General features: G+C 73.8%; 45 protein-coding genes and 1 pseudogene (1 of these 46 running past the window's edge). 29 read left to right on the top strand and 17 right to left on the bottom strand.

Translation table 11 applies throughout. The annotated features are described in order from the left end of the window. On the top strand, nucleotides 1-218 hold the end of the coding sequence (locus FHS34_RS38355) for an SDR family NAD(P)-dependent oxidoreductase (protein ID WP_184974377.1). The gene continues 574 nt to the left of window position 1, outside the view; the window shows 218 of its 792 coding nt (coding positions 575-792); its start codon lies beyond the left edge, outside the window; it ends in the stop codon at nucleotides 216-218. Between the two features lie 32 nt (nucleotides 219-250). Here the strand turns inward: FHS34_RS38355 and FHS34_RS38350 are convergent, their stop codons facing one another. Beyond that, on the bottom strand, nucleotides 251-1639 hold the full coding sequence (locus tag FHS34_RS38350) for a pyridoxal phosphate-dependent decarboxylase family protein (RefSeq protein ID WP_184974376.1): 1389 nt from the start codon (nucleotides 1637-1639) through the stop codon (nucleotides 251-253). A gap of 76 nt (nucleotides 1640-1715) precedes the next feature. Between FHS34_RS38350 and FHS34_RS38345 the strand changes: the two genes are divergently transcribed. Next, nucleotides 1716-3104, top strand: a complete 1389-nt coding sequence (locus tag FHS34_RS38345) for an aminotransferase-like domain-containing protein (protein ID WP_184974374.1) — start codon at nucleotides 1716-1718, stop codon at nucleotides 3102-3104. Between the two features lie 148 nt (nucleotides 3105-3252). Further along, on the top strand, nucleotides 3253-3948 hold the full coding sequence (locus FHS34_RS38340; protein ID WP_184974371.1) for a L,D-transpeptidase family protein: 696 nt from the start codon (nucleotides 3253-3255) through the stop codon (nucleotides 3946-3948). Nucleotides 3949-3964: 16 nt separating this feature from the next. On the opposite strand, the pseudogene FHS34_RS43085 reads toward FHS34_RS38340, so the two are convergent. Next, nucleotides 3965-4145: pseudogene (locus FHS34_RS43085) on the bottom strand (gfo/Idh/MocA family oxidoreductase); the annotation flags it as partial. A 249-nt stretch (nucleotides 4146-4394) separates the two neighbouring features. Here FHS34_RS43085 and FHS34_RS38335 point away from each other — a divergent pair. Further along, entirely contained in the window at nucleotides 4395-4580 is a 186-nt protein-coding gene (locus FHS34_RS38335; RefSeq protein WP_103813113.1) for a hypothetical protein, read from the top strand. 98 nt (nucleotides 4581-4678) lie between these two features. On the opposite strand, the gene FHS34_RS38330 is transcribed toward FHS34_RS38335, so the two are convergent. The 3 genes from FHS34_RS38330 to FHS34_RS43625 form a co-directional block, all read right to left on the bottom strand. Continuing rightward, entirely contained in the window at nucleotides 4679-6058 is a 1380-nt protein-coding gene (locus FHS34_RS38330) for a S1 family peptidase (RefSeq protein WP_184974369.1), read from the bottom strand. A gap of 124 nt (nucleotides 6059-6182) precedes the next feature. After that, a complete protein-coding gene (locus FHS34_RS38325) occupies nucleotides 6183-7013 on the bottom strand; it encodes an SAM-dependent methyltransferase (protein WP_184974367.1) in 831 nt (276 codons plus the stop codon). A 64-nt stretch (nucleotides 7014-7077) separates the two neighbouring features. Next, nucleotides 7078-7200 carry a hypothetical protein gene (locus FHS34_RS43625; RefSeq protein WP_263978494.1) on the bottom strand — a complete coding sequence of 41 codons (123 nt, stop codon included), beginning with the start codon at nucleotides 7198-7200 and terminating at the stop codon, nucleotides 7078-7080. A gap of 20 nt (nucleotides 7201-7220) precedes the next feature. Between FHS34_RS43625 and FHS34_RS38320 the strand changes: the two genes are divergently transcribed. Next, nucleotides 7221-8399 (top strand): MalY/PatB family protein, encoded by a 1179-nt coding sequence (locus tag FHS34_RS38320; RefSeq protein ID WP_184974365.1) that lies wholly within the window; start codon nucleotides 7221-7223, stop codon nucleotides 8397-8399. 78 nt (nucleotides 8400-8477) lie between these two features. Next, entirely contained in the window at nucleotides 8478-8864 is a 387-nt protein-coding gene (locus FHS34_RS38315) for a PPOX class F420-dependent oxidoreductase (protein ID WP_184974363.1), read from the top strand. Between the two features lie 21 nt (nucleotides 8865-8885). On the opposite strand, the gene FHS34_RS38310 is transcribed toward FHS34_RS38315, so the two are convergent. Continuing rightward, the gene (locus FHS34_RS38310; RefSeq protein WP_184974361.1) at nucleotides 8886-11651 is read right to left on the bottom strand and encodes a hypothetical protein; all 2766 of its coding nucleotides are present in this window, start codon (nucleotides 11649-11651) and stop codon (nucleotides 8886-8888) included. Nucleotides 11652-11943: 292 nt separating this feature from the next. Next, entirely contained in the window at nucleotides 11944-12267 is a 324-nt protein-coding gene (locus FHS34_RS38305) for a hypothetical protein (protein ID WP_184974359.1), read from the bottom strand. Between the two features lie 644 nt (nucleotides 12268-12911). Between FHS34_RS38305 and FHS34_RS38300 the strand changes: the two genes are divergently transcribed. Next, nucleotides 12912-13889, top strand: coding sequence for an AraC-like ligand-binding domain-containing protein (locus FHS34_RS38300; protein WP_184974357.1), 978 nt, complete (start codon nucleotides 12912-12914; stop codon nucleotides 13887-13889). A 181-nt stretch (nucleotides 13890-14070) separates the two neighbouring features. Here FHS34_RS38300 and FHS34_RS38295 read toward each other — a convergent pair whose 3' ends face one another. Both FHS34_RS38295 and FHS34_RS38290 read right to left on the bottom strand, forming a co-directional pair. Then, complete coding sequence (locus FHS34_RS38295) at nucleotides 14071-14484, bottom strand: Zn-ribbon domain-containing OB-fold protein (RefSeq protein WP_184974410.1); 414 nt, start codon at nucleotides 14482-14484, stop codon at nucleotides 14071-14073. 167 nt (nucleotides 14485-14651) lie between these two features. Beyond that, complete coding sequence (locus tag FHS34_RS38290; protein ID WP_184974355.1) at nucleotides 14652-15392, bottom strand: TetR family transcriptional regulator; 741 nt, start codon at nucleotides 15390-15392, stop codon at nucleotides 14652-14654. A 327-nt stretch (nucleotides 15393-15719) separates the two neighbouring features. Between FHS34_RS38290 and FHS34_RS38285 the strand changes: the two genes are divergently transcribed. From FHS34_RS38285 to FHS34_RS38275, 3 genes are all read left to right on the top strand, one after another. After that, nucleotides 15720-16559, top strand: a complete 840-nt coding sequence (locus tag FHS34_RS38285; RefSeq protein WP_184974353.1) for an ATP-grasp domain-containing protein — start codon at nucleotides 15720-15722, stop codon at nucleotides 16557-16559. Between the two features lie 244 nt (nucleotides 16560-16803). After that, entirely contained in the window at nucleotides 16804-17688 is an 885-nt protein-coding gene (locus FHS34_RS38280) for a peptidoglycan-binding domain-containing protein (protein ID WP_184974351.1), read from the top strand. A gap of 430 nt (nucleotides 17689-18118) precedes the next feature. Further along, on the top strand, nucleotides 18119-18559 hold the full coding sequence (locus FHS34_RS38275; protein WP_184974408.1) for a flavin reductase family protein: 441 nt from the start codon (nucleotides 18119-18121) through the stop codon (nucleotides 18557-18559). A gap of 9 nt (nucleotides 18560-18568) precedes the next feature. Here FHS34_RS38275 and FHS34_RS38270 read toward each other — a convergent pair whose 3' ends face one another. The 5 genes from FHS34_RS38270 to FHS34_RS38250 all read right to left on the bottom strand — a co-directional run bounded on the left by FHS34_RS38270 (nucleotide 18569) and on the right by FHS34_RS38250 (nucleotide 26058). Then, nucleotides 18569-20947: a SpoIIE family protein phosphatase gene (locus tag FHS34_RS38270; RefSeq protein ID WP_184974406.1), complete on the bottom strand. Its 2379-nt coding sequence runs from the start codon at nucleotides 20945-20947 to the stop codon at nucleotides 18569-18571. A gap of 259 nt (nucleotides 20948-21206) precedes the next feature. Next, nucleotides 21207-21587, bottom strand: coding sequence for a hypothetical protein (locus FHS34_RS38265; protein ID WP_184974349.1), 381 nt, complete (start codon nucleotides 21585-21587; stop codon nucleotides 21207-21209). Between the two features lie 447 nt (nucleotides 21588-22034). Beyond that, nucleotides 22035-22952: a MurR/RpiR family transcriptional regulator gene (locus FHS34_RS38260; protein WP_184974347.1), complete on the bottom strand. Its 918-nt coding sequence runs from the start codon at nucleotides 22950-22952 to the stop codon at nucleotides 22035-22037. Nucleotides 22953-23030: 78 nt separating this feature from the next. After that, the gene (locus FHS34_RS38255) at nucleotides 23031-24851 is read right to left on the bottom strand and encodes a phospholipid carrier-dependent glycosyltransferase (RefSeq protein ID WP_184974345.1); all 1821 of its coding nucleotides are present in this window, start codon (nucleotides 24849-24851) and stop codon (nucleotides 23031-23033) included. A gap of 544 nt (nucleotides 24852-25395) precedes the next feature. Further along, on the bottom strand, nucleotides 25396-26058 hold the full coding sequence (locus FHS34_RS38250) for a nucleoside/nucleotide kinase family protein (RefSeq protein ID WP_184974343.1): 663 nt from the start codon (nucleotides 26056-26058) through the stop codon (nucleotides 25396-25398). An 84-nt stretch (nucleotides 26059-26142) separates the two neighbouring features. On the opposite strand from FHS34_RS38250, the gene FHS34_RS38245 reads away from it, so the two are divergent. From FHS34_RS38245 to FHS34_RS38220, 6 genes are all read left to right on the top strand, one after another. After that, nucleotides 26143-26883: an HAD family hydrolase gene (locus FHS34_RS38245; protein ID WP_184974341.1), complete on the top strand. Its 741-nt coding sequence runs from the start codon at nucleotides 26143-26145 to the stop codon at nucleotides 26881-26883. After that, a complete protein-coding gene (locus FHS34_RS38240) occupies nucleotides 26880-29234 on the top strand; it encodes a glycoside hydrolase family 65 protein (RefSeq protein ID WP_184974339.1) in 2355 nt (784 codons plus the stop codon). Before FHS34_RS38245 ends, FHS34_RS38240 begins: the two co-directional genes overlap by 4 nt. Before the next feature lie 170 nt (nucleotides 29235-29404). Further along, nucleotides 29405-30508, top strand: coding sequence for a serine hydrolase domain-containing protein (locus tag FHS34_RS38235; RefSeq protein WP_184974337.1), 1104 nt, complete (start codon nucleotides 29405-29407; stop codon nucleotides 30506-30508). Between the two features lie 129 nt (nucleotides 30509-30637). Further along, a complete protein-coding gene (locus tag FHS34_RS38230; protein WP_184974335.1) occupies nucleotides 30638-31273 on the top strand; it encodes a hypothetical protein in 636 nt (211 codons plus the stop codon). A gap of 184 nt (nucleotides 31274-31457) precedes the next feature. Further along, on the top strand, nucleotides 31458-32150 hold the full coding sequence (locus FHS34_RS38225; RefSeq protein ID WP_184974333.1) for a haloacid dehalogenase type II: 693 nt from the start codon (nucleotides 31458-31460) through the stop codon (nucleotides 32148-32150). 155 nt (nucleotides 32151-32305) lie between these two features. Beyond that, nucleotides 32306-33331 carry a DUF6215 domain-containing protein gene (locus tag FHS34_RS38220; RefSeq protein ID WP_184974330.1) on the top strand — a complete coding sequence of 342 codons (1026 nt, stop codon included), beginning with the start codon at nucleotides 32306-32308 and terminating at the stop codon, nucleotides 33329-33331. A gap of 55 nt (nucleotides 33332-33386) precedes the next feature. On the opposite strand, the gene FHS34_RS38215 is transcribed toward FHS34_RS38220, so the two are convergent. The 3 genes from FHS34_RS38215 to FHS34_RS38205 form a co-directional block, all read right to left on the bottom strand. Continuing rightward, on the bottom strand, nucleotides 33387-33716 hold the full coding sequence (locus FHS34_RS38215; protein ID WP_225817856.1) for a hypothetical protein: 330 nt from the start codon (nucleotides 33714-33716) through the stop codon (nucleotides 33387-33389). Nucleotides 33717-33961: 245 nt separating this feature from the next. After that, nucleotides 33962-34864, bottom strand: a complete 903-nt coding sequence (locus tag FHS34_RS38210) for a PhzF family protein (RefSeq protein WP_184974329.1) — start codon at nucleotides 34862-34864, stop codon at nucleotides 33962-33964. A 222-nt stretch (nucleotides 34865-35086) separates the two neighbouring features. Beyond that, entirely contained in the window at nucleotides 35087-36067 is a 981-nt protein-coding gene (locus FHS34_RS38205) for a beta-propeller fold lactonase family protein (RefSeq protein ID WP_225817859.1), read from the bottom strand. Between the two features lie 610 nt (nucleotides 36068-36677). Here FHS34_RS38205 and FHS34_RS38200 point away from each other — a divergent pair. The 13 genes from FHS34_RS38200 (at nucleotide 36678) to FHS34_RS38140 (ending at nucleotide 57401) form a co-directional block, all read left to right on the top strand. Beyond that, nucleotides 36678-38021, top strand: a complete 1344-nt coding sequence (locus FHS34_RS38200; RefSeq protein WP_225817861.1) for an MFS transporter — start codon at nucleotides 36678-36680, stop codon at nucleotides 38019-38021. A 253-nt stretch (nucleotides 38022-38274) separates the two neighbouring features. Beyond that, nucleotides 38275-39570 (top strand): condensation domain-containing protein, encoded by a 1296-nt coding sequence (locus FHS34_RS38195; RefSeq protein WP_184974327.1) that lies wholly within the window; start codon nucleotides 38275-38277, stop codon nucleotides 39568-39570. A 232-nt stretch (nucleotides 39571-39802) separates the two neighbouring features. Continuing rightward, nucleotides 39803-42961: a non-ribosomal peptide synthetase gene (locus tag FHS34_RS38190; RefSeq protein WP_184974324.1), complete on the top strand. Its 3159-nt coding sequence runs from the start codon at nucleotides 39803-39805 to the stop codon at nucleotides 42959-42961. Continuing rightward, entirely contained in the window at nucleotides 42961-44889 is a 1929-nt protein-coding gene (locus FHS34_RS38185; protein WP_184974322.1) for a non-ribosomal peptide synthetase, read from the top strand. Before FHS34_RS38190 ends, FHS34_RS38185 begins: the two co-directional genes overlap by 1 nt. 1 nt (nucleotide 44890) lies before the next feature. Then, nucleotides 44891-46750 carry a non-ribosomal peptide synthetase gene (locus FHS34_RS38180; protein ID WP_184974320.1) on the top strand — a complete coding sequence of 620 codons (1860 nt, stop codon included), beginning with the start codon at nucleotides 44891-44893 and terminating at the stop codon, nucleotides 46748-46750. Further along, nucleotides 46740-49766, top strand: a complete 3027-nt coding sequence (locus FHS34_RS38175) for a condensation domain-containing protein (RefSeq protein ID WP_184974317.1) — start codon at nucleotides 46740-46742, stop codon at nucleotides 49764-49766. Before FHS34_RS38180 ends, FHS34_RS38175 begins: the two co-directional genes overlap by 11 nt. 255 nt (nucleotides 49767-50021) lie before the next feature. Next, nucleotides 50022-50693, top strand: a complete 672-nt coding sequence (locus FHS34_RS38170) for a HEAT repeat domain-containing protein (RefSeq protein WP_184974315.1) — start codon at nucleotides 50022-50024, stop codon at nucleotides 50691-50693. Nucleotides 50694-50696: 3 nt separating this feature from the next. Further along, on the top strand, nucleotides 50697-51701 hold the full coding sequence (locus FHS34_RS38165) for a MerR family transcriptional regulator (RefSeq protein WP_184974313.1): 1005 nt from the start codon (nucleotides 50697-50699) through the stop codon (nucleotides 51699-51701). Between the two features lie 616 nt (nucleotides 51702-52317). Further along, nucleotides 52318-53964 carry a M4 family metallopeptidase gene (locus FHS34_RS38160; RefSeq protein WP_184974311.1) on the top strand — a complete coding sequence of 549 codons (1647 nt, stop codon included), beginning with the start codon at nucleotides 52318-52320 and terminating at the stop codon, nucleotides 53962-53964. Nucleotides 53965-54111: 147 nt separating this feature from the next. Beyond that, a complete protein-coding gene (locus FHS34_RS38155) occupies nucleotides 54112-54690 on the top strand; it encodes a Type-2Aa cytolytic delta-endotoxin (protein ID WP_184974309.1) in 579 nt (192 codons plus the stop codon). 186 nt (nucleotides 54691-54876) lie between these two features. Next, nucleotides 54877-55233, top strand: coding sequence for a VOC family protein (locus FHS34_RS38150; protein ID WP_184974400.1), 357 nt, complete (start codon nucleotides 54877-54879; stop codon nucleotides 55231-55233). Between the two features lie 153 nt (nucleotides 55234-55386). After that, complete coding sequence (locus FHS34_RS38145) at nucleotides 55387-56508, top strand: S8 family peptidase (RefSeq protein ID WP_225817864.1); 1122 nt, start codon at nucleotides 55387-55389, stop codon at nucleotides 56506-56508. Between the two features lie 173 nt (nucleotides 56509-56681). Beyond that, on the top strand, nucleotides 56682-57401 hold the full coding sequence (locus FHS34_RS38140) for a L,D-transpeptidase family protein (protein ID WP_225817866.1): 720 nt from the start codon (nucleotides 56682-56684) through the stop codon (nucleotides 57399-57401). The last annotated feature ends 270 nt before the right edge of the window (nucleotides 57402-57671 follow it).

Below are 57671 nucleotides of genomic sequence, written 5' to 3'. Positions count from 1 at the left end.
TCCGCACCTCGGCGTGGGCGGGGCGGGACGACGATCTCGACGCCGTCCGCGCCCTGTACCCGCTCGGCCGGGTCGGCGAACCGGAGGACGTCGCCGCCGCGGTCGCCTTCCTCGCCTCCCACGACGCCGCCTGGATCACCGGGACCACCCTCGTGGTCGACGGCGGTCTCACCGCCGTCAACACCGGCTTCCATGCGGCCGTCCGGCGTCCGTCTTGACCGCCGGGCCCAGCCCGCCGCAGGCACCGGCCTCAGCCCGAGGCCGCCGCCAGCGCCCGGAGCACCCGGTCGGTGTCGGCCTCGGTGGTGCGCCAGTTGCTGAACGCGGCGCGCAGCCCGGGCACCCCGCCGTACACCGTCGGCGTCACATACGCCTCCCCGGTCGCGGCCACCGCCCGGGCCAGCTCCGCCACCCGCTCCGGCGACGGGTCCCCGGCGAGGGTGAAGCAGACGACGTTGAGCCGGACGGGTGCCAGCAGCCGCAGGCCCGGCAGCGCCTCGACGCCCGCGCCGAGCCGGCGGGCCAGGACGACGTTGCGCTCCACGATCTCCCGGTGCCCGGCCCGCCCGTACGCCATCAGCGAGAACCAGGCGGGCAACGCCCGCAGCCGGCGCGAGTTCTCCGGGGTCAGATGCAGGAAGTCGGGCTCGTCCTCGGGCAGGCCCAGATACGGCGAGGCGTTGTGGAACACCGCCACCTGCAGATCACGGCGCCGGGTGAACTGGACGGCCGCGTCATAGGGGACGTTGAGCCACTTGTGCAGGTCCACGCAGACCGAGTCGGCCGCGTCCAGCCCCTCGACCAGCGCGGCGTGCTCCGGGCTGAGCGCGGCGAAGGCACCGAACGCCCCGTCCACGTGCAGCCAGAAGTCGTGGCGCTCCTTCAGCGCCGCGATCGCCCGCAGGTCGTCGAAGTCGACGGTGTTCACGGTGCCCGCGTTCGCGACGACGATCACCGGCCGCCCGGCCCGCTCGGCCAGCATCGCCTCCAGCGCGGTCACGTCGACGGCCTCCCGGCCGCCCGGCAGCAGCGGCACCCGCACCAGCCGGTCCCGGCCGAGGCCCAGCACCGACATCGCCTTGGCGATGCTGGAGTGGGGACTGCCGGAGAGCACGTCGAGCGGGCCCAGCGCCGCGGCACCCTCCCGGGAGACGTCCACGCCCAGCCGTTCCCCCGCCCACTCCCGGCCGACGGCCAGCCCGACCGCGTTGGACACGGTGGCGCCCGTCACGAACGCCCCGCTGTGCGCCTCGCCCAGCCCGAACAGCTCACGCAGCCATGCCACCGTCTCCCGCTCCAGCTCCTGCGCCCAGGAACCCCCGGCCCCGGACAGGTTCTGGTCGAACACGGACGTCAGCCAGTCCCCGGCGACGGACGCGGGCGTCGCGCCACCGGTGACGAAGCCGAGGTAGCGCGGGCCGGCGGAGCCGGAGAAGCCGGGCGCCCACCGCTCGGCGAACCGCGCGAGGGCGCCGTCGCCGCCCGCGCCCTCGGCCGGCAGCGGGGCCCGCCCGGGGCTTCGGCCGGGCGCGGCGACCGGCCGGCCCGCCAGCCCCGCCACCTCCCGGGCGGCGACGTCACGGACGGCCTGCAGCAGTTCGGGGAGCCGGGAGAGATCGTCGGCGAGAACAGGGTGCATGCGCCGCAGCGTAGACCGCGGCGCACCCCCTGCGCCCGGTCCAATCCGCTCCGACTGGACCAGTAAAAATGGACCGGTGGACTCTGGATTCGTCGCCGCGCTCGGCGACTGGCGCACCCGGCCCGGACCCCTCGCCCGCACCCTGGCAGCGGCGGTCCGGGACGCCGTGGCCGACGGCCGGCTCGCCGTCGGCACCCGGCTGCCCTCGGAACGGGAACTGGCCCGCATCCTGCACCTCAGCCGCGGCACGGTGGTGGCCGCGCTCAGCCTGCTGCGCGCCGACGGCTGGCTGCGCACCCGGCACGGCAGCGGCAGCGAGGTGCGCCTGCCCGCCCGCCTCACCGAGCGCACCACCCCCTGGTCCCTCGACCGGGGCGGCGCACCCGAGGCCGGCCTGGATCTCACCCTCGCGGTGACCGCCGCGCCCCACGACGCCTACCGCGCCGCCCTGGTCCGCGCCGCCGAGCTGAGCGCACCCCTGCTCGTGGACTCGGGCATCGCCACGGCCGGCCTGCCCCGGCTCCGCGAACTCCTGGCGGAGCGCTACACCCGTGCCGGTCTGCCCACCCGCCCCGAACAGATCCTGGTCACCGCCGGCGCCCAGGCCGCCCTCACCCTGCTCCTGGACCACCTGCACACCGACCGCAGGGCGCCCGTGATGGTGGAGAGCCCCGCCTACCCCGGCGCCCTCGCCGTGCTCCGCGCCCGCCGGGCCCGCCTGCTGCCGGTCCCCGTGTCGGCCGCGGACGGCTGGGACATCGCGCACCTCGCCGCCGCCGTGCGCCGGCACCGCCCCCGACTCGCCTACCTGGTCCCGGACTTCCACAACCCGACCGGCGCCCACATGACGGCCGGCGCCCGGCGGACGGTCGCCGAGCTCGCCGGCCGCCACGGACTGACCGTCATCGCCGACGAGACCATGCGCGACCTGGACCTGCGCACCCCGCCCGGCACCGAACCCCACCTCGCGGGGGCGCGGGTCGTCCAGATCGGCTCGGCGAGCAAGACCCTGTGGAGCGGGCTCCGGGTCGGCTGGATCCGCGCGACCGCGGACCTCGTACGACAGCTGCGGACCGGTCCGCTGCAGGCCCAGCTCGCGCCGCCGCCCCTGGAACAGCTCGTCGCCGCCGAACTCCTCGGCGAGCCGTTCGCCGCTGTGCTCGACGACCGGCGCGCCCGGCTGCGCGCCCAGCGCGACCACCTCGCCGCGCTGCTCGCCGGCACCGGCTGGACGTACACGGTCCCGGCGGGCGGGCTCACGCTGTGGCTGTATCTGGGCGCCGCCGGACCGGGCGCCGTCGACCTGGCGGCCCGGGCCGCCGCACGCGGCCTCGCGGTCACCCCCGGCCCCCGGTTCAGCGCCGACCGCACCACCCTCAGCCGCCACCTCCGCCTGCCGTTCACGGCGACACCGGAGACCCTGACCCGGGCGGTCGGGCTGCTGAGGGCGTGTTGTACGGTCTGAACTTCACCGTTTCGTCACAGCCTGACCGGAAACACAACCATGCCTTGCCCGACCGGGTCTAGTAGTCCGAGACCACGGGAATCGCGCTGGGGGAACACCCGGGGGAGGACCGGGCGAACCACCAGGGAACCGGAAGGGAAGAGCCGCCATGGGGGGCATAGGCAGACGAGGCGTCATCGCGTTGGGTGTCACGGGACTGGTGGCGCCGCTCGCGCTCGCCGTCACCGCGGCACCGGCTCAGGCCGCGAGCTGTACCTCGACGACGGGGCCGTACCAGAAGCAGGTGGAGAAGTTCCTGGGCCGTCCGGTCGACGGCAAGCAGTCCACCGCCGACTGCAAGGCCATCCAGGCCTTCCAGAACAAGCACGGCATCACGCCGAACATCGGCTACGCCGGTTCCGTCACCTGGGGCGTGATGGACCTGATGAACAAGCAGAAGGCCGTCGGCAACAAGCCGAACAGGGACGGCAAGTGCCCGACGAACAAGGGCCGGATCGCCTGCGTGAACCTCTCGCTCCAGCTGAGCTGGATCCAGGACGGCAGCCGGCTGGTCTACGGCCCGGTGCCCGTGCGCACGGGACGCGACGGCTACGAGACCCGCACCGGCCTGAAGAAGATCTACTGGCGGGACATCGACCACGTCTCGAACATCTACAACGTGCCGATGCCCTACAGCCAGTTCTTCGACGGCGGCCAGGCCTTCCACTCGGTGGGCCTGAGCATGTGGAACCCGCCGGGCTCGCACGGCTGCGTCAACATGACCACGACGACCGCCAAGAAGTACTGGTCGCTGCTGAAGAACGGCGACGACGTCTTCGTCTACGGCCGCAAGCCGGGCACCTGAGCCCGCGCCGGTCCCGTCACGCCTCGGGGGAGTCCCCGAGGTCCGGGACCGCCGGCCGCACCCCGCCCTGCCGTGCCCGACTCGTGCGCGACGATGCCCGGCAGGGTGCAGCGGGCGGCCACCCACGCGTGGACCGGCCGCGGCGTGTGCGTGGTGACGGCGGTGACGAAGTCGTCCACCAGGAAGTGGTGGGGGCCTGGTGGGGGCCGCCGGGGCGGGCCGGGCGGCCGGGAGCCGCCAGGGGCGTCCGTGTGCGCGAGCGCACCGGACTGCCGGTCGTGGTCCGCGCCCACCGGCACCCGCCGGCCGCCCCGGTGGATCTGGAGACGAAGGTCTCCGGCCAGTGAACTCTCGCTTCCGGTTGACACATTGACGTGATGAGTAACACGGTCCGAAATGTCCGTATCGCGGGTACTTACTCACAGCGCCTTCACCTCGGTCGGCATATGCTTCACAGCATGTCCACCACTGTTGAAGCCGTCTCCGAGCGATCGGCCGCGGAGGTCAACGAGGAGATCCGGGCCCTGTGGCGCCGGTCGGGCGGGACACTGACCACCGAGCAGCGCGCCGAGTACCAGCGCCTCGTGATGGAGTGGGCCGCCGCGGCCCCGCAGTCGCACCGGGCGGCCTGACCGACCCCGCACCACCGCGCCGTACCACCGAGGGCACCCGTGACCGCACGGGTGCCCTTCTCGTCGTACCCCGGCCGCGCCGGACCCGCCGTCGCCGGTCAGCCCCACGTCGCCGAGTAGTACCGCTGGTACGCCTTGCGGTCCTGTTCCGCCCGGATGTAGCGGGTCGCCACCAGGGCTATCAGACTGCCCGCGATCACCAGCAGGCCGGGCCCGACGTTCCGGGTGTCCGTCAGCCGCGCCAGCAGCGTGCTGCCCTCCGAGGAGACGCCCGTGACCGGCGCCGAGGAGCCCGGTGAGGCCGCGCTGGGGGCCATGGCGCCCTGGTTCGCGGCGCCGGACGGCGCGGGGGAGGACGCGCCGCCCTGGGCGCCGCCCGCGTTCTGTGCCGACACGATCAGGCGGACACCGAGCGTCGACAGCGCCTTGGTCACCGGCTGGAAGAACGTCGTACCGCCCGTCGTGCAGTCACCGTTGCCGCCCGAGGTGACCCCGAGCGCGATGCCCTCGGAGAACATCGGGCCGCCGCTGTCGCCCGGTTCGGCGCACACATCGGTCTCGATGAGCCCGGTGACCGTCCCCTCCGGATAGTTGACGGTCGCGTTCAGCGCGGTGACCCGGCCGTCGCGCAGCCCGCTGGTGCTGCCGCTGCGGAACACCCGCTGCCCGACCGCCGCTTCGCCCTCCCCGGTGATCCGCACACCCTTGCCGCCCCCGATCGCGACCACGTCGGCACCCTCCCCGGCCTTGCCGCCCGCGTACTGCACGAGCGAGAAGTCGCTGCCGGGAAAGGAACTGTTCACGGTGGAGCCGAGCTGCCGGTTCCCCTGGTTGTCGGCGAACCAGGTGGCACCGGCGGGCCCGCAGTGTCCGGCCGTCAGGATGAAGTCGGACTGCCCGTTGGTCACGTTGAACCCGGCCGAGCAGCGGCCGCCGGTCGACAGGATCGGCTGGGCGCCGTTCAGCCGCGTGGTGAACGAGCCCCGCGTGCGCTCCATGTGCACGAAACCGCCGATCCTCTCGGCGACCCCGGTCAGCCGGGACCAGTCGCCGGCGGACACCGAGCTGTCCGCCCGTACCAGGACCCGGTTGGTCCGGTAGTCCACCGCCCAGGCCGTGCCCGCCACCCGTGGCGCCGAACGCAGTGTGGCCGTCGCCGACCTCAGCTCGTCCATGCTGTGCGGCACGACCTTCGCCTCGGCCCCGGCCCGCCGGACCTCCCGAGCCGCGGCGTCGTCGGTCACCGCCACGACCGGTCGCCCGTCGGCGCCGATCCAGTTGCCCGCCGTACGGGCCGTGCCGAGCCGCGCCACCAGCCCGGCACCGGTGTCCCCGGCGGAGCTGAGCGTTCTGCCGGCCGCCGGCGGAGTCTCGCTCGCCATGGCCGCCTGGGCGACCATGGCGCCCCCCAGGAGGAGTCCGCCGACCGCCGCCAGCCGTGTCACTCGCCGGACGACCCGTCGTCGTGCGTGCCGCATGCCTGGCTCCCGAAGCCGAACCCGAACGCGCGATGCCCCAACCGGCACCGCGGAGCCCCCGGATCGTCGGGGGCCCGCTCCTCCATACGGCCTCGGTGACGGCGGCGTTCACCGACGGCGGTGTTCAGTTCTTGCGAGCCACCCCGCCGAACATCGCGACCTCCTCCGGCTCGGCCCCGTGAGCGTGCTGCGGCCGCCAGCGCGAGCAGGACACCACGCCCGGCTCCAGCAGCTCCAGACCGTCGAAGAACCGGGTCACGTCCTGCGGCGTGCGCTGCGTGAGCTTCGGAGTGCCGTGCTCGTTCCAGAACTTCACCGCCTCGTCCACGTCCGGCATCGACGGGCTGGTGATGGTGTGCGACAGCACCAGGTGGCTGCCCGACGGCAGCCGGTCCGTCAGCTGCCGCACCAGGCCGTACGGGTCCTCGTCGTCGCCGATGAAGATGACCACGCCGAGCAGTATCAGCGCCACCGGCTCACTGAAGTCCAGCGTCTTCGCCGCGTGTTCGAGGATCGCGTCGACGTTGCGCAGGTCCTCGTCCAGGTAGTCGGTACGGCCCTCGGGCGTGCTGGTCAGCAGCGCCCGCGCGTGCGCCAGGACGAGCGGGTCGTTGTCGACGTACACGATCCGGGACTCCGGCGCGATCCGCTGCGCCACCTCGTGCGTGTTGTCGGCGGTGGGCAGCCCGGTGCCGATGTCCAGGAACTGCCGGATGCCCACCTCGTGCACCAGGTGGCGCACCGCGCGGCCGAGGAAGAGCCGGTCGGCACGCGCGTACTCCCCGATGCCCGGGTGCAGTTGCCGGATCTGGTCGCCGGCCGCGCGGTCGACCTCGTAGTTGTCCTTGCCGCCCAGCCAGTAGTTCCAGATCCGGGCGGTGTGCGGCTGGCCGGTGTTGATACGGGCGCGCAGCGACACGGCCACGTCATTGGTGGCTGCCGGGTTGTCGGTCACGTGGGGTCAGCTCCTGGATGCCTGATGAGATGCCTGACGAGAGATGCACCGTGCAGGACGCAATCTAGACGCCCCGGTCGATCTCCGCGGCCCGGCCCGGGATTTCGCCGGCCGGAGCGTGCCGGACCCGGCCGCGCACGTCACCCGCGCCGACCAGTGCCGCACGGTCGCGGGCGGTACGCCGCACGGCCCCCTATCTTGAGCCCCATGACCAGCATCCCGCACGACACACCCGGCGAACCGGATCCGCTGCGCGCGCTCGGCCTGGAGCGGCTGCGACGTCGTACGAGCATGAAATGGCGCACCTACCCCGAGGACGTCCTGCCCCTGTGGGTGGCCGAGATGGACGTCCCGCTCGCCGAACCCGTCGTCCGCGCCGTCACGGACGCGCTCGCCCTCGGCGACACCGGGTACCCCGCCGGCACCGCCTACGCCGAGGCGCTCGCCGCCTTCGCCGCCGCACGCTGGAACTGGCACGGCATCACGCCGGAGCGGACCGCGGTCGTCCCGGACGTGATGCTCGGCGTGGTCGAGATGCTCCGACTGGTCACCGGGCCCGGCGACCCGGTGATCGTCAACCCGCCGGTCTACCCGCCGTTCTTCCAGTTCGTGACCCACATGGACCGCCGGGTGGTGGAGGCTCCTCTGGGCCCCGGACTGCGCCTGGACCCCGGCGTCCTGGAGGACACCTTCCGGGAGACCACCGCACGCGGCGGCCGGGCCGCCTACCTGCTGTGCAGCCCGCACAACCCCACCGGCACCGTGCACACCCTCGACGAGCTCACCACCGTCGCCGCCCTCGCCGAACGGTACGGCGTCCGGGTCGTCGCCGATGAGATCCACGCCCCGCTCGTCACCCCCGGCGTCCCCTTCGTGCCCTACCTGAGCGTGGCCGGCGCCGAGCGCGCCTTCGCCCTGATGTCGGCCTCCAAGGGCTGGAACCTGGCCGGCCTCAAGGCCGCGCTGGCGCTCGCCGGGCCGGAAGCCGCCGCCGACCTCGCCCGGCTGCCCGAGGAGGTGAGCCACGGTCCCAGCCACCTCGGCGTCATCGCGCACACCGCCGCCCTGCGGGACGCCACCGGCTGGCTCGACGCCCTGCTGGCCGGACTGCGGGCCAACCGGACCCTGCTCGCCGGGCTGCTGGCCGACCGGCTGCCCGGCATCCGCCCGCACTCCGCCGAGGCCACCTTCCTCGCCTGGCTCGACTGCCGCGCCCTCGGCCTCGGCGACGATCCCGCCCGCGCCTTTCTCGACCGCGGCCGGGTGGCCCTCAGTTCCGGCCTGCCCTTCGGCACCGGCGGCGCGGGGCACGCACGCCTGAACCTGGCGACGTCGCCCGAGGTCCTCACCGAGGCGGTACGGCGGATGGCGGCGGCCCTGGCCTGAGCCCACGGGTGCCGCCGGGGCACCGCCCGCCGGGCCGGGCCCCTCCTCGCGCGGCGGGCCGGCTCCTAGACTGCGGGTATGGACGACACGCGGCTCGGCCGGCTCGGCTCCGGCAAATACCTGCTGGTGACCAGCTTCCGCAAGAACGGCACCCCCGTCGCCACCCCGGTGTGGGTGGTCCGGGACGACGGCGCCCTGGGCGTGTGGACGGTTGCCGACAGCTGGAAGGTCAAGCGGATCCGGCGCCGCCCCGACGTCCTCGTCGGTCCCTGCGACGTGCGCGGCAACCCCACCGGCGACCAGCTGCCGGCCACCGCCGAGCTCACCGACCCGGCCACCACCGCCCGCTACCGGAGCCTGATCGCCCGCAAGTACGGCCTCATCGGCCGTCTCACCCTGCTGGGCAGCCGGCTCCGGCGCGGTGCGGACGGCACGGTCGGCATCCGGGTGACCCTCGGGGAGTGAGGGCCACCCGGGACGCGCGTCCTACGACGCGTTCAGCACCGAGCCCGACAGTTCCAGACCACCGGCCTGCGGCTCCCCGGTCCGGGGGTCGGTCTGCCGGAACCGCACCTTCTCCGTGGCCTCCCGCACCCGGTCCTTGACCGTGGGCAGGACGACGTCCACGCTGGTGCGCCCCGCGGGGACATCCGCCCACAGGTAGAGCCCGTCCACCTTGGACAGCGGACGCTCGGGGTCGGGCTTCGCCCCGCTGATGTCCCGCAGCCAGCGTGCCGGGACGTCCTTCGTGGACAGTTCCGGCGCGGTGGCCGGCGCCACCTGGAACAGGGCGCTCATGTCCACGTCCACGGGCTCGGACAGCGACACCCGCCACTTCAGCGACCGCCCCTCCGTCACCTTGCCGGCGACGGGTGTGACGGTCATCTTCGGCGCCGGGTCGTCGTCGTGGACGGTGAGCCCGCCCCCGTAGGAGCCCACGACCACGCCGTGAACCGCCTTGACCAGCACGTCGTACGACAGGTCGGTGCCGTACCGGGTGTTGCCCTTCACCTCGACCGGTACGTCGATGCCGTCACTGCCGGCGGGCACCGTCACCAGCCGGCCCTTGACCGTGCCGGAGACCGGGTCGATGACGTACAGGCGGACCTGGCCGCTGCCGCCCCGGCCCGTCACCCGCACCGGAACCCGGTAGGTGTGCACGCCGGAGTCCCCCTCGTCGACGGTCGCCCGGCCGACGTCCACCCGCGGCAGCGCGTCGGTGCGCACCGCGGGCGTCCCGGGCCGCCAGCCCCACACATCCATGAGCCAGGCCCGTCCCGTCGCCGAACGCGAGGTCAGCTCCAGGGACTTGACCGATCCCAGGTCGAGTCCGGCGCGGGTCGCCGCCGTCAGCGGCACCCGGACCTCCTGCGCCCAGTACGAGGCGGTGCGCTCACTGCCGGGCAGCCCGTCCCGCTTGATCCGGCCGAGCCTGGCCTTCTTGCCGGAGGCGTCGGTCAGGGACACGTCCAGCTGAGTGCCCCGGGAGTTCGGCGGCACGAACAGCCGCAGCGCCAGCGCCGTGGAACCGGACAGCGTGACCGGCGCCTTGGCGGTCACCCGGGCCGGCGTGCCCGCGCGCGTCCAGCGCAGCGCGATCGCGTGCCGGCCGGCCTCCCGGTCCGTCTCCCACATCGCGAAGTGCGGCGAGGAGCCCTTGGCGGTCGCGCCCAGGCAGGTCCTGGCCGGGCGCGGGTCCACCGCGGCGCACAGCTTGCCGCCCGTCACCGAGACTCCGCCGTCCGGCAGGAATCCGCCGGCCCGGCGGGCACCCACCGCGTGGCTCAGCACCCGCGCCGGATCCGCGGACGGTGCCCGCCTGCCGGAGCCGTCCAGCAGCGGCCGCACCCGGTCGTCCCCGGCGAGGAACAGCCGCGCGGCGGCGGCGATGTACGTGGAACCGGCCCGGTGCTGCTGGTCGGCGGTCAGCCGGGTCGCGGCCCGCTTGCCGCACACCGGGTCGTGGTGCTGCGGATCGTCGGAGAAGTCGTCCTCGGCGGGCGCCGCGGCCTGGCCCGGCGTCCACTCCGAGTTGAAGAAGTTGTGGTTGGCGCCGATCACGTACACCGCGCTGTGCAGCGCGGTGCCGTTGCCGACCGCGCGGGTCCCGTCGACGTACACCTGGCCCTGGAGGTCGGAGACATCACCGTCACAGCCCGGCAGGATGCTGACCGAGGGCACGTCGGGCACCGGGTTCTGGCCGAAGAGGGTGGGGCCGATGAGGACCGTGCCCCGGATGTGCCAGCGCACCGGCCCGTGGTAGCCGTCCTGTTCGGCGGGCGGTGGGGCGAGGCTGTCCAGCGCCGCCCGGTTGACGCCCTCGCCGCCCCGAGAGTGACCGACCAGCAGCACTCGCGACAGATCGGCGCGGGGCGCCTCGCGGACCACCTTCGGCGCCGTCTCGGGGTGTTCGGCCCAGCCCGCCCAGCGGGCCAGGTGCAGCCGCACCAGCGACGACCGCGCCTGCGCGCCGCCGTCCTCCGCCGCGAAGTCCTGCCCGTTGATGCCGTTGGCCGAGACGGACACCGTCACATAGCCCTGCGAGGCCAGCAGCTTCTGGTCCCGCAGATAGCCGCGGTGACTCGGTACCGGCTTGGTGCCGCCCTTGCAGGGCCAGTCACCGGTGATGTCCTCGCGCCCCTTGTAGCAGGTGTAGTGACGGCCGTGCAGGAACAGCGCGAGGGGGCGCTTGCCGGACGCGCCGACCGGCGCGACGACCACCGCGCGCATCTCCACCGGAGCCGTGAAGCCCGGGAGCCGGACCGACGTCAGCGCGTACTCGCCGGTCTTGGTCCGGTAGGCGCCGGGCCTGCCCGGGTCGACGCCGTTCGCCGGCAGCGGGGCCGGCAACCGGGCGGCCGACGCGGCACCGTGCGTCGCCCGCGCGTCCAACCGCTGCCCGCCGGACCACACCTGGAGCCCGCGCAGTTCCGTCGGCCGCCGCCCGTCGAGCGGCAGCCGGAACGTGTGCCCGTCCGCGCCCGGCCGCGGCACGCCCAACAGCTCGCCCCCGGACCGGAATTCGACGCGCGCGTCCCCCATCGGCACCGGCCGGTCCGACCGCCACACCAGCTGCGGCGCCGAACCTCCGCCGGACAGCCGCCACCCCGGCGGCAGCGGTGTGCCGTCCTGGGCCGTCAACTCTCCTGTTCTGCCCGCTGGTTGGGAGTGGGCGACTGCCACCCCCGGGGATGCTCCCGCCACCGCGAGCAACGCGGCGGCGGCCACCCATATGCGCCGGGCACGGACCACTGTTCCTCCTCGAACCCCGACCTCGGACGTCCCGGCGTTCCGGGCGTCCCTCGCTCCCGGAGGATGGTGAGGGGAGGCTGCGGGTTGCCTGTGAAGAGGAAGTGATGGATCACATGGGGGCCACCGCGGGAACGGCTCACCGCCTGCCGGCCGCGAGAGGCCCGACGGGCGGCGGTCAGCGGCCGCGCCGGCGCCGAACTACGCGAGGAGCGGGTGGTGCCCCTCCAGGAGCCGCTGACCGTCACGATGGCCCGCCTGCGCGCCGGTCACGCGACGCAGGCAGGGACCGGGCTCAGGTGGTCCCGCACTGCCAGGAGCCGAAGCCCCCCATCTCGCCGCCTGTCGACGTACCCGCGGAGACGCAGATCTTCCTGCCCTCGGGGAAGTTGAAGCCGTTCTCGAACTTCGTGGTTCCCTTGCCGCTGTTGTTGGTGATCAGGTGGTCGTAGTCCCACTCGTCCGGCTTCATCGGAGCCACGTCGACCTTCAGCTCCGCGGACCAGCCCTCGGCGCAGGTGTCCTTGATGTACAACTTGTCGCCGTCGGCCACGAACCAGCCCTCTGCGTTGAAGCTGCATCCGTGGTGGCCCATGCCGCGCGCGTGCGGCGTGTTCACGCCGGCGGAGGCCGGTGAGCTCGCAAGTGCCACGCACGCGACCGCGGCCGCACACGCCCCCAAAACCTTGGTCCTGGATATGTTCATGCTGATTTCCCCCTAGAGCAATTCCCGGTATGGCGCGCGGATGTACCGCACGCCGCGAGTCTTGCTGATGGTCAGCGCGAAAGCGTTAGCTCTCAGTCCACACTTGACTTAGCTGAGCGTCGATCGTGGAGGCCTGTGCAGTCTCCGTGCAGATCGCCAGATCCTCGCCGGGTGTCGGAATTGGTGTGTCGAGAGCTGACCGGGGCGTGGTCGGGCGGCTCGACGGTCGGACCGCCGGGCGGCTCCTTTTGCAGGTCCCCGTTTTCGACGCTCCGGCGGCATGCTGATGGGCCCGGCAGGAGGTGGAGTCGACGTCACGTCCCATGCGTTCCGGGCGTTCCACTCGGCCTCAGCCGGGAGCGCGGCGACGAGCCGTGGCCACGTGTCGTCGCGCTGCCGGCGTCGGAACAGTCGTGGAACCGGACCCATGGGCCGGTCGCGGCGCCGACCCGCGCGATCATTGCTGCACAGCCCCTGGTCGCGCGCAAGGGTTGCTCCTGCCTCGTCTATCGTCCTTGCTGACCGCGAACGAAGTGACGAGCCTGGGGGAATGAGGCGTGCTGAATGAGACGGTCATCCGGTGTGACGATGTGCCGGCGGCGGATCGGCTGGCGTACTGGGCGGAGTGTGTGGGGCGGACGCACGCACCGGTGCGGATGAACAGCGAGTCGCCCGCCGACTTCCAGGCCGAACAGCGTGTGCTGGACTTAGGGGCTGTTTCGCTGTTGCCCCAGTTCTTCCAACAGGTTGTCATCCAGCGCACCCCGAAACTGATTCGGCAGTCCGACCCGGAGCTGTATCACGTCTCGCTGGTGATGAAGGGGACCGGCACGGCCACGTGGGAAGACCACCAGGCCGCATACCGACCCACAGACCTGCACTTCAACGATTCGTCCGTGCCGTGGGAGATCCGCACCGGCAAGGATCCCGTCACCGCGGTGGGGCTTGAGGTTCCCAAGTCGATGCTGGCGCTCCCGCGTGAGATGTCAGGGCGCACGCTGCCACGACGAATTCCCGCCGGCTCAGGAATCGGCACGCTGCTGTCGCAGTTCCTCATCCAAGTGACCAAGGACGCCGCCGGCTACCAGCCCAGCGACGGAGCGCGGCTGGGCAGAGTCGCCGCCGAATTGGTCGCCGCACTCTTCGCACACGCCATCGAGAATGAGAACCTGCTGCCGCCTGACACACGGCGGCGCACCCTCGTGCTCCGCATCAAGCACCACATCCAGCAACATTTGCAAGACCCACAGCTCAGCCCGGCCACTATCGCGGCCGCACACCACATCTCGGTCAGCTACCTGCATCGTCTCTTCGAGGGTGAGGATGCCACCGTCGCTGTCTGGATTCGCAGGCGTCGGCTGGAAGCCGCCCGCCGTGAGCTGACCGACCCAGCGCTGCGCACCGTTCCCATCCACCGCATCGCCGCGCGATCGGGTTTCCCTCGCGCGGCCGATTTCAGCAGAGCCTTCCGCGGGACCTATGGCCTCACCCCGCGGGATTACCGGAACCTGCCTACTGAACCTCCGCATGAGTGATGCCGGGAGGTTGTGCTGAGCACGGGCTCACGCGCCGGGTAGGGCAATCTGTGTGAGGTGTGCGCAGTGTGGGGCCTGACCGACCCGGAGAGAGCGGTCCGAGAACGGGTGCGGTTGGACGCGGTGGACCGTTTGGAGGCCGGTGAGGCGACCCACGTGGTCGCTGCGGTGTTGCGGGGGGTCAGGTCCAGGCCCGGTAGGGCTCGTCCACCAGCTGGAAGACCGGCTCGCCGCGCACCGGGTCCTGGGTGGTGGACAGCCGGACGCGGTCGCCGCTGTGGATGCCGATCGGCGGGCCCATGACCCGGCCCCGCACGACGAACCCCTCGGCCATCTCTATCAGCGACACATTGCGCGCCGCCGGTGTGTTGCGGTGCACCACCGTGGAGTGGCGGACCGTGCCGGCGCCCTCGCTGCGCTCGGTGCGCAGCTCACTGCCCTGGCACACCGGACACAGCAGCCGGTGGTACGTCGCGGTGCCGCACCAGGTGCAGCGCTGGAAGTGGATGGCGTCCTTGTCCGCGGCGGAGGGTTCGAGAACACCCGTCGCGGATCCGGCCGCCGGGTGCGAGGTGCTTGCTGAGTGGTGGTACACGCTGGTCAACTCCCTGCGCTCGGCCGGAATCCCGCGTGCCCGGGGCGGACCGGGCACGCGTGTGCAGGGTTGTCGTGCCACCCTGCACGCCGACAGAGTATGGCACTGAGTGTCACTCGTAAAGGCACTCCGTACCCCTATTTGCCGCCGGTGGCCCGCTCAGGGGGTCAGCCGCGGCCGAGTGCCGTCTCCAGTTCCTGCACCACCCGCCACAGCGGGGCGTCCCGGCGGGCGACCAGCACCAGCACGTCGTCGGCCTCCCGCGGGTCCGCGCCGGCCGCGCCGGTCCGGGCGCGCGCCGCCGGGGCGTCCGCCGGGCGGGCGTACGTCCTCTGCACGTACCCGAGGGCGTGGTCCACGGCCGCGCCCGCGTCCCCCTCGCCCTCGGACCGCAGCCAGGAGCGCAGCGCGTTGTTGTGGGCGGCGACGACCGCGGCCGCGATCACGTCGGCGCGCAGCGTCCCGTCGGGCCGCCCCGCGAACCGGCCGCGCAGATACTCGGCGAGCGCGCGCTCGTAGCGCCACACCACCGACAGTTCGTAGGCGCGCAGCCCCGGCACCTGCCGGGTGAGGCGGTAGCGCTGCACCGAGAAGGTCGTGTTCTCGGCGTACATGCGCAGTACCAGCCGGGCCGCGTCGCACACCCGGCGCACCGGCTCGTGCTCGGCGCCGCTCGCCGCGAGGAAGGCGGTCATGTCGGCCAGGCAGCCCTCGTGGTCGGGGAAGACCACGTCCTCCTTGGAGGGGAAGTAGCGGAAGAAGGAGCGGCGGCCGACCCCGGCCAGGGCCACGATGTCGTCCACGGTGGTCTGCTCGTACCCGCGTTCCAGGAAGAGCCGGAAGGCCGCCGCCACCAGGGCGTCCCGTATCGGCGGCTTCGCGGCCGGCGCCGCGCTGCTGGAGCTCATGGACGGGAACGTAGCACCCGGATCGAATTCGTGACACTCAGTGCAGCAGGAGGGGTCTCGTGGGGGAACTGAGTGCTGCCGGGACTCGCCGCCGGTACCCGCCCCGACGGCCGGCCGGACCCGCGGGCGTCCTCGCGCCGCCGGCCGGACCCGCCGGTGTCCCCGCGCCGCCGTCGCCCGCCCGCGCGCCGGTGGCGGGGCGGACGCCCACCGGGGGTGGCCGAAAGGGGGCCGTGCCCCGCGGCGTAACCTTTCTCCGCCGCCGACGACGACAACGCCGGTCCGCACCCTCTCCGGTACCACCCGCGCCGCCCCCGAGGAGCCCCCATGCCCGCCGCCCGCCCCCGGCTGCTCTACGTCACCGACCTGGCGTACCAGGCCCGCGGGCGCCGCTACTGCGACGAGGACGTCCACCTCACCTCACGGCTGCGCGAGCGCTTCGACCTGGCCCTGTGCCATCCGCTGGACGCCGCGGCCCTGATGGACGGCTTCGACGCGGTCGTCGTCCGCAACAGCGGGCCCGTCCTCGGCTACCAGCACGCGTACGACGCCTTCCGCGCGCGGGCGCTGGCCACCGGTGCCCGCGTGTACAACCCGCTCACCGGCAAGGCGGACATGGCCGGAAAGCAGTACCTCCTCGACCTGACCGCCGCCGGCTTTCCCGTGATCCCGACCGTCGACCGTGCCGAGGACCTGCCGCTGCTGCCGCCCGCCGAGCGGTACGTGGTCAAGCCGAAGCTCGGCGCCGACTCCCTGGGCCTGCGGATCGTCCCCGCCGGGCGGCTCGGGGCACTCGCCGGCGACGTCCTGGTCCAGCCCTGCGTCGACTTCGCCTACGAGGTGTCCTTCTACTTCGTCGACGACGACTTCCAGTACGCCCTGTACGCCCCCGACCCCGCGCGCCGCTGGGAGCTGCGGCCCTACCCGGCCACCGCCGCCGACCTGGAGTTCGCCCGCCGCTTCATCGACTGGAACGACCTCGGGTACGGCATCCAGCGCGTCGACGCCTGCCGCGCCCCCGACGGCGGCCTGCTGCTGGTCGAACTGGAGGACCTCAACCCCTATCTGTCCCTGGACGCGCTGCCCGAGGAGGCCGTGGACGCCTTCGTCGCCGCGTTCACGGCGTCCCTGAGCAGGTTCGCGCAGGAGACGCTCAGCACGGCCTGACCGCGGTCCGCCGGCCGGCCCCGCCGGGGCGGTGCTGTGACCGATGTACGGGGCCGGGCGAGCGCGGGACACGACGGCCGTCGGGAGCCGTCCTGCCGGCGGCCACCGGCACGTGCCCGCTCCAACGCCAGGCGCTCCGCGTCGAGTTGAGGAAAGGGGGCGGCTGAACGGGGGCGGGGCGGGTCTCGTATCTCAGCGCGCGGGGGCGTGGAGGCCCCCGCCCGCGGGACGGAAGGAGAATCCGGTGCCGACACCGCCCGACTCCGAGGAGCCGCCGGACGGACGGGTCCTGGAACCCGTTCGGGTGGTGCGGCATCGCAGCTTCGACGCCCTGGCCGAGCTGATGCGCGAGTTCCGGCCGGACCCGGTGACCTACGAGCCCCGCGGTACGCCGGCCGGCCCGCGCCCGGCGCCGCCGCGCCCCACCGACGCGGACACCCAAGAACTCCCACCCGTCCCCCCGCCCGGGCCCGCGACCCCCGGCCCCGCGACCCCCGGCTCCGTGACTCCGGGCCTCGTGACTCCGGGCCGTGCGGACTCTCGCCTCGCAGCTCCTCACCCGGCGGACGCCCGCGCCGCGGACCCCGGTCGCGCAGGTACCCCCGCCGCGCACGATCGCCGCGCCCGGCAGCGCTCAGCCGACCTCTCCGCCGCGGGCGTCCGCGGCCTCGGCCCCGGACGCCGGGCCGTCGTGGCCGTGGCCGTGCCGGCGGCGGCTCTGGTCGGCTTCGGCTGTGCCCTGCTGCTTCCCGGCCGCCAGCAGGCCGCCGCGACCGCCCCGCCCACCGCGTCGGAGGCGCCCACCCGCTCGGCGCCGCCCGCCTCCGGGCCGGCCGCGCCACCCCCCGCCGCATCGGCCGACCCCACCGGCGCCGCCGACCCCGACGGCCTCGGCACACTCCGCCAGGGCGACACCGGCCCCGAGGTCACCGAACTGCAACAACGCCTGTTGCGCATCCCGGACGTCTACCGCGACGGCTCCGCCGACGGGACCTACGACGCCACGCTCACCGAGGCCGTGGCCCGCTTCCAGCTCTGGTACGGCATCAGCGGCGACGAGACGGGTGTCTACGGCGACGACACGCGCCGCGCGCTGGAGTCCCGCACCGGCTCCCGCGATGATTCATGAACGGCACACCGGGCACACCGGAGGCAGGGCCGACCCCCACCCGGCCGATGACCGGCCGGGTACGGAGCGGGGCCGGGCGGCGTGGACGGGAGCGGACTGCATGGCGGACGAGAACGGCACGCGCAACGCCGACGGCACACCGGCCACGGCCGAGCGGCCCAACGCCCATCCCGCCCGCGCGGCGGATCCGAGCGGCGGCGGGGCGGCGGATGCGAGCGGCGGCGGGGAGCCTGTTCCGGGCGGCGGGAACGCGGTCCCGGGCGCTGATGGGCAGGCGACGCCCGGCGCCGGCGGGAAGTCGGGGGCAGGCGGTGGCGACGTGGTTCCGAGTGAGGGTGGGGAGGCGACGTCCGGCGGGGGCGGGGCGGCGGGGGCGGGTGGTGGTCAGGGGGCGGAGCCGGACGGCTTCTTCGGGCGGCTGGACCCGGACATGTGCGTGGTCACCGCCGTGGCGGGGGGCGAGCGCGCCGGCTGTCTGGTCGGCTTCGCCTCGCAGGTCTCGATCCGGCCGCCCCGGTTCGCCGTGTGGCTGTCCAAGGCCAACCACACCTACCGGGTCGCCCGGGCCGCGCGGTGCCTCACCGTCCATCTGCTCACCCGCGACCAGCGGGACCTGGCCCGGCTCTTCGGCGGCGAGACGGGCGACGAGATCGACAAGTTCGCGGGGCTGGACTGGCGGGAGGGACACGCCGGCGCCATCGTCCTGGACGGCGCGGCGGCCTGGTTCGTCGGCACCGTCGTGCACCGCGTCGACGGCGGCGATCACGTCGGGCATGTCCTCGAACCGGTGCAGTGGGGCGAGGGGCCGGACGGACCGCTGCTCCGGCTCTCCGACGCCGTCACCATCGAAGCCGGCCACCCCGTGGACTGAGCACGACGGCTACGGCGCCCCGTCCTCCGCGTCCCGCGCCTCCTCGGCCGGCATCCGGATGTCGAGCACGCACACGTCGTCGCGCCGCTCGTCCGCCAGCAGCGTCGCGAGCAGGGCGTCCAGGGAGCCGGACTCGCCGCAGCCGTGCGTGCGCACGGCCTCGGCCAGCCGGGCGAAGCCCGCGTCGAGGCCCTCGCCGGGGCGCTCGACCAGGCCGTCGGTGTAGAGCAGCAGCCGGTCACCGGGTTCCAGCCGCAGCTCCAGCGACTCGTAGACGGGGGCGCTCGTCGCGCCGAGCAGCATGCCCAGGGGACGGGTGAGGAAGCGCACCTCGCCCCGGCGCACCAGCAGCGGCGGCGGGTGCCCTGCCTGTGCCCAGGCCAGGACACGCCGGTCGGGGTTGTAGCGGGCCAGGAACATGGTGGCGGTGGTCTGGCTGTCGCGGGAGTGCAGCAACAGCTGGTTGAGCCGGGCCAGCGCGCCGGTCAGCGAGGAACCGGTGCTCACCATGCCCTTGGCGGTGAACCGGAGCTGGGCCATGGTGGCCACGGCGTCGATGCCGTGGCCCGCGACGTCGCCCACCACGAACAGCGCGTCGCAGTCGGGCAGTTCGACCGCGCTGAACCAGTCGCCACCGACGTGGATGCCGGTCTGGGAGGGCAGGTACGCCACCTCGACGCGCAGCCCGGCCAGCTGCCGGGGTTTGTCGGGCAGCGGCAGCAGGGCGTGCTGCAGCCGGGCCGCCAGGGCCCGCTCGGCCTGGAGGATGCCCCGCTGCAGCAGCATCGCGCGTTCGCTCTCCACCAGCGCGAGTTCCGCGCTCCGCTGCGCGGTGAGGTCCTGGACGAAGCCGTGCACCTCGACCGGGGTGCCGTCGGGTGCCATGACCGCCTCCGCGACCATGCGCAGGTGCCGGACGCCCTCGGACGTCTCCGTCCGGAACGGCACGTCGAAGGGGCGGCCGTGGGCGACGAGCCCGGCGATGGCGTGGGCGAGCGGCCCCTTGTCGTCCGGCAGGACCAGTTCGGGGAGCTGTTCGAGCCGGGCCGGCCGATGTCCGGGACGCAGACCGAGCACGGCGTACGTCTGCGTGGCCCAGGAGATCTCCTGGGTGATCAGGTTCCAGTTCGCCCAGCCGAGGTTGCCGAGCCGCTGCACGTCGGCCAGGCGCTGCTCCTGGCGTTCCGTCGGGTCGTGCCGCAGCCAGCTCACCACCAGGCCGTCGCCCAGCCGGGCCGCCCGCACCGTGTAGGTGGCGGTCACGGGCACCTCGCCGACCACGTCCTGGTAGGCGAACGGTTCGCCCTCGAACGGCTCTCCGGTGTCGAGGGCCTGCAGATAGCCCTGCCACAGCGGTTCGCCGGCGACCGACGGGTAGCTCTCCAGGATGTGCCTGCCGACCATGTCCCGGCCGGTCCTGCCGAACACGTCGACCGCCTCCGGGGTGGCGGCCTCGATGCGGTAGTCCTCCACCTCGCCGGCGGCGGAGCGCAGCGGGGTGAGCAGGATCACCGCGCCCGGCAGCGCGTCGAACACGGCCTGCACGGTCCCGGAGACGCCCCCGGCGGTGCCGTCCTGCCGGCCGTCGAAAGCCCGCAGCCGGCCCGCGCACAGCCGGGCCACGGCCCGCAGCAGCTCCCGCTCGCGCGGTGCGAACGGTCCGTCGCGCCGGCGCAGCACCCCGAGGGCGACACGCGCGGTGTCCCCGGTCGGCACGGGCAGCCAGGCCCGGCTGAGCCAGCGCTCCGTCGGCGCCCCGATGAGCAGGTAGCGCGCGCCGTCCAGGGCGGCGTTCTCCAGCCAGCGCGGCTCCCCCGACCGCAGGACGTCGAGCGCGGGCATACCGGTCACCGGAGGCACGTGGCGCCACTGGGCGGCGAGCGTGGGGTCGATGCCCGCGTACCCGATGAGTGAGAGTCCGCCCTCGGGCTGCCGCTCGTAGAGCATCACCGCGTCGGCGTCCACCTCGGGCCCCAGGTGGTCCAGCAGGCAGCCGGCCAGCTCGTGCGGTGAGCCGACCCGGACCAGGTCGCGGCCGATGTGTCCCAGCACGTCCGCCAGGTCCAGGGTGCCGGCGGGCGCGCCGGCCCAGGAGCCGACGGAGGGTGCCGTCGCGGGCGGTGCGGGTGCGGGGCGTTCCTTGGGCGGGAGGGCCCCCAGGGTGAGCCAGCACTGTTCGAGGAGGGTGCGGTGGCCGTCCTTGGCGCGCTGGAGCAGCTCCTCGTGGGCACTGTCGGGCGGACACCCGGTGACGGCCATCAGCACGCCCTTGGCGCGCTCCAGCACCGCCGAGGTCGCGGCCAGGTCCCTCAGCCGTTCCATCTCGGCACGCTGCCGGGCCACGACCTTGGCCAGCGCCGCCAGCTCCGCGCTGGTATGGCTGTCCATCGGAGGCAGAGGCTCGCTCGTCACGCGTTGAGCATTGCACACCTGGGCCCGTTCGATCACTCGTCTGCCGGGTCCGGATTCGTACGACCTGCATACGCGCTCCGCGAGCGTGAAGAGGGGGCGCGGGCAAGGGGGCGGCGGGCGCCGGGGCGGGACCCGGGTGACGGCGCGGGCGGTGGCGGAGCGGTCCGGGACGACGGGGGACACGGGGCGCCGGGGACGGGCCCTGAGGGGGGCGGGCGGCCCGTGCCGTGAGGGGTCAGCGGCCCGTGCCGCGGCCGGCCAGGGCCTCGCTGACGGCGCGGACGCTGCGCGCGATGTGCTGCAGCTGCAGCACCTCGGCCGCGTACAGCTTGATCGTGTGTTCGATCACCGATTCGGGCAGGCCGAGGACCGGCAGTTCGGCCCGCGCGGTCTGCAGGGCGGTCCGCGCGACCCGGATCTCCTGCTGCACCTGGATCTGCGCGTGCCGGGCGAGCAGGACCGGATGCCGGATGAGCGCCGGATAGCTGGCGTAGCGCGCGGGGATCAGCTCGCGCAGCCACTTGGCCGCCGAGCGCTCCCAGTCGTAGCTGCCCGGCGTCTTGACCTGACAGGGCCAGTCGGGGCTGATACGCGTGCTGGTCAGGGTCATGATCATCGCTTCCGGTGTGCGGCGTCGTGAGGGTGGTCGACGGGTGGGGGCGGCCCCGGCCTAGGGGATGGCCGGGGCCGCCACGGGCGCGTCGCGCAGACAACGCGCCCCGGGACACTCCGGACGCCGACGTGGGTAGGGGACGGCGGCAGGGAGTGTCCGTTCTGGAGCCCCGGGGGCGGGGAACCGGCGCTGCGTGCGGTGGAGCGTGCGCATGGGCGGTCCGTCGGCTTTCTCGGGGCGGTGTGCGTGCGGTGAGTCCGGCGAGCAGTATTTATATATGCCGTCCGGTTTGCAAGACGTATGAAAACATTCATGCGTGATTTGAGGTGAATGGTCCCCGTCCAGGTGGTTCGGGACCGCAAGATCTTCACGAATGCCGGGGCGCGGGCGGAAGGATCGACCGCCGGCACCGCCCCCGGCGGAGGTCCTGCTCGGCTCAGGCCGGGGTGGTCAGTCCTTGAGGAAGAACTGGTGCTGCTCGGAGAGCTGCTCGTACTTCTCCAGGCGGGCCTGGGTGCGCTCCGGATCGGCGTCGGTCATGGCCTGCAGCAGGGCCGCGGCCAGCACCCCGGGCGCGGCATAGGAGTCGAACACCAGCCGCGACCCGGTGCCGGTGGCGAAGGTGACGTCGGCCTCGTCGGCCAGCGGACCCAGCGCCAGATCGGTCACCAGGGCGACCTTCAGCCCCGCGCCGCGTGCCACCCGGACGGCGTTCAGCGTCTCCTGGGAGTGCCGGGGCATGGCGAAGGCCAGCACCCAGCTGCCGCCGGCCTCGCGGGCCTGCAGGAGCGCATCGTAGGCCACGCTGCCGCCGAGGGTCACCAGCCGCACGTCCGGGTGGATACGGCGGGCGGCGTAGCCGAAGTACTCGGCCAGCGACACCGAGATGCGCAGGCCCAGGACGGTCAGCGGGGTGGAACGGGACAGCTCGCGGCCGACGCGGATGACCCGGTCGGGGTCGGCGAAGTCGCGCCGCAGGTTCTCCAGGTTCTGGATCTCACCGTCGATGGCCGCCTGCAGCTCGTTGGCCCGGTCCTCCTCGCCGGGCCCGCCGGCGAGGCTGCTCAGCGCGATGGACTGGAGTTTCTCGCGCAGCGCCGGGTAACCGCTGAAGCCCACGGCGGCGGCGAAGCGGGTGACGGAGGGCTGGCTGACCCCGACCCGGTCGGCCAGCTCGGTGATCGACAGGAACGCCGCCTCGGTGATGTGCTCGATCAGGTACTGGGCGATGCGCCGCTGCCCCGGCGACAGACGGGGGCCGTCGAAGAGTTCCCTGAGCCGCGAGGTCGGGGCGGCCTCGGTCGCGGGCACCGTCTTGCCCGACGTGATCGCTGATGCCTGCGCGCGTGCCTGCTGCGGCGAGGGCACGGGTCGGCCTCCTTTGTCTGCCACGAGCACTCAACATAGCTCACCGACTGCCGTGACCAGGGGGTTGAGGCGAGCGGCTCACCGCCGGTACAGGCTGATGGAATGGCCCACTTCGCCGACCGGCCGGCTGCTCGTGATCAGCTCGGCCAGCCTCCCGCGCGCCTTCGCGACGGCCGAGTCCGACACCACCAGCAGCCCGTGCACCCGGTCCGGCGGCACCGTGCGCGGATCGGCGGCGTGGATGCCGTAGTACGACGGCACCCCGCTGCCCTTGTACACCAGCCACACCCGCTCACCGGGATACCGCTCACGCAGCCGGTCGGCGAGCCGGCCCAGGTCCTGCCCCCAGTCCACGTTCGAGTCGTGCAGCAGCCGGTGGGTGTGCGCGGGGCCGCCGAACGCCTCGTTGGCGTACGGCAGGTAGTACGGGAACGTGCGCAGCGAACTCACCGCGGCGAACACCACCAGCGCGCCGGTCAGGAGCCCGTTCCACCGCCACCGGAGCGCGAGCGGGCACGCGGCCGCCACCGCGAGGAACACCGGCACGAACAGCGCGTACCGGGTGCCGAAGTCCCGCGAGCCGGTCATCGCCGCCGCCAGCAGCACCGCGGGCGGCACCAGCAGATACGGCGCCACGGGCCGGGTGCGTCGCCGCGCCACGAGGACCACGGCACCGGCCGCCCCCGCCGCCAGCAGCGCGAGAGGCGTCTTCACGAGCAGCGCGGCCGGCAGGTAGTACCAGTGCGAGCCGGTGTACAGGTGCCCGAACAGATAACCCTGCCAGGGCTGGTCCTCCAGGCCGAACTGCACCAGCATCCCGGCCCGGTACGCCGGCGGCAGCGGCAGCAGTTCCACCAGCCGCCCGCGCAGCCCCGGCACGGCCGGCACCGGCTCGGCGGGCGAGAACCGCAGCCGGGGGTCGACGGCCAGATACGCGGCCCACACGACGGCCAGGGCCACGACCGCCACGACGGCCGCGCCGCCCACCGCCGCGGGTACCCGCCCTGCCGCCGCCGGCACCCACCGTGCCGCCGCCCGCCCACGCCCGAGCGCCGCCGGTACCCGCCCGAGCGCCGCCGGTACCCGCCCCGGCCGCTCGGCCGGCGGGGCGGCGGGAGCGGGCCACCGGCGGATCCGGCCGGAGCGTCCCGCGGCCGTGACCGACACCGCCGCCAGCCCCATGACCACCGGCACCGCGGGCAGGGTGCTCATCTTGGTCGCCACGGCCGCGCCCAGCGCCGCACCGGCGAGCGCCAGACACGGCACAGGCCGGAGCCGGGCCCGCCACACCAGCCAGACCGACGTCAGCACGAACCCGGTCGCCGGCAGGTCCAGCGTGGCCAGCGACCCGTGCGCGATCACATCGGGCGAGAAGGCGTACAGGGCGAGCGCGGCCGACCCGCCCGCCGGACCCGTCAGGTCCCGGGCGAACGCGAACACCACGAGCCCGCACAGCAGGGTCAGCGCGATCACCGGCAGCCGTGCCCACAGCATCAGCCGCCGGGGGTCGTTGCCCGACTCGTACAGCAGATGCCGGCCCACCTCCCCCTGCGTGCCGGTGTACGACGGGTCGTAGTGCGGGTCGGCGGCCGCCACTCCGGCCGCGATCAGCAGCTTTCCGAGCGGGGGATGCTCGGGGTTGTAGCGCACCCGGTGCTCGTGCAGATAGTCGGTGGCCGTCGCGACGTACACCGGCTCGTCGATGGTGGGGGTCTGCTGGACGGCCGTGGTGACCATCGCCACGGCCATCTGTCCCAGCAGCAGGACGGCCAGCAGCGGCGGCAGCCGGTGCCGGTGCCGGCGCAGCCGGGCGTACCGGTCCGGGCGGACCTGTCGCGGTGGTCCCTCGGCGGGAGCCTCGGGTGGTGTGAGGACCGGGTGCTGTTCGCGCGCCATCATCCGCCCCGCGGTGCCACCCGCCGCGCGGCGGAGGGGGAGCTGGGGGGCCGGATCATGACCCTACTGTCGCACCGCTCACGCCATCGCCGGCGTTCACCACCGCACGAGTCGTACCGACAGACCTTCTGCCGTGCACACGGGTACGGTCCGCAACCGGCCGTGGTTCAGAGTCCACGGACCCGAACGCGCCCGGGCCCGGCCGTTCGGTCCGGCCACCCCATGCCGCCCCCGTCCCGATGACCGGCACACCGCGGGTGACGCGCCCCGCATGCGACGGGACCCGGCGGGCGAACGCGGCACACCGAGCGCCACGCCCGCCGCACGGCATTCCCGCCGAACCACCCGTCCCCGAGCCGAGTTCGCGCTCTCCGGTGCCCCACTGCTTCCGCCCGCCCGCCCGGCCCCGCGGCTTCCGCAACGACGCCGGGCCGTGCCGGTTTCGTACCGACGGCAGGGCGTGCGGCTTCCGCCGACGTCCGCTCCCGTGGCGTTCGCGCCGACGGCCGCCCCTCCGGCCTCCGCGCCGGCCGCCGGCGCCCGGTCGTCAGGCCTCCGGCAGGGGCGCGGTGGGGAGCGCCGCGGCCGGTACCACCAGATCCGCCCGCCCCCGGGTCGTCGCGACCAGGTCGGCGTTGCGCTGGTCCGTGCCCAGCACCCAGGCCACGGCCGCCGCGTGGTCCTTGCCGAACTCCTCGTGCCGGGCGACCAGCCGGCGGATCCGCTCCTCCTCGTCGGTCTCGCAGAACCACACCTCGTCCAGACACGGCCGTACCCGCGCCCACGGCCCCTCCGCGAGCAGCAGATAGTTCCCCTCGGTCACCACCAGCCGGGCCTCCGGCGGCACGGGGATCACACCCGCGAGCGGCTGCTCCAGCACCCGCTCGAACCCCGGCGCGTACACCACCTCGCCGGTCTCGGCGCGCAGCCGCCGCAGCAGCGCCGCGTACCCGGCCGCGTCGAACGTGTCAGGCGCGCCCTTGCGGTCCCGGCGCCCCAGCCGGTCCAGTTCGGCGTCGGCGAGATGGAAGCCGTCCATGGGCACATGCGCGGCCCAGGGCGGGCCGTCGCCGTTCAGGGCGCCGACCAGGCGCTCGGCCAGCGTCGTCTTGCCCGCGCCGGGGCTGCCCGCGATGCCGAGCAGGGCGCGCCGGCCGCCTCGGGGCAGGGCCCGGGCGCGCAGGAGGAGGTCGTCGAAAGTCAGCGGCACACAGCAGAGTGTGTCACCGGCCGCCCGCCGGACGTGTGGCGTGCGCCACCCGCTGAGGCCCGCTGCGCGGGGAACAGTTGGGGTATGACTCAGCTCGGTCTGCCCGACACCGTCCAGGCATGTCTGTTCGATCTCGACGGAGTCGTCACCAAGACGGCCGTCGTGCACGCGGCGGCCTGGAAGGAGACGTTCGACGCGTTCCTGCACGACTACCAGGGCGCGCGAGGACGGCCGTTCGACGCCGTCGCCGACTACGACGAGTACGTCGACGGGCGCCCCCGCGCCGACGGCGTCCGGTCCTTCCTCGACTCGCGCGGCATCCACCTCCCCGAGGGCGGCCCCGACGACCCGCCGGACGCCCGCACCGTGCACGGCCTCGGCAACCGCAAGAACGAACTGCTGCTCGCGAAGATCCGCACCGGCGGAGTGGAGGCGTACGAGGGCACGCTGAGGTACCTGGAGGCGGTCCGCGCCGGGGGACTGCGCACCGCGATCGTCTCCTCCAGCGCCAACTGCCGGGACGTGCTGCGCTCCGTCGGCGCCGAGCACCTCTTCGACGTACGCGTCGACGGCGTGGTGGCCGTGGAGCGGAACCTGCCGGGCAAGCCGCACCCCGACACCTTCCTCGCCGCCGCCCGTGACCTGGGCGTCGAGGCGTCGCGCGCGGCCGTCTTCGAGGACGCCCTGGCCGGCATGGACGCGGGCCGCGCGGGCGGCTTCGGGTACGTCGTCGGCGTGGACCGGGTGGGCCAGACCGACGCGCTGTACGCGCACGGCGCCGACATCGTCGTCGGGGACCTCGCCGAACTGGGAGGCAAGCAGTGATCACCGACCGGTCCTACGCCGTCGAACCCTGGACCGTCCGCGAGACCGCCCTCGACCTCGACGTGCTCGCCCAGAGCGAGTCGGTGTTCGCCCTGTCCAACGGGCACGTCGGCTGGCGCGGCAACCTGGACGAGGGCGAACCGCACGGGCTGCCCGGCAGCTACCTCAACGGCGTCCACGAGGTGCACCCGCTGCCGTACGCGGAGGCCGGCTACGGCTATCCGGAGTCCGGGCAGACCGTCATCAACGTCACCAACGGCAAGGTCCTGCGGCTGCTGGTGGACGACGAGCCGTTCGACCTGCGCTACGGCCGGCTCGTCGCCCACGAACGCGTCCTCGACCTGCGCCGCGGGGTGCTGGAGCGGACCTGCGAGTGGACCTCACCGGCCGGTTCGACGGTTCGGGTGCGCTCGACCCGGCTGGTGTCGATGACCCAGCGGGCGGTGGCCGCGGTGGCCTACGAGGTCGAGGCCGTCGGCAGCCGCAGCCGGGTGGTGATCCAGTCGGAGCTGGTCGCCAACGAGAGCCTGCCGGAACCGGGCGGCGACCCGCGCGCGGCGAAGGCGCTGAAGTCGCCGCTGGAGCAGGAGGACGGCTTCGCCGCCGGCGAGCGGCTGCGGCTGGTGCACCGCACCCGGCGCAGCGGCCTGCGGGTCGCCGTGGCCGCCGATCACGTGGTCACCGGCCCCGAGCGCACCACCAGCCGCAGCGAGAGCGGCATCGACGTCGCCCGGCTGACCGTCACCTCCGTGCTGGAGCCCGGACAGACCCTGCGCGTGGAGAAGCTGGTCGCCCACGGCTGGTCCGCCACCCGGTCGCTGCCCGCGATGGCCGACCAGGTCGACGCCGCGCTCGCGGCCGCCGCACACGACGGCTGGCAGGGGCTGCTGGCCGACCAGCGCTCCTGCCTGGACGACTTCTGGGCCCGCGCCGACGTCGAGGTGGAGGGTGACGAGGAGATCCAGCAGGCCGTCCGGTTCGCGCTGTTCCACGTGCTGCAGGCGGGCAGCCGCGCCGAGCGGCGCGCGATCCCGGCGAAGGGGCTGACGGGCTCCGGCTACGACGGGCACGCCTTCTGGGACACCGAGATGTTCGTGCTGCCCGTGCTCACCCACACCGCGCCGAGGGCCGTCGCCGAGGCGCTGCGCTGGCGGTACGGCACCCTGGACGAGGCCCGCGAACGCGCCGCCCAACTGGGCCTCGCCGGCGCCGCGTTCCCCTGGCGGACCATCGCGGGACCGGAGGGCTCGGCCTACTGGCCGGCCGGCACCGCCGCCTTCCACGTGAACGCCGGCGTGGCCGACGCCGTCGTCCGGTACGTCGAGGCCACCGGCGACACCGACTTCGAGCGGGAGACCGGCGTGGAACTGCTGGTGGAGACGGCCCGGCTGTGGCGGTCGCTGGGGCACCACGACAGCCACGGGGTCTTCCACCTCGACGGGGTCACCGGCCCCGACGAGTACAGCGCGGTCGCCGACGACAACACGTACACCAACCTGATGGCCGGTCAGAACCTGCGTGCCGCCGCGGATGCCGTGGAACGCCATCCGCGCGAGGCGCGGCGGCTCGGGGTGGACGAGGAGGAGAGTGCCGCCTGGCGGGACGCCGCCGACGCCATGCACATCCCCTACAACGAGGAGCTCGGCGTCCACGAACAGCATGCCGGGTTCACCCGCTACCAGCGCTGGGACTTCGCCGGCACCCGCGCGGACCAGTACCCGCTGCTGCTGCACTTCCCCTACTTCGACCTGTACCGCAAGCAGGTCGTCAAACAGGCCGACCTGGTGCTGGCCATGTACACGTGCGGCGACCACTTCGAGCGGGAGTACGACGAGGAGCAGATCGCCCGGAACTTCGCCTACTACGAGCCGCTGACCGTCCGCGACTCCTCCCTGTCCGCCTGCTGCCAGGCCGTCATGGCCGCCAGGACCGGTCATCTGGACCTCGCCTACGCCTACACGGCCGAGGCCGCGCTGATGGACCTCCAGGACCTGGAGCACAACACCCGGGACGGACTGCACATCGCCTCGCTCGCCGGCACCTGGATGGCGCTGGTCGCGGGCTTCGGCGGCATGCGCCGCGAGGGCGACCTGCTGCGGTTCGCGCCCCGGCTGCCCGAGCGGCTGCGCCGGCTCGCCTTCCACGTCCAGTTCCGCGGGCGCCGGCTGCGCGTGGACATCGGCGCGGACAAGGTGACGTACGCGCTCCTGGACGGTGAGCCGCTGACGCTCCGCCACCACGGCGAGCCGGTCACGGTCGGCACCGAGGAACCCGCGGTCCGGGCCGTACCGCCGGCGGCCCGCCGGCCCACCCCCGAACAGCCCCTCCACCGCACCCCCAACGGCGACTGACCCGGGCCGGCGACGGCGCCGGACGGCCACGTCCGCCGTCCTGTCAAGGGGGTGGGGTACACCCGGGATGCGGGGGCCGGCCGGAATGATCTTGCGTGGGATTCCCGGCAGGGTTGTCGGCGAGTCACAGACCACTCCGCGCCCACCGGGCCACGACCAGGGAGAGATCCATGTCGCGCCGACGCCTCGCCGCAGCAGCAGTGCTCGCCGTCACCCTCACCGGGGCCTTCGCTCCCGTGGCGGTGGCCCGCCCGGCCGATCCCGTGCAGAAGCAACTGGACCTGCTCGTCGACCGCGACGGAGTGCCGGGGGCGCTCGCCTACGACGGCAGGGTGACGCGTACCGCCGGTGTCGCCGACCTGGAGACGGGCCGTCCGATGGTCGGCGAGCGGGGCCGGCTCCGGCTCGCCAGCGACACCAAGGCGTTCACCGCCGTCGCCGTGATGCGCCTGGTGGCGGACGGGCGGATACGGCTGGACGACCGCGCGGGCACCTACCTGCCGCAACTCGCGGAACGCGGCATCACGGTACGCCAGTTGCTCAAGCAGACCAGCGGACTGCCCGAGTACTCCTCGCTGGTCGACTGGAACGGGCGGCCCGGCACCTCCGAGGACTACCTGGCCCTCGCGCTCGCCGAGAAACCCGTCTTCGAACCGGGCACCGACTGGGGCTATTCCAACACCAACTACCTGGCGCTCGGCATGCTGATCGACAAGGTCTCGGGGACGGACTTCCGTACCTACATCGAGCGCACGGTCCTGCGTCCGCTGCACCTGGACGACACCTACTGGCCCGCACCGGGCGAGCTGTCCCTGCGCGGCCCGCACGCCCACAACTACGGTGTGCACCCGGCGCACCCGCAAGCCGGCCGGGTGGATGTGACCGAACTCCCCGGGTACGAGTTCGGCGCGTCCGGCGGGCTGGTCTCCACGCCCGGGGACCTCAACGCCTTCTGGGACGGCCTGTTCGGCGGCCGCCTCCTGCCGGGCTGGGCACTGCGCCTGATGACCCGGGACACCACCGACGTCGGCGGCCGCGACGTCTACCCGGCGGGCAGCCGCTACGGATACGGCGTCGCCTCGATCCCGCTCAGCTGCGGGGGCGTCTACTGGGGTCACGGCGGGGACCTGCCGGGCGACTCGGTGGGCGGCGGCCGGGCCTCGGCCGGCCGCGGCACCGTGACCGTGTACACCACCACCTGGGCGGCCGAGGGCGCGAGCCTGCGTCACCTCCAGAGGGCGGTGGACGCGGCCCTGTGCGCCAAGGGCCGTTGAGCGGCCGCGGGGATCTGCCGGTGACTCCGTATTGGGGCAAGTCGGCACCCGTGCAATGGGGTTGAGTGACTGAACACATGAGCACGCGTACTCATGCCTGTCGGCGAGGCGTGGAACGAGACTGCGGGCATGACGCTGAACAGGTTCTTCATGGGCACGGGTGCGGCCGCGCTGGCCGTGGTGGCGCTGGCCGCGTGCGGCAGCGGACGGGGCGGCGAGCGGCAGCGGAACACCGTGCACGCCGTGGACGCGCGGGCGGCGGTCCCCGGGCCGGGTCCCGATGCGCAGGTGGCGTTCATGGAGATGCTGGAGCGGGTGGGTGCCCCATGTGTGCCGGATGCTCCGGCGGTGACGGAAACGGATGTTCCGGATCCGGCCGAGCGGCCGCCCACGCGGCCGAGTGGGCCGCTGCCGGTGGACGAGAAGCCGCCCACGGATGTGCCGTCCCCCACGGCCGCGCCGGAACGGCCGACGCTGAACGGCGTGGAGGCCTGTGAGGGCCGCGCGCACGGCGAACGCGTCCTTCGGGCGCTGACCGGGCTGAACAGGCCCACCGCGACCCAGGTTCGGCGGAAGCTGAACGAGCTCGGCTACACCGACTTCCGCGTGCACGGCCTGAAGGCCCGGCGCGGCGTGGTGCGCTTCTGGCTGGACCTGCGGGTGATGGGCGGGCAGCTCGCGCTCGAGGGAACCGTGGCCGGGAAGGAGACCACGGTGAAGGCGTTCGCGCACCCGGCGGAGGGCGTGTTCAGGCCCGGCAGGTAGCGGCGCTCACGCAGGTCGCGGGGCAAGTGGCGGCGGTCGTGGGGGTGTTGGCGGGGCGCGGGTCGACCGGTCGGGCCGGCCGTTCGGGATCGGGCAGGCGGCGTCACCCTCTTGACCGGTGACGAGTCTGGCGGCAACATCGTCACCTGCCGAACTGGTGACGATGGCAGGAACGGGAGCACGCATGGCCGGGATCCGCGACATCGAGGTCGTCGTCTTCGACGTCCTCGGAACACTGGTGGACGAGCCCAGCGGGCTTCGGGCCGCGATTCGAGAGGTGGTGCCCGCGTCGGACGACGCGTTCGTCGAGGAGCTGTTCACCCTGTGGCAGCGGCACCGTGAAGTCGAGGAGCGGCGCATCGGGCAAGGGCGTCGTGCGTACGCGAACACGGCGGCCATCGACGCGGAGGCGGCGGCGCTGGTGGCCGGGCGTGCCGGACTCGCCGATCCGGCGGCCGTCGCCCGGCTGGCCACGGCGGGCCGGCGCCTGCCCCCCTGGAGCGACTCCGTCGCCTGTCTGGAGCGGCTCGCCCGGCGGTTCCCCGTGCTGGGGCTCTCCAATGCCGGCCGTACGGCTCTGCTGCACCTCAACGCACATGCCGGGCTGCGCTGGCACCAGGCGATGTCCGCCGAAGCCGTCGGGGCCTACAAGCCGGCGCCGGAGGTCTACCAGCTCGCCATCGACACCGCCGGGTGCCCGCCGGACCGCGTGCTCATGGTGGCCGCCCACGCCTGGGACCTCCGCGGAGCACAGGCGAGGGGCATGCGGACCGCATACGTCCGGCGACCGGTCGGGGATCCGCCGACGAGTGCCGACGCCTTCGATCGGCGGTTCGACGGACTGGACGAACTGGCCGTCGCGCTGACGGAGGGGTAGGGCCGCCCCGCACCCTCGCCGCACCCGTGCGCGGGCCTGGCCGGCCGCCCGGTCCACGCGGTGGGCACGGGCCCGGAACCCGCGGGGCCCCGCGGGTTCCGGAATTGTGGCTTCCGTCACGGTGCATCAGGTGCAGGCCTGGTAGTGATCACCGGATGCTCGGTCTTCTCCTGCGCCTGCTGCCCTTCTGGGTCCGCGAACCCCTGCTCATCGTGCTCGGGTCCGTCCTCGGCGTACGCCTCTCGTATATCGCCATTCAAGATCACGAATGGGCCCCGGCCGGTTTCGCCGCGGTGTTCCTGCTGTTCACCGCGATCCGCGTCCACATGGTGGTCCGGGCCCTGCGCGCACGCGGGAACCCGAGCCCGACGGCCTCCGTGAAGGAGCCGGCGGCTTCCGTGGAGGGGCAGTCGCAGGCACCGGCCCAGACCCAGGCGCAGGACGGAGCCGGGCCGCTTCCGGGTCCGGCCGCTCCGGAGAAGGAGCCCAACGTGTGGGGGCAGGCCGTCGCGGCGGTGGCCGTGTTCGGCGCTCTCGCCGCCGCGCTCTGGCTGGCCCCGCGCGTGCTGCCGTCCGACGACAACGCCTCGCATTCCGTCTCGTGTCCGAGCGCAGAGGACGAGAAGCTGCCGAAGGCCTACAAGATGACGCCCCGGGCCGTGACCGGTGACCAGTTGTGCCAGGCGCTCAACCGGCCCGACCTCGCCGTGCTCCTCGGGACGCCTCAGGAGACCGCGACTACCGCTTCGGGCAGCAACGACACCGCGCTCCTGACGGATGGCAAGGTCGCCCAGCCGGAGGCCGAGATCGGGTTCGACACCTACACCGTGCACCTCTCGGCCACGTACAACGACCTGCCGACGGCCCAGTACGTGAAGCTGATGAAGATGGGGGGCGACACGGAGGTCAAGACGCTCACGGTCCTCGGCCGGCCCGCGGTTTTCTCCTCGGACCACACCATGAAGTTCGAGATCGACCTCGGGGGCGGCGGATCCGGCGGACCGGTCGAACAAGGCCCCCTCGCCAGGACCCTGTCCGTGGCCCTCGACCCGAAGGACCGGGGCGGCTACTACGACATCACCGTGTGGAGCGAGTCCGGCGCCCTCCCCGACGACAGCGTCCTCGTCGGCATCGCGGAGAAGGTCCTGCCGACGGTCCCCGAACGGACCGCACGGTCCTGAACGGCCCCGGGTTCCCGGAGGAAACCGGCTCGATGCCGCCTGCCCGACGGCCGGTTCACCTTCCGTACAGGAAGGAGCGGGCGGGGACGAAGACCTCGTGGCCCGTGGGGAAGCGGACCCGCACCCCCGAGGCGGTCCAGGTGGTCGACTTGACGCCCCGGGGACCCAGGTCCGGGCCGACGTGCACCATGTGCCCGTAGGACAGGCCCGGGTCCCGGCCGATCATCAGCTCGTAGGTGTGCCGTCCGGACAGGGTGTGTTCGTGCACCAGCCCGAGATAGTGCGGCGACCGGTCGGCGTAGACGAGTGACGCGGGCGCCGTGCTGCGGTACGTCACCTCGGTCCGCGGCCACCACAGCGCGGTCACCATGCCGACGGTCAGCACGACACCCGCGAGGATGCCCGACAGGAAGGTGATGACGACTGCCGCCCTTGACCGGGCCGGCCGCGCGGTATGGCCGGGCCGGCCGGCGGTGAACGTGTCGATGGCGCTTCTCCCGAACCGTGGTTGTTCCGCACCGGATCGCCCCGGAGCCTGACCTTCCGGGAGAGACGCGGAGATCGGCCGTGCGGTTGCGGGAGACGGCCGTCGCGCCGCCCGGACCAGGTCCGGACGGCGCGGACGTCCGGCTACGCGCGTGATCGCCCGGACGCGTCCTGGCCGATACGGGTGCCCGCGCCGCTCACCCGGACCCGCCGGTCACCCGCGCGCAGGGTCACGGTGAGCTCGCCGGGGCGGCCCATGTCCTCGCCCTGGTGCAAGGTGAGGACGGACTGCTCGGGGACCAGGCCGAACTCACGGAGGTACGCGCCGAACGCGGCGGCGGCGGCGCCGGTCGCCGGGTCCTCGACGACGCCGCCGACGGGGAACGGGTCGCGGACGTGGAAGACGTCGGCCGACTCCCGCCACACCAGCTGGACCGTGGTCAGGTCCAGGCGGTGCATCAGGGTCTCGAGGCGCGCGAAGTCGTAGGCGAGATCGGCCAGGCGCTCGCGGGTGGCTGCCGCGAGGACGAGATGGCGGGCGCCGGCGAAGGCGATGCGGGGCGGGAAGAGCGGGTCCAGATCGGCCTCCGGCCAGCCGAGCGCGGCCAGCGCCTCACCGACGTCGGACGCGGAGACCTCCTCGATGTGCGGCGCGACACTGGTGAGCGTGGCCCGCAGCGCGCCGCCCTCCTCGGTCACCTCCACCGGCACGGTGCCCGCGGGCGTCGCGAACACCAGCTCCCCGGGCCCGGTCCGCTCGGCGAGCGCGAGGGCGGCCGCGACGGTGGCGTGCCCGCAGAAGGGCACCTCGGCCTTGGGGCTGAAGTAACGGATGCCGAACGCCCGGTCACCCAGGCCCTCGATGCCTTCCGGCGGCGGGGTCAGGAACGCGGACTCCGAGTATCCGAGGTCGGCCGCGATCGCGAGCATGTCGGCGTCGTCCAGGCCGGAGGCGTCCAGCACGACCCCGGCGGGGTTTCCTCCCTCAGGGTCCCTGGAGAAGGCGGTGTAGCGCAGAACCTCGGGCAGTGGGTCATTCGGCTTCATGATCGCGGCAACACGGCGCAGCGGCCGCGGTATTCCCGGAGTTCCCTCAAGGACGAGCCGATGCCGCCGACGCCCGGGTGACCGCCGACGGCCGCGCCCGGGAGTCCCCGATCGCGGGTGACCCGGGACGGTGCCGGTCTGTGGGCGCGGTGGGGCGGCCTGCCGGGCGGAAGGGGTGCCCGGTGAGCCCGGGCACCCCTTTCCACGACGATGTCCGTCGGCTCAGCCGCAGGGGCACGTGCCCGTTCGGCCGGCGCTCAGGAAGGCCACCCCGACCGGGCCGTCGCCGGCGGTGAGGGTGCCGATCACGTTGTCCGTCGCCGTGTTGATCACTGACACCGTGTCGGACGCGTAATTGGTCACGAAGGCGCGGGCGCCGGCGGAGTCCACCGCCACGCGGGCCGGTTCGTCGCCGACCGTCAGGGTGCGGACCACCGTATTGGTCTGGGTGTTGATGACCGACACGGTGTCGTCCTCGGAGTTGACCACGTAGGCGCGGGCGCGGGCGGGATCCACGGCCACCCCGGTGGGAATGTCACCGACGGGAATGGTGGTCAGCACGGTGTTCGTGCCGGTGTTGATCACGGATACCGAGTCGCTGTTCTCGTTGATCACATAGGCGCGGGCGCGGCCCGGGTCCACCGCCACGCGGAACGGGCGGTCGCCGACGGGAATGGTGGTGAGCACCGTGTTCGTGTCGGTGTTGATCACCGACACGGTGTCCGCTTCGCTGTTGGTGACGTAGGCGCGGGCGCGGCCCGGGTCCACCGCGACCCCGAACGGCGTGTCGCCGACGGGGATGGTGGTGAGCACGGTGTTGGTGCCGGTGTTGATCACGGAGACGTTGTCGTCGCCCGCGTTGGTGACGTAGGCGCGGGCGCGGCCCGGGTCCACCGCGACGTCCTGCGGGGCGTTGCCGACGGCGATGGTGGTGACCACGGTCTTGGTGTCGGTGTTGATCACCGTCACCGTGTCGGCGTCGCGGTTGACCACGTAGGCGCGGGCGCGGCCCTGGTCCACCGCCACCTCGATCGGGCCGTCACCGACGGGGATGGTGGTGACCACCGTGTTGGTGCCGGTGTTGACGACCGTCACCGTGTCGGTGTCGAAGTTGGTCACGTAGGCGCGGCTGACGGGCTTGGGGTGGGCGGGGTCGGCTGCCGCCGCATGCGGGGCGATGCCTGGCAGCAGCGCGGTGCACACCGCCGCCAGGGCTCCCGCCAGCCATGCGCGGCGGCCATGGTGCGACCGTGGCGGTCTCCCTTCCGCACGCCTGCCTGATGTGCACTCATGGCTGTCCGGGAATATGGGCATGGGCCTCCCCTGAGGGGGTTGTTGAGTGGGCTCGGGCCGGGCCGGCCCCGTCGAGGCGCCGACCGTCAGGAGCGTCGGCACGGTCCGAGGTCCTCGCCACGCAGGAATGGCCGAACGGGTTGGAGGCGGCGGGGGAGGTCCGCCGGCCCATATCGACGTCCCGTGGTGGATGACCCGGGAGCACCCGGACCGACGGAACGTACGTTTCATAGCTGGCGGAATGAGCAGTTCCGCACCAACATGATCGGGAGTGGTTGTTTTCGGTCAGGATTCGAAAAGATCACTCTCCGTGCAGGGTGCCGGCCGGTGTGCGCCCGGCGGGCCCGTGCCCGCTTACGGGCGTCTGGGGCGCGGCGCCTGGGCGGTGACGCGCATTCATGCGGACGTACCGAGGGTCTGTCGAAAGTTTTCCTGTGTTGATGCAAACGGACGCAAGAATCGACCGAAACTGATGTGGGTCTTTTGACTCCCGATCGTCCGTTCGGTGAGTGTCGGTCATATGCCCGCCACAACCCGAGCCGCCACCGGCGGCCCGATGCGCATACGCGACTTCCGTCTGCTGCTCGCGGGAGCGGCCACCGGACAGCTCGGCGCCCAGGTCACGCTGGTGGCCCTGCCCCTCGTGGCCGTCCTCGAACTGGACGCCCCCGCCTTCCAGGTCGGCCTGCTCACCGCCGCGGAGACCGCCGCCTTCCTGCTCGTCGGCCTGCCCGCGGGCGCGCTGACCGACCGGATGCGCAAGCGCCCCCTGATGATCCGCGCGGACCTGGTGCGGGCCCTGGCCATGGCGAGCATCCCCGCCGCGGCACTCGCCCACGCCCTGACGATGGCTCAGCTGTACGTCGTCGCGCTCGTGACCGGCGTGGCGACCGTCTTCTTCGACGTCGCCCACCAGAGCTACCTGCCGCAGATTGTGCCCCGCGACCAGCTCGTGGCGGGCAACGGCGCACTGGAGACGGTACGGTCCACCGCCCAGGTGACCGGCCCCGGCCTCGGCGGCGGACTGGTCCAGCTCGCCGGAGCGCATCTCGCCGTCATCGCGGACGCCGTCGGCTACGCGCTGTCCGCCCTGTTCCTCCTGCGCGTCGAGCAGCCCGAGCAACCGCCCGAGCCGGCCGCCGGCTCCTCCCTGCGCAAGGACATCGGCGAGGGCATCCGCTTCGTCACCGGACACCCGCTCCTGCGCGTCATCGCCGTCACCACCGCCCTGGCCAACCTGTGCGCGGCCGTCCTGATGGCGACCCAGACCGTCCACCTCGTCCGCGTCGTCGGCCTGCGGCCGGGCGCGCTCGGACTGGTGCTGTCCGCGTCGGCCGTCGGAGGACTGCTCGGCGCCCTGTGCGCCGGACGCCTCGCCGCCCGGCTCGGACAGGCCCGGGTCATCGTCCTGTCCGTCCTCGTGACCGGGCCGTTCGCCGTACTGTGGCCCCTGTCGGGCCACGGCGCCCTCGGCGCGGTCCTCTTCGCCACCGGATCGACGGTCGTCTCCTTCGGCGCCGTCGTCTACAACGTCGCCCAGGTCAGCTTCCGCCAGGGGCTGTGCCCGCCCCGGCTGCTCGGCCGGATGAACGCCACCCTGCGCTTCCTCATGTGGGGCACCCTGCCGCTCGGCGCGCTCCTCGGCGGTGCCCTCGCCGGAGCCTACGGACCGCGCACGGCACTCGCCTGGTGCGCGGCCGGCTTCTTCGCCGTACCGCTGCCCCTGCTGCTCTCCCCGCTGCGCCGGATGCGGGACCTGCCCGGACCCGACGGCCCCACCCCCGAGGACCCCGCGCCCGCGGCCGCGAGAGCGACCGGCACACCGGACGACGACGAGACGCCCGCCCCGACGCCCACCGGCTGAACGGCTCCGCGAGAACCCCGGCGTGACACCCGGGGCCCATGACGCCCACCCCATGACCACCGCCCCCGGACAGCACCGCCCCGGAACACCGGCCGCCGCCCGCCGTGGCGGACCGCGACCGCGACGGGCGGGACCCGGCGCGCACCGTCCGCACCCGCCACCACCCCGTGTCCGTACGGCAGAACGCGCTCCACCGCCCGTACCGGCCCACCGCCACGAGCCGCGCGACCGCGGCCGCGACAGAGAGGACCACGTGCTCAGCATCACGAGCCAGTACCTGGCCCGCTACCGGCAGCTCACCGCCGGCGACCGGACGGGCACCCTGCTGCCCGTCACCGGAGCACAGCGCCGCTTCGTACTGGTGCGTTCGCTGGACCCGTCGGGACGCCCCGACGTGGTGCCGATGTTCTTCGCCTTCCCCCACGGCTCCGTCGACCTGGAGCGCCTGCGGTCGGCGGCCCGTCTGCTCGCCGCCCGGCACACCGCCCTGCGCTCCCGGCCCGCCGTCGTCCGCGGGACCCCCGTCCTGCGGGTCGGCGAGCCCGATGTCCAGGTCACCCGGCCGACCCCGGCACCCGGCGAGCGCCCGGCCGACACGCTCCGGCGCGCGCTGGCCGCCTGGGACCCGCAGGGGCCGCCGCTGCGGCTGTTCCTCGCGCGGGACGACGAGAACCGGGGGGAGGACCTCCTCGCCGTCGTCCTGGACCACGCCGTCTGCGACGGCCGCTCACTGGCCCGGATCGTCGAGGAACTCGGCACCGCGTACACGGAGGCCGCGGCCGCCCGCACCGGCGCACCCGAGGAGGCGGAGGCCGAACTCGCCGCCTACCGGGAGGCCGTCCTCCTCCAGCTCGCCGCCGAGGAACGCGCCGACTCGCCCGAGGCGGCCGCGTACTGGGCCCACCGGCTGCGCACCGTACGCGCGCAGGCACCGGACAGCCGCCCGGAACGCGTGTCCGGCGGCACCCTGCCGAGCGGCGCGGCGCAGGCCCGGCTGCCCGCCCGCGAGGACGGCGTGCCGTTCCCCGGGCTGCTCGACGCCTGCCGCTCCGTCGCCCGTTCGCTGTACGGGCCCGGCCACGTCGTCCCGCTCGGCTACCCGTGGGGCGGCCGGCCCAGCGGTGCCGCACCGGTGGTCGGCTGCTTCCTCAACACCGTCGTCTTCCCGGCCGACACCGGCGACGGCCCCGGCCCCGAGGCGACGGCCGACGCCTGGTGGGACGACCTCGACCGGGCCGACGCGCCCTTCGACTCCGTCGTGGTCGCCGCCCGGTCCGCCGGCTCGGCCTGGACCGGGCGCCTCGACGGACTGCTGACCGTGGACGACGACAGCCGCCGCCCGCCGCTCGTACTGGCCGGCGTCGAGGGACGGGAGACCGACATCGACGGCAGACCGGTGCGCGGCCCCTTCGCCGTCTCCGTCACCCAGGGCGCGGAGATCCGACTGCGCATGGTGTGGGACCGCGCGATCCTCGACGACGCCACCGCGCACGAGGCGTTCGAATCGCTGACCCGGGCCCTGCGCCCGGCGGAGCGGACCCCGCGCTGAACCGCCGGCCGGACGCGCGGCCCGCCGCCTGCCGGAGGGGGGCCGCGACCGCCGGCCCTCCCCGGCCGGGGAAGTGACGCAGCCGTCCCGGCCGCCCCGCGACGCCGCGGAGCACCCCCGCACCACCCACGTCCGAAGCGTCACCGCGTGACCCGCGGAGCCGCCCGCACCACCGCCGGCCGCGACCGTGACCGGCACCGGAAATCCGACCCGACGACCTCAGGGATCGCCCATGCTTCCGCTCTCCTCCTCGCAGGAGATCGTCTGGCTGCACGAGCAGATGCAGCCGGGCAGCCGCGCCTACAACTTCACCGCCGCCCTCGACCTGTGGGGCACCCTCGACACCGAGGCGCTGCGCCGGGGACTCGCGGCCACGCTGGGACGCCATCCCGGTCTGCGGCTCGAACTCGTCGAGTCCACGGGGTCCGTACCGGGACAGCGCGTCGCGCCGCAGTGCGCCCCGAGGCTGCGCACGGCCGACCTCACCGGTGCGGACGACATCGAGGAGGCCTTCGCGCGCCTGCTGCGCACCGAGGCCGAGACGCCGCTCGACACCTTCGAGGCACCGCTGATCCGCTGGACCCTCGTACGCCTCGCCGAGCGCCACCACCGGCTCGTGCACGTGGAGCACCACCTGATCCACGACGGGCACTCCTTCGCGATCCTGCTCGACGACGTCTTCCGCACCTACCGCGCCCACGTCCTCGACGAGCCCCTCGAACTCCCGGCCGCCCCGTCCTACGCGGACCATGTCCGGGCCCAGGCCGAGGCCGCGTACGCCCCTGAGTCCCTCGACTTCTGGCGCACCCAACTGCTCGACCAGCCCCACGACCTGCCGCTGCCCGGCCTCGCCCGCCCCGGCGCCCGCCGCAGGCACCACGGCGGACAGCTGCGCCAGACGATCGGCGCCGACCTCGCCGAACGGCTGCGCACGCACGCCAGGTCGCGCGGCCTCACCCCCTTCGCCACGCTCCTCGGCCTGTTCGCCGAACTCCTGCGCCGGCACAGCGGCCGCTCCAAGATGGTCGTCGGCACCGCCGTCGGCAACCGCCCCCGCGGTTACGAGCAGGCCGTCGGCATGTTCGTCAACACCATCCCGCTGCCGCTCGACCTGGACGCCGCCGCCCCCGCCCAGGACACCATGGACGAGGTCACCGACACCCTCATCCGCGCCCTGCCGCACCAGGACGTGCCGGTCCAGGAGCTGACCCGGGCCCTCGGCATGCACACCTCCGGCGCCGACAACCCGCTGTTCTCCGTCATGTTCAGCGCCCACGACGCACCGCTGCCGGAGATCGACGTACCCGGCCTCGACATCACCCTCTTCGAGGGCTTCAACACCGGCACCACCCGCTTCGACCTCGACGTGGTGCTGCTCCCGGACGACCGGCGCGGAGTCACCCCGCGCCACGGCGCCCCGGGCATGACCCTGGTCTGGGACTACGACGCCGACCTCCTCGGCGAGGACGTCGCCCGGCTGCTCTGCGGCCGCTTTTTGGACCTGCTGCGTTCCTATCTCGACACCCCCGAGGCACCGCTGGCCGACCTCGCCCCCGCCGCGCCGGAGCCGGCCGCCGAGGCCGTGCCCGTCCCGGCCGACCGCGACCCGCTCGACCCCGTCGCCGCCCACCACCCGTCGCTGCCCGCCCTGCTGAGCGGCGCGCGCCGCCTCACCTACGGCGAACTCGACGAGCGGGTCGGCGCGCTCGCGTCCCGCCTGCGCGCCGCGGGTGTGACGCCCGGGCAGCCGGTGGCCGTCGTCCTGCCCAGGAGCGCCGACTCGGTCGTCGCCCTGCTGGCCTGCCTGCGGACCGGCGCCGTCTACTGCCCGCTGTCCCCGTCCGACCCGCCGGCCCGGCTCGCCCTGCTGCTGGAGCGGCTCGCGCCCGCGCTGGTCCTCACCGGCGAGGGCGGCGCCGCCCTGCCCGACGGACTGCCGGCCGCCCGTGTCGACGCCCCCGTGCTGCCCGCCGCCCACGCGGCCGGCGTGCTGCCCGGCACCACCTACGTCATCCACACCTCCGGATCCACCGGGACACCGAAGCCGGTCGCCGTCGGCCGCGCGGCGCTCGTGCACCATCTGACCGCGACCGCCGACCGGTTCGGCCTCACCACGGCCGACCGCGTCCTGATGTTCGCCCAGCCCTCCTTCGACGTGGCACTGGAGGAGGTGCTGCCGACCCTGCACTCCGGCGCGTGTCTGGTCCTGCCCGAGCACGAGGTGCCCACCGGCGCCGAACTCGCCGGCCTGCTCGCGTCCGCCCGGGTCACCGTCGCCAACCTGCCCACCAGCTACTTCCTCGCCACCCGCGAGGAGCTGCGGCCGGTCCTGCGCGACGGCGGCTGGGCCCCGAGGCTGCTGGTCCTGGGCGGCGAGCGGCTTCCCGCCCAGGCGCTGCGGGAGGTCCTCGCCGACACCGACGCCACCGTCCTGAACGTGTACGGCGTCACCGAGGCGGCCATCAGCTCCACCGTCCACGAGATCTCCCGCGACGCCCTCGCCGACGGCGCCGAGATCCCGCTGGGCACCGAACTCCCCGGCGAGCGCGTCCACGTCCTGGACGCCCACCACCGGCCGCTGCCGTCCGGCGCCGTCGGTGAACTCGCCATCGCCGGGCCGGGCCTCGCCGAGGGATACGCGGGCAACCCCGAGGTGACGGCCGCCCGGTTCGTCACCGTGGACGCGCTCGACGGGGAACGCGTCTACCTCACCGGCGACCTCGGCTACCGCGGCCTGGACGGTCTGCTGTACTTCCTGGGCCGGCGCGACAACCAGATCAAGCTGCGCGGCCACCGCATCGAGCTGGAGGAGATCGAGGCGGCGGCGTCCGCGGCCCTCGGCGGCCGGTCGTGCGCCGTCGTACTGGACCGCGAGAGCCCCGGCGCACCCCGCCTGGTCGGCTTCCTGGAGGACGGCGCCGACCGCGCGGACTTCGACGAGAAGGCCCTCCACGTGGAGCTGAGCCGCCGGCTGCCCGGCCCCCTCGTGCCCGCTCGCTGGGCACGGCTGGACACCATGCCGGCCCTGGCCGGCGGCAAGCCCGACCGTGCGGCCCTGGCCCGCCGGGCGGCCGCGCTCGACCCCGTGGCCGTCACCCCGGCCGAACCGGAGGCCGGGACCGGGTCCGCGCCGGCGGCCGCGGAGTCCGACGATCCGATGACGGCACTGCTGACGCAGGGCTGGCGCGAGGTCCTCGGGCACAGCCGCTTCGACACCCGTTCCCACTTCTTCCGCAGCGGAGGCCATTCCCTGCTGGCCGCCGAGCTCGCGGCCTGGCTGGAGCCCCGGCTGGGCACGCGCCCGCCGCTCAAGGTGCTCTTCCGCAACCCCGTACTCGCCGACCAGGCCGACGCCCTCGCGGCCGGCGCCACCCTCTCCACGGAGTCGTGATGACCCAGACCCCGAGCGCACCCGCCGCCGTCACCGCGGACACCGGTACCGCTCCGAGCACCGCCCACCCCGCCGCGTCCGCCGCCGTCACCGGTGCCGCGCCGAGCGTCGCCCACGGTCCCGCCGCCGAACCCACCACCGTGCTCGCCCGCTTCGAGGACTGGGTCCGGCGCACCCCGACCGCACCCGCCGTGATCGACGGCGCCCGGACCTGGACGTACCAGGACCTCGACACCGCCGCCACGGGCGTCGCCGACGCCCTGCGCGACCAAGTGCACCTCGGCGACCTGGTCGGCGTCTGCCTCGACCGCTCCACCGCCCTCGTGGTGACCGCCGTGGCGCTCGCCCGGATCGGCGCCGTCTACCTGCCGCTCGGCCCCCGCCCCGGTGAACGCCGCACCCAGGCCGTCACCGAGGACCTCGACGTCGCCTGCCTCGTCGGCGACCCGGACGTGCTGCCCGAGGCCCACCGCGGCGGTGAGCACACCCCGCTGCCCCTGCCCACCGACGGCGTGAACGCCCCCGCCGTCGCGGTGGCGGCCTTCGCCGCGCACGGCCGCGGCGCGCGGCGAGCCCCGGAGGGCGCCCTGTACGCCGTCCTCACCTCCGGATCCACCGGCCGCCCCAAGGCCGTGGCCGTGTCCGAGGACTCGCTGTCCGTCGCCCTCGACTGGTACCGGACCGAGACCGCACTGGCACCCGGGGACCGCCAGTCCCTGCTCATCGGTGTCGCGTTCGACCCGCACCTGCTCGAACTGTGGGCCGGACTGACCTCCGGTGCCGCCCTCGTCCCGGCGCCCGACGACACCCGCTGGGACGCCCAGGTGCTGACCGACTGGTGGCGCGACGCCGCCGTCACCGTGGCCGTCGCGGCCACCCCCACCGTCGAACCGCTGCTGGACCGGCCGTGGCCCGACGACCTGAAGCTGCGTCACCTCGTCGTGGGCGGCGACCGCATGCGCCGCCGTCCCGGCCCCGACGTCACCGCCACCGTCCACAACGCCTACGGCCCCGCCGAGGCCACCGTCGTCACCACCACCCACGCCATGCGCGCGGGCGACCCGGAGGCCGGCGACCCCGCCCCGCCGCCCATCGGCACCCCGCTGCCGGGCGTCACCGTCGTCGTCACCGACGACGACGGCCGCCCCGTCGCCCGCGGCCAGGACGGCGAACTGCGCATCGGCGGCCACTGCCTGGCGCTCGGCTACCTCGACCCCGAACTCACCGCGCGCCGCTTCACCGCCCCGCACCCGCAGGCGGCGACCCCGGCGGTCGACCGCCTCTACCGCACCGGCGACCGGGTACGGATGACCGCCGACGGCACCCTGGAGTTCCTGGGCCGCCTCGACGACCAGGTCAAGATCAGCGGGGTGCGGATCGAACCGGCCGAGGTGGAGGCCGCCTTCGAACAGGACCCCCGTGTCCGCAGCGCCGTCGTCACCGTGCTGCGCGACGACTCCGGCCACGCCCGTCTCGTCGCGCACGTACGGCCCGCCGACGGCGCCGGACCGGCGGCCGGCGACCTGCAGACCGCGGTCCGCGCCTGGCTCCCCGAGCAGGCCGTGCCCGCCACCGTGCGGATCGTCGACGGCTACCCCCTGGACGCCAACGGCAAGGTCGACCGGGTCGCCCTGTCCGCCGCCGTCGAGACGCCCGCGCCCGCCGCGGACGACCTCGCGGACGCCACGCCCGCCGAACACCTCGTCCTCACGACCGTACGAGACCTGCTCGGCCGGCCCGAGACCACGCTCGGCGACAACTTCACCGACGCCGGCGGCACCTCCGTCGTCGCCGCCCGGCTGCTGGCGGCCGTCGAGGGTGCGACCGGCATACGGCCGCGCGCCCACGAACTGCTGCGCAGCGAGGACCTGCGCGCCTTCGCCGCACTCGTCGACCAGCGCCTGACCCCGCGACCGGCAGGAGCCTGACATGACCTCCACCACCCCGCAGCCCGCGGCCCCGGCGCGGTCCGGCGCCCCGGCCGCCGTACCCGGCCCGGCACGGGCGACGGCCCTGCCGGCCCTCCTCGCCCGGCGTGCCGAACTCACCCCCGACGCCCTGGCCGTCGTCGACGGTGACACGACCCTCACCTACGGCCGTCTCGTCCAGGCCGGCCGCGCCCTCGCCGCGCGCCTGCGGGAGCACGAGGTGACCCCCGGCGACCGGGTGGCGCTGCTGACGACCCGGTCGGCCCGCACGGTCGTCGCACAGCTCGCGCTCTGGCTCGCCGGGGCCGTCTGTGTGCCCCTCGACCCGGCCCAGCCCCGTCCGCGCACCGAGGCGATGATCGTCGACGCCGAGGTGACGCTCACCGTCGGCGACGCCAAGCTCCTGGACGCCGCCGCGCTCGCCTCGCCCGTCCTCGCGCTGCCCGAGGAGCCGCTCACGGACGGCGGCGCGCTGGACGACTCCGACCCGGACGGCCCGGCGTTCATCATGTTCACCTCCGGCTCCACCGGCCGCCCCAAGGGCGTCGTCGTGCCGCACGGTGCCATCGCCGAGCTGGTCACCGCACCGGACTACGTCACCGTCACCGCCCGCGACCGCGTCCTGTTCCACTCGCCCATGACCTTCGACGCCTCCACGTTCGAGGTCTGGGTCGCCCTCGCCAACGGCGCCGCGGTGGTCGTCTGCACCGAGCAACGGCCCTCCCTGGAGGACCTCGCCCGGCACGTCGAACGCCACGGAGTGACGGTCGCCTTCTTCACCACGGCCCTCTTCCACCAGCTCGCCGCCCGCCGCTCCCGCGTCTTCGCCCAGCTCCGCTCGGTCGTCGTGGGCGGCGAGGCCATGGCCGCCGCACCGGCCCGCGAGGTGCTCACCGCCTTCCCCTGGCTGGAACTGGTCAACGGCTACGGGCCGACCGAGACGACCACCTTCGCCACCGCCCACCGGGTCACCGCCCGCGACTGCGACGCACCCGTCCCGATCGGCCGCCCCATCGCCGGCGCCACCGCGCACGTCCTGGACGCCGAGGGCCGGCCGGTCGCGGCGGGGGAGCGGGGCGAACTGTGGGTCGGCGGCAGCAGGCTCGCCCACGGCTACACGGGCCTGCCCGAACTGACCGCCGAACGGTTCGTCGAGCACGCGGCCACGGGCCGGCTCTACCGCACCGGCGACATCGTCTCCCTCCGGCCCGACGGCACCCTCGACTTCCACGGCCGCAACGACGACCAGGTCAAGGTCCGCGGCTTCCGCATCGAACCCGCGGAGGTCGAACACGCCCTGCGCCGGCAGGACGACGTCGTCGACGCCGCCGTCACCGTCGACCGGGCGGGCAGCGCCGAAGCACGCCTCGTCGCCTTCGCCGTCGCCGCGCCCGCACCGGCGGGCGGGGGCGCCGCGCTGCGCGAGCGGCTCACCGCCGTGCTGCCCGCCCACCTGGTGCCCGACGCGGTCACCTTGGTGGACCAGCTGCCCCTCACCCCGACCGGCAAGGTGGACCGGCGCGCGCTGGCCGACCTGGCCCAGGCGGCCGGCGACGGCGGCAGCGGCACACCGGCGACGGCGATGACCCCCCTGGAGCAGGCCGTGGCCGAGGTCTGGAGCCGGTCCCTGGGCAGCGAGGTCACCCGGGCCGACGCCGACTTCCTCGCCCTCGGCGGCCATTCGCTGCTCGCCCTCGCCGTCACCGACGACCTGCGCGAGGAACTCGGCGTCGAGCTCGCCCTCGCCGACTTCTTCGCCGCCCCGACCGTCGCCGCACAGGCGGCCCTGGTCGAACGGGCGCTGCTCACCGCCCACCACGATCTGCACCCCGAGACCCCGGAGCACAGCGATGTCCACTGACGCCGACTCCACGGCGCGGACCCGGCAGCAACTCCAGCAGGAACTGCTGCGCCGGGCCCGGGCCGGAGCCGCCCGGCGCACCACGGCGGCCCCCGGTGGCGGCGCGGCGGCCCCGGACGACAGCGGCCACGCGGCACCGGGCCCCCGGACGGCCGCCGCCGTCGGGCGCGGAAGCCTCCCGCTCTCCCGCGCCCAGCGCCGCATGTGGCTGATGGAACGGCTCGGCGGCGCGGGCGACTCCTACCACGTGCCGTTCGCCACACGGGTGCGCGGCCCGTTCGACCCGGCCGCGTTCGCCACCGCCCTCACCGCGCTGGTGGCCCGGCACGAGATCCTTCGCACCCGCTACACCGAACAGGACGGCGAGCCCCGCCAGGAGGTGCTCCCGCCGCCACGGACCGTCTCCGTGCCCGTGGCCGACACCGCTCCGACGGACGCCCCCGAAGCGCTGCGGCGCGAGGCGGCCCGCCCCTTCGACCTCTCGGCCGGCGAGGCCGTGCGGGCACTGGTGCTGCGCCACGCACCGCAGGACCACACCGTGCTGCTGACCTTCCACCACATCGCCGTCGACGGCGGCTCCCTGGAGACGGTGGCGGCCGAACTCGCCGCACTCCACGACGCGGCCGGCGGCCCGGACACACTCGCCGTGCCACCGCAGTACGCCGACCACGCGCTCCGCGAGCACGACGCCCTGCCCCGCCTGGGGGCCGAACTCGACCGCTGGAGCGACCTGCTGGCCGACGCCGCCCCACCCGGGCTGCCCCGGCCGGCGACCGCCGCCGGGGACCCGGCGGCCCGGCCGGCCGCCGTCCACACCGTGCCCCTCGCACCCACCCTGCCCGACGCCCTGCGCACGCTCGGCGCCGAACGGCGCGCCACCCTCTTCACGGTGTCGCTCACCGCGGCCTTCGCCACACTGCACCGGCTCACCGGCGACGAGGACCTCGTCATCGGCGTGGCGAGCACCCACCGCACCGGAACCGCCATGCGCGGACTGGTCGGCCTGTGCGTCAACACCCTGCCCGTACGGGTCGACACCTCCGGCGACCCGTCCTTCACCCAGCTGCTGCACCGGGTGCGCGACGCGCTGCTGGAGGCACAGCGGCACGGACACATCCCCTTCGACCTCGTCCTGGAACGCCTCGGCGCCCAGGCACGCGGCACCGACGGCACCGCCCTGATCCGCGTCACCTCCGACGTCCTCGGCGAGCCCACGGTGCTCCGGCTGCCGGGCACGTCGGCCGAGTACGTCGACGTCGGCATCGGCCACGCCAAGTTCGCCGTGTCCTACGGACTCGACCTCGCCGACCCCGCGCGGCCCACGGCACTCGTCCAGTACGACCCGAACGCCCTGGACGACGCCGTGGCCGGGACCACGGCCCGGGACTACGCACACCTGCTCGCCACGGCCGCGGCCGACCCGGACACCCCGCTGAGCCTGCTTCCCGGCTTCGGCCCGCCGCCGCGAGCCGGCGACCGTGAGCCCCGGCACGTCCCGGACCCGCACGCCGAAGCGCGGGACACGTCCGGGACCGGCACCCCGCCTGCGGACGCCCGGGACGGCGCCGGCCACCCGGCGGCCCGGGCCCTGCGCGCCCACCCCGAGGTCGCCGACGCCACCGTCGTCCACCCCGCCCAGGGACGGCCCGTGGCCTACGCCGTCCTGCGCGACAGCGTCGGCCCCTCCGCCCACGAACTGCTCGGCCTGCTGCGCCGGTCGCTTCCGTCCGAGGCCTGTCCGGCCGCGGTCACGCTGCTCGACGCGCTGCCCCGCACGGCCACCGGCGCGACCGATCCCGCCCGGCTGCCCGGGGCGCCCACCCCGGCCACGTCGTCCGGACCCCGGGCCGAGGCCGTCGTCGAGACATTCGCCGCCCTGCTCGGGAACGTGCCCACGCCGGACGACGACTTCTTCGCCCTCGGCGGCCACTCACTGCTGGCCGTGCAGCTGGCCGAACGGCTGCGCACCCGGCTCGCCCTGCCGCTCACCGGCCTCGACGTGCTCCAGGCACGCACCCCCCGGGCACTGACCGCACTCCTCGACGAACGCGCGGCACAGCAGAGCGCAGCGAAGAACACGAGGAAGCCGGCCCGCTCGCGCGGTGCGCGTCCGGGCACGGTGCTCGTCACCGGTGCCACGGGCGGCGTCGGCGCGTTCGTCCTGCGTGAACTCGCCGCACAGGGACGGCCCGTGCTGGCCCTGGCCCGGCCCGAGTCCGCCCATCTGGTCGCCGGCGACGGCATCGACGTCGTCGAGGGCGACCTGACGGACCTGGCGGGCCTGCGGGACGCCGTCGCCGGCGCGGACGCGATCGTCCACGCCGCCTGCACCTTCACCCGCCACGAGGTGGACCTGGCGGCCATGGAGGCGATGGCCGGAGCCTGGCGGCGAGGACCGTTCGTCTTCGTCAGCAGCGTCGACGCCTACGGACACCCCGAGACGCACCGGGTCGCCGAGGAGTCACCGGCCCATGAACCGGTCAGCCCGTACGGAAGGGCCAAACTCGACTGCGAGGCCATGCTGCTGCGCGCCGCGGGGACCGGGGGACGCGGGGGAGCGAGCGCCGTACGGTCGCCGATCGTCTGGGGCGCCCACGACCGGCTGCGCGAACAGCTGCGCTGGGGTGCCGTCGGCGGGCTCTACCAGGCCGCCCGCAAGGGCGCTCCGATCGACCTGCCCCGCCCCGGCACCGGCGGGCACCACTGGTACGGGGCCGCCTGGGTGCACGCGGCCGCCCTGGCCAGGACCGTGGCCGAGTGTCTGGACCGGCCCGTGCACGGCGTCGCCAACGCGTGCAGCGGCCACGTCTCCTGGCACGACCTGGCGCACGACCTCACGGAACTGCTCGGCACCCGCGCGGACTTCCGCGAGACGGACGAGGTCCCCCGCGATCTCGATCACCGCTGGGTCTACGACAGCGCACGCCTGGCGCGTCCCCTGCGGGCACACCCCGGCGAGGACCGGCGGACCGTGCTGAGGGAGATGATCGACGGCATGACACGCGACGACGGCTGACCGGCCGAGGGCGCCCGGAACCCCCCACGGGAACACCGGGCGCCACCGGCACGAGCAGCGCGTCCTCGATGATCTCCGGACACACGCTCCAGCCGGCGAGAAGGGACCGCGCGGGCCGTGGCACCGGCGCCGGCCGGTGAGCACGCGCCCGCAGCCGGCCCTCCGGCGGCGCCGGACGCCAGGGCGGCGACGCTGGTCCTGTTTGACCTTGACACGGTGACAAGGTCTTCACTGGCTGCCCAGGAGGTGGTCTCGATGACGGTCACGGGACAGGACGCGGACGCGGTACGAGCGCTGCGGGGGCTGGAGGACGGCAGTGCGTCCGTGCGGCTGCAGGCCGCTCTGGCGGTCGGTACGGCGCCCGACCCGCGCTTCGTCGGCAAGCTCGTCGAACGGAGCGCGGTCGAGCCCGAGTTCTTCGTCCGCGACATGCTGACCTGGGCGCTCACCCGGCACCCGGTGTCGCTGACGCTTCCCGCGCTGCTCCGTGAGGTCCGCTCGGAACGAGCACAGGCGCGGAGCCAGGCACTGCACACGCTGTCCAAGATCGGGGACCGCCGGGCGTGGCCGGCGATCACCCGGACGCTCCTGTCCGACGCCGACATCGAGGTGGCGCGGAGCGCCTGGCGGGCCGCGGCCGTGCTCGTACCGGAAGGCGAGGAGTCCGCGCTGGCCGCGGTACTGGCGACACAGCTCGGGCGCGGCGGGCGGGAGACACAACTGAGCCTCAGCCGGGCGCTGGTGACGCTGGGGGAAGCGGCGGAGCCGGTGCTGCTCGCCGCGACGACGGCCCCCGACCCGGGCACCCGCGCGCACGCACTCGCCACCCAGCGGCTGCTGCGCGACCCGGACACCGGTTTCGGGTTCGCGATCGAGGAGGCGAAGCGCGTCGTGGCCCTCGGCGGGTCCGCTCCCGGGGGACAATAGGACGTGTTGATCGGTGAGGTGGCGCGAAGGTCCGGGGTCAGCGCCCGGATGCTCCGGCATTACGAGTCGCTCGGTCTGGTGCGGCCCTCGGGCCGCAGCGGCTCCGGCTACCGGGAGTACTCCGGGGAGGACATCCGGCGGATCTTCCACATCGAGAGCCTGCGTTCGCTGGGGCTGTCGCTGCGCGAGATCGGTCGCGCGCTCGACGACCCCGGCTTCACGCCCTCGGCGCTCGTCGGCGACCTCGTCCGCCAGTCGCGCGAACGCCTCGCGGCGGAGACCGAGTTGCTCACCCGGCTGCGCCGGATCGATGCCGCGGACCCGGCCGACTGGGAGGACGTCCTCCAGGTCGTCGCGCTGCTTCAGGCACTGGGATCCAAGAGCGCCGGCACTCGTCAGCGCGCCGCCCTCGCCTCGGCCGATCAGGTTCAGGTGCCGGCGGAGGCCCTGGTCGAGGCGGTGCTGAGCGAGACCGAGCCGAACGTCGCCGGGGCCCTTCGATGGGCGCTGGCGCGATCGGGCGGCGGCGTCCCGGCACTGCTGGCAAAGGGCCTCGGCTCACCGGTGGCCGCGGTGCGGGAACGTGCCGTGCAGTCCCTCGCCGAGATGCCCGGTGACGAGGCCGGAGGGTATCTGCGGGAGGCCCTCGCACATCCCGACGCCGTGGTCCGCGGGTACGCGGCTCTGGCGCTCGGTGCGGGCGGTGTGGCCGACGCGGTCCCGACGCTCGTCGAGATGATCGTGGAGGGGCGGAACGACACCGACGCGGCCGACGCGCTGAGCGTGCTGGCGAGCGACACCGGGACGGCGGACCGTATCGCGGCCGGGCTCGTCGGACGCCTCGCCCACCACACCACCGGAGCGCCCGCACGCGGACGGCTGACCCAGGCACTGGCGGGCATCCCCGGCACGCGGGCGACCCATGCCCTGGCGGAGCTGTCGCACGACGCGGATCGCGCCGTCGCTCTGACGGCGACGTACCTTCTCCGGCTGCGCGACGCCGGGTGACGGATCCGGCTGAAGGGTCTGTGATGACGGGTGACCACGCGGTGGAGGAGACGTGGGGGACTTGTCGTATCTGATCCACGCCCGTGGCGCGCGGGACCGCGGTTGGGGTTTTCTCGTGCATGCATCTCCAACCCCCCACACACCATGGAGAGTTCATGCGCCGCGCCTGCTTGGGCCTGCCCGTACCCGTTCAGCTCCGGCTGGTTCGGCAGGGGTGTGCCAGACAGGTCTGACCACCGCGGAACCTCCACGGTGAACTGAGGGTCCCCGGGTTACCGAGGGGCACGGGGAAGACCCCCGGATGCGAACGAGCCGAAGTCCGCCCCCTGGTGCCGCTCCGCGGCACATGTCGGGCAGGGCGGTCCCGGCCGTCTCACGCGGCGCCGACCGCTGTCGGCTCCACCGATGCGCGGCGGCGGTGTCCGTGTGCCGTTTTCCCTGCTCAAGACGGTCGGCCGATTTCCGACCGGCATCGCTCACGAGTGCGTGACATGTACACGTCATAGATGTAAGTCTCTGTTCACCCGCTGTTCGAACAGGACTTCATGTCCCAGGCAGTCCTGGCCGGCCCCATACCGGCCGGGCGACGATCCCCCCACAGCAAGGAGCTTTTTCCGTGAGACTCCTCAACGTGCGTCACAAGCGCACCACTTTGGTCATTGCCACCGCAGTGGCCGCCGGAGCCCTCCTCTCCACTGGTCTGACCACCAGTGCCTCCGCACAGATCCCGGCCGGACCCACGTCCGCGAAGCCGCTCGCGGCGGCCCCGACCACCCTGTCCGCCGCGACGCGCACCACGCTGATCCACAAGGCACAGGAGGGCGCGACCGGGACCGCCCGGCGAATAGGTCTCGGCGCCCAGGAGAAGCTGGTCGCGAAGGACGTCGTCAGGGACGCCGACGGCACCGTGCACACCCGCTACGAGCGCACCTACGCGGGCCTGCCGGTGCTGGGCGGCGACCTGATCGTCCACACGGCCGCGTCCGGCAGGACCCAGGGCGTCACCAAGGCCGTCGGGTCCGCCATCGAGGTCGCCTCGCTCACGCCGCGGATCAGCGCCGCCAAGGCCGAGAAGCAGGCGGTGTCCGCCGCGCACACCCTGGGCTCCGCGAAGGCCTCGGCGGACGGCGCCCGCAAGGTGATCTGGGCCGGCTCCGGCAAGCCCGTCCTCGCCTACGAGACCGTCGTCGGCGGCCTCCAGGACGACGGCACCCCGAACCGGCTGCACGTCATCACCGACGCCGCCACCGGCAAGAAGCTCTTCGAGTACCAGGGCATCGAGACCGGCGTCGGCAACACGCACTACAGCGGCAAGGTGGACCTCACGTCCACTCAGTCCGGGTCGTCGTACACCCTCACCGACGCCTCGCGCGGCGGTCACAAGACCTACGACCTCGACCACGGCTCCGACGGCACCGGCAAGCTGTTCTCCCAGGACAGCGACACCTGGGGCGACGGTAAGGTCGCGACCGCCGCCACGGCCGGCGCCGACGCCGCCTACGGCGCCCAGGAGACCTGGGACTTCTACAAGAAGACCTTCAACCGCAGCGGCATCAAGAACGACGGTGTCGGCGCCTACTCCCGTGTCCACTACGGCAAGGCGTACGTCAACGCGTTCTGGGACGACAGCTGCTTCTGCATGACCTACGGCGACGGCACCAACGACTCCGACCCGCTGACCTCGCTGGACGTCGCCGGCCACGAGATGAGCCACGGTGTCACCGCCAACACCGCGGGCCTGGAGTACTCCGGCGAGTCCGGCGGCCTGAACGAGGCCACCTCGGACATCTTCGGGACCGGTGTGGAGTTCTACGCGAACAACTCCTCCGACGTCGGCGACTACCTCATCGGCGAGAAGATCGACATCAACGGCGACGGCACCCCGCTGCGCTACATGGACAAGCCCAGCAAGGACGGCGGCTCCGCCGACTACTGGTCCGCGGACGTCGGCAACAAGGACGTGCACAACTCCTCCGGCGTCGCCAACCACTTCTTCTACCTCCTGAGCGAGGGCAGCGGCGCCAAGAAGATCAACGACGTCAGCTACGACTCGCCCACCAAGGACGGCTCCAAGGTCACCGGTATCGGCCGCGACAAGGCGCTGCAGATCTGGTACAAGGCGCTGACCACGTACTTCACGTCGACGACCGACTACAAGGCGGCCCGCGAAGGCACCCTGAAGGCGGCGACGGACCTGTACGGCGCGGACAGCACCGAAGCCAAGACGGTCGCCGCGGCCTGGACCGCGGTCGCCGTCGGCTGACCCCCGCACCACCACCAGGGGCGGCACCCGGGACCCACCCGGGTGCCGCCCCTGGCCACGCCGCCCGGGCGCCCCGGGGGCCACGGCCGCGAACCGTAGGGCATACTGACGCCTCGCCAGTGCAACATTTTGTTGAAGGAGGGGAAGTTGGCAGCCTGTTTCAGGACGGTCACCGAGGTGGGGGAAGTTCACCTCGCCCAGGCGGAGGGCCTGGGGCGCGCCTTCCAGGAGGCGATCGCACCCGCCACCGTCAACTACGACTTCGGCCACATCCGCGATGCCGCCGCGAGGCTTCCCGACAGCGACATCGTCAAGATGGTCCGCGGCTGGCGGCTCCAGGAGGAGGCGCCGATCCTCGTGATGGTGCTCTCCCTCAAGGAGGCGGTCCGCCAGGCGCTCCCGCCCGAGGCGGCGCAGGCGACCTTCTGGGACACCATCGAGCGCGACCTCACGCACGCCTTCACCGGCCTCGCCGGGCAGGAGGGCGCCCCGGGACTGGCCTACTACGAGGAGGGGCCGGACCACACCAGCTACTACCGCGACCTGTTCTTCGCCCTCCAGGACGAGGAAGCCGGCCCGTACCTGTACGCCGTCGCCTTCTGCACCGATGTCACCATCGGCTTCGGCAGGTCCCGCGTCGGCACCCTGGGCCTCACCGACACCGCGCCGTTCGCGGTCCGGCTCGACGCGATCGTCGTGCGCCAGAAACTCGCCAACGAGGCCTGACCTAGCGGGCGTCGCCCGCCTGAGATCGTTCGGGACCGGGAACCGCCCGAGGAGGTATCGGTTCAGCGAGCCGAAACAAGGTGCGAGGGCGCCGTCGGTCGTGAAACGGTGCGGGGCGGCGGGGCCCCTTCAGGGAGGGCTCACGACCGACCGTCAACCGGCCCGGAGGTGGCTCTGTCCATGCGGATGAACCTGATCGCGATAACGCTGGACTGCCCCGATCCGCCGGCTCTCGCGGCGTTCTACCAGCAGGCGACCGGCCTCGAACCCCACCCGCGATCCGACGCAGAATTCGCCGGACTCAACCGGGAGGACGGACTCTTCCTGGGCTTCCAGAGAGTCGACGACTACCGGGCGCCCAGCTGGCCCGGCCAGACCGTACCCCAGCAGCTTCACCTCTGCTTCCAAGTCGAGGACTTGGACGAGGCCGAGGCCCGGCTGCTGGAACTGGGCGCGGGCAAGCCGGACCACCAGCCGAACGGGGACAACGCCAGGGTCCTCACCGACCCGGCCGGCCACCCGTTCTGCCTGACCCTGAAGTGACCGTGCCCGTCCGGGGCGCGGACCGGAACAGGCGGGTGCGGACCGGCGGCCCCTCCCGGCCTCGGCCCGCCGGCCGCCCGTACGGCCAGCGGGAACCGCCCGCCCCCTGGGGCCGTCTTGTGCGCTGACCGTGCACGAAACAAGGGGGACGATGTGACGCGGAACGTGACGAAGGCCGGTCTCATGGTGGTGGCCATGGCTACGGTGCTCGGGGCCACGGCCTGCGGCGGGGACGCCGGCGCGAGGGCCGGGGGCGGCGGGAAGCTCCCCGCGCACGGCACGGCGGAGACCGTGGCGTCCGCCGGGGACGGGGCGTCCGCCGGCTCGGCGCGGACGTCTCTCGGTGCCGTGGAGAAGCTGTCCGGTGCCGCGGGGGCCGCGGCGGCGCCCACCACCCGGCACGTGCCGTGGAACCTGGACATCCTGGACCAGCGTTCGCGGCCCCTGAACGGGAAGCTCACCACCACCGCCACGGGCAAGGGCGTCCACGTCTACGTGATCGACACCGGGATGGAGATCGCCCACAAGGAGTTCGGCGGACGCGCCCACCTCGGCGCCGACTTCGTCGGTCCGAAGGACTCCGGTGACTGCTTCAGCGAGGCGGGGATGGGCCACGGCACGTTCGTCGCGGGCATCATCGGCGGGGCGAAGTACGGGGTGGCGCCGAAGGCGGAGCTCGTGCGGGTCCAGGGCGTCACGTGCGAGAGCGAGGGCGGTGGTTCCGCGGCGGAGGCCGAGGCGGCCGTGGTGAAGTCGGTCAAGTGGGTCACCGCACACGCGCAGAAGCCCGCGGTGGTGAACATGTCGCTCAACTTCGCGCACCGGTCGGCGGCCGTGGAGTCCGCCGTGAAGAAGATGGTCGACGCGGGGATCCCGACGGTGGTCTCGGCCGGCAACTTCCATGACGACGCCTGCAAGCACTCCCCAGCCGGAGTCCCCGGCACGATCGTCGTGGCCGCCTCCACCTCGAACGACCGTGCGTGGAGCGACACCGGCTCCTACGGCTCGGGCTACGGACGGTGCGTGGACCTCTACGCCCCCGGCCAGAAGGTGACCGCCGCCCTCGCCGGCGGCGGCACGACCACGGAGACCGACGGCGCGACGTCCTGGGCCGCGCCGCACGCGACCGGCGTGATCGCGCTGTACCTGTCGGCACACCCCCACGCCACGGCCAACCAGGTCCACGTCTGGCTCGACCACACGGCCACCCCCGGTGTCGTGCGCGGCGTCCGCTCCGACACCCCCAACCGTCTTCTCCACACCGGCGGCCTCTGACCCGCACGGTCCGCCCCGGGCGCCACGTGAGGGGTGGCGCCGCCGGGCGGAGGTGAACAGTTGGGCCGGATGCCGCGTCCGGATGCGCGGCGTATCCGCCTCGTCACAAGATCCTGACCATGCGGACATTAACGGTGACCTCGTCCTGTCGTCGGCCGACGTGGCGCGGAGGTGTGCGTCACGTCATATCCACGGCTCTCGCCTGCGGCGTCCTGCTGGCCGGTGCCACGGCGTGCGGCCCGGGAGCCGAGCGGAAGGTCTCCGGCGGCGCACCCGGCGCGGCGTCCGCCCGTCCCGGTCAGACTCTGGGCGGGCGCCTGCCCGGCGTCGGAGACCGGATGTGGAGCCAGGTGCCGGCCGACACCGGCCAGGCGGTGGTCGTCTACGGCGAGCACCCGGATTCCCCCGACAGCTTCGTCGTGCTCTACGAGAAGCGGGACTCGACGTGGGTGCGGACGGCGAGCTGGCCCGCGCACAACGGCAGGCTGGGCTGGACGGACGACCACCGCATGGACGACGAGCAAAGTCCCGTCGGTGTGTTCACGCTGACCGACGCGGGGGGCGCGCTCGCCGACCCCGGGAGCCGGCTGAGGTACTGGCGGGACGATCATGCCTACGCGACCATGCTGCCTCCCGGGCCGGCCCACACCCATGACTTCGACTACGTCATCGCCATCGACTACAACCGGCTCCAGGGCGTACCCCCCTTCGACTGGAGCCGCCCGGACGGGGTGGAGACGGGCGGCGGGATCTGGCTCCACCTGGACCACGGTGACGGCACCTCGGCCTGCGTCACCGTCCCCGAGGCCGGTATGAAGACCCTCCTGCGCACCCTGGACCCGGCGCGGCACCCCGTCGTGGTGATGGGGGACCGCGAACGTCTCAGTCTGTGAAGCCCACGGGACGGCCGGTGGCACGGCTTCGGAAGGGGCCTCCGGCTCGCCCCGGGGGCCGGTTTTCGGCGGGAAACGGGTGACGCGGCCCATAGGGGCCATATCACGTCCTAAACGGGGCCGTAGACACACAGCGCGCCGAACAGGCACAAAACCCGCCAGATGACCGATTTGTGCACTATCCCCTATCTCGGGTAGTACGTCACATTCTTGCCCTGGCCGTGGCGCGCCGCTAACCATGTTCCTCGTCGCCGCACAGCCACCGGGCCG

Source organism: Streptomyces echinatus, assembly GCF_014203595.1.
In the GTDB taxonomy this organism is placed as follows: Bacteria; Actinomycetota; Actinomycetes; order Streptomycetales; family Streptomycetaceae; genus Streptomyces; species Streptomyces echinatus.
The sequence above is the reverse complement of the archived record's forward strand: the minus strand, read 5'-3'. Positions and strand labels throughout refer to the sequence as shown.

Excerpts from the sequence above, each read along its gene's own strand:
- FHS34_RS38350 (WP_184974376.1), bottom strand. The coding sequence starts at position 1,639 with ATGCACCCTGTTCTCGCCGACGATCTCTCCCGGCTCCCCGAACTGCTG.
- FHS34_RS38340 (WP_184974371.1), top strand. The coding sequence starts at position 3,253 with ATGGGGGGCATAGGCAGACGAGGCGTCATCGCGTTGGGTGTCACGGGA.
- FHS34_RS38335 (WP_103813113.1), top strand. The coding sequence starts at position 4,395 with ATGCTTCACAGCATGTCCACCACTGTTGAAGCCGTCTCCGAGCGATCG.
- FHS34_RS38330 (WP_184974369.1), bottom strand. The coding sequence starts at position 6,058 with ATGCGGCACGCACGACGACGGGTCGTCCGGCGAGTGACACGGCTGGCG.
- FHS34_RS38320 (WP_184974365.1), top strand. The coding sequence starts at position 7,221 with ATGACCAGCATCCCGCACGACACACCCGGCGAACCGGATCCGCTGCGC.
- FHS34_RS38315 (WP_184974363.1), top strand. The coding sequence starts at position 8,478 with ATGGACGACACGCGGCTCGGCCGGCTCGGCTCCGGCAAATACCTGCTG.
- FHS34_RS38290 (WP_184974355.1), bottom strand. The coding sequence starts at position 15,392 with ATGAGCTCCAGCAGCGCGGCGCCGGCCGCGAAGCCGCCGATACGGGAC.
- FHS34_RS38285 (WP_184974353.1), top strand. The coding sequence starts at position 15,720 with ATGCCCGCCGCCCGCCCCCGGCTGCTCTACGTCACCGACCTGGCGTAC.
- FHS34_RS38275 (WP_184974408.1), top strand. The coding sequence starts at position 18,119 with ATGTGCGTGGTCACCGCCGTGGCGGGGGGCGAGCGCGCCGGCTGTCTG.
- FHS34_RS38270 (WP_184974406.1), bottom strand. The coding sequence starts at position 20,947 with ATGGACAGCCATACCAGCGCGGAGCTGGCGGCGCTGGCCAAGGTCGTG.
- FHS34_RS38265 (WP_184974349.1), bottom strand. The coding sequence starts at position 21,587 with ATGATCATGACCCTGACCAGCACGCGTATCAGCCCCGACTGGCCCTGT.
- FHS34_RS38255 (WP_184974345.1), bottom strand. The coding sequence starts at position 24,851 with ATGATGGCGCGCGAACAGCACCCGGTCCTCACACCACCCGAGGCTCCC.
- FHS34_RS38245 (WP_184974341.1), top strand. The coding sequence starts at position 26,143 with ATGACTCAGCTCGGTCTGCCCGACACCGTCCAGGCATGTCTGTTCGAT.
- FHS34_RS38235 (WP_184974337.1), top strand. The coding sequence starts at position 29,405 with ATGTCGCGCCGACGCCTCGCCGCAGCAGCAGTGCTCGCCGTCACCCTC.
- FHS34_RS38230 (WP_184974335.1), top strand. The coding sequence starts at position 30,638 with ATGACGCTGAACAGGTTCTTCATGGGCACGGGTGCGGCCGCGCTGGCC.
- FHS34_RS38225 (WP_184974333.1), top strand. The coding sequence starts at position 31,458 with ATGGCCGGGATCCGCGACATCGAGGTCGTCGTCTTCGACGTCCTCGGA.
- FHS34_RS38220 (WP_184974330.1), top strand. The coding sequence starts at position 32,306 with ATGCTCGGTCTTCTCCTGCGCCTGCTGCCCTTCTGGGTCCGCGAACCC.
- FHS34_RS38210 (WP_184974329.1), bottom strand. The coding sequence starts at position 34,864 with ATGAAGCCGAATGACCCACTGCCCGAGGTTCTGCGCTACACCGCCTTC.
- FHS34_RS38200 (WP_225817861.1), top strand. The coding sequence starts at position 36,678 with ATGCCCGCCACAACCCGAGCCGCCACCGGCGGCCCGATGCGCATACGC.
- FHS34_RS38190 (WP_184974324.1), top strand. The coding sequence starts at position 39,803 with ATGCTTCCGCTCTCCTCCTCGCAGGAGATCGTCTGGCTGCACGAGCAG.
- FHS34_RS38185 (WP_184974322.1), top strand. The coding sequence starts at position 42,961 with ATGACCCAGACCCCGAGCGCACCCGCCGCCGTCACCGCGGACACCGGT.
- FHS34_RS38180 (WP_184974320.1), top strand. The coding sequence starts at position 44,891 with ATGACCTCCACCACCCCGCAGCCCGCGGCCCCGGCGCGGTCCGGCGCC.
- FHS34_RS38175 (WP_184974317.1), top strand. The coding sequence starts at position 46,740 with ATGTCCACTGACGCCGACTCCACGGCGCGGACCCGGCAGCAACTCCAG.
- FHS34_RS38170 (WP_184974315.1), top strand. The coding sequence starts at position 50,022 with ATGACGGTCACGGGACAGGACGCGGACGCGGTACGAGCGCTGCGGGGG.
- FHS34_RS38150 (WP_184974400.1), top strand. The coding sequence starts at position 54,877 with ATGAACCTGATCGCGATAACGCTGGACTGCCCCGATCCGCCGGCTCTC.